General features: G+C 63.5%; 28 protein-coding genes (1 of these 28 cut by a window edge). 13 read left to right on the top strand and 15 right to left on the bottom strand.

Annotated features, from left to right (window positions below; translation table 11 throughout):
- Positions 1-655, bottom strand: the 5' portion of a protein-coding gene (locus tag E5222_RS01375) for a LysR family transcriptional regulator (protein ID WP_246021499.1). 296 nt of this gene lie to the left of the window's left edge; only the first 655 of its 951 coding nucleotides appear in the window; it begins with the start codon at positions 653-655; its stop codon lies beyond the left edge, outside the window.
- A 77-nt stretch (positions 656-732) separates the two neighbouring features.
- Here E5222_RS01375 and E5222_RS01370 point away from each other — a divergent pair, with 77 nt between their 5' ends.
- Together E5222_RS01370 and E5222_RS01365 are read left to right on the top strand one after the other, a co-directional pair.
- Positions 733-1,482 carry an SDR family NAD(P)-dependent oxidoreductase gene (locus E5222_RS01370; RefSeq protein ID WP_136691803.1) on the top strand — a complete coding sequence of 250 codons (750 nt, stop codon included), beginning with the start codon at positions 733-735 and terminating at the stop codon, positions 1,480-1,482.
- 94 nt (positions 1,483-1,576) lie between these two features.
- Positions 1,577-1,999, top strand: coding sequence for an organic hydroperoxide resistance protein (locus E5222_RS01365; protein ID WP_136691801.1), 423 nt, complete (start codon positions 1,577-1,579; stop codon positions 1,997-1,999).
- Between the two features lie 66 nt (positions 2,000-2,065).
- Here the strand turns inward: E5222_RS01365 and E5222_RS01360 are convergent, their stop codons facing one another.
- The gene (locus E5222_RS01360; RefSeq protein WP_136691799.1) at positions 2,066-3,085 is read right to left on the bottom strand and encodes an NAD-dependent epimerase/dehydratase family protein; all 1,020 of its coding nucleotides are present in this window, start codon (positions 3,083-3,085) and stop codon (positions 2,066-2,068) included.
- 91 nt (positions 3,086-3,176) lie between these two features.
- Here E5222_RS01360 and E5222_RS01355 point away from each other — a divergent pair, with 91 nt between their 5' ends.
- The gene (locus tag E5222_RS01355; protein WP_211196071.1) at positions 3,177-3,578 is read left to right on the top strand and encodes a winged helix-turn-helix transcriptional regulator; all 402 of its coding nucleotides are present in this window, start codon (positions 3,177-3,179) and stop codon (positions 3,576-3,578) included.
- A gap of 30 nt (positions 3,579-3,608) precedes the next feature.
- Here E5222_RS01355 and E5222_RS01350 read toward each other — a convergent pair whose 3' ends face one another.
- Positions 3,609-4,229 carry an NADPH-dependent F420 reductase gene (locus E5222_RS01350; RefSeq protein ID WP_136691798.1) on the bottom strand — a complete coding sequence of 207 codons (621 nt, stop codon included), beginning with the start codon at positions 4,227-4,229 and terminating at the stop codon, positions 3,609-3,611.
- Between the two features lie 307 nt (positions 4,230-4,536).
- Between E5222_RS01350 and E5222_RS01345 the strand changes: the two genes are divergently transcribed.
- The 3 genes from E5222_RS01345 to E5222_RS01335 all read left to right on the top strand — a co-directional run bounded on the left by E5222_RS01345 (position 4,537) and on the right by E5222_RS01335 (position 6,623).
- A complete protein-coding gene (locus tag E5222_RS01345) occupies positions 4,537-4,974 on the top strand; it encodes a DoxX family protein (protein WP_425456237.1) in 438 nt (145 codons plus the stop codon).
- A 62-nt stretch (positions 4,975-5,036) separates the two neighbouring features.
- Complete coding sequence (locus E5222_RS01340) at positions 5,037-5,618, top strand: nitroreductase family protein (protein WP_136691794.1); 582 nt, start codon at positions 5,037-5,039, stop codon at positions 5,616-5,618.
- Positions 5,619-5,696: 78 nt separating this feature from the next.
- Positions 5,697-6,623 (top strand): LysR family transcriptional regulator, encoded by a 927-nt coding sequence (locus tag E5222_RS01335; protein ID WP_136691792.1) that lies wholly within the window; start codon positions 5,697-5,699, stop codon positions 6,621-6,623.
- 78 nt (positions 6,624-6,701) lie between these two features.
- Here the strand turns inward: E5222_RS01335 and E5222_RS01330 are convergent, their stop codons facing one another.
- The 10 genes from E5222_RS01330 to E5222_RS01285 form a co-directional block, all read right to left on the bottom strand.
- Positions 6,702-7,283 (bottom strand): outer membrane protein, encoded by a 582-nt coding sequence (locus tag E5222_RS01330; RefSeq protein WP_136691790.1) that lies wholly within the window; start codon positions 7,281-7,283, stop codon positions 6,702-6,704.
- 41 nt (positions 7,284-7,324) lie between these two features.
- On the bottom strand, positions 7,325-8,023 hold the full coding sequence (locus E5222_RS01325) for a pirin family protein (RefSeq protein WP_136691789.1): 699 nt from the start codon (positions 8,021-8,023) through the stop codon (positions 7,325-7,327).
- A 497-nt stretch (positions 8,024-8,520) separates the two neighbouring features.
- Positions 8,521-8,991 carry a hypothetical protein gene (locus tag E5222_RS01320; protein ID WP_136691787.1) on the bottom strand — a complete coding sequence of 157 codons (471 nt, stop codon included), beginning with the start codon at positions 8,989-8,991 and terminating at the stop codon, positions 8,521-8,523.
- 87 nt (positions 8,992-9,078) lie between these two features.
- Positions 9,079-10,560 carry a hypothetical protein gene (locus tag E5222_RS01315; protein ID WP_169053445.1) on the bottom strand — a complete coding sequence of 494 codons (1,482 nt, stop codon included), beginning with the start codon at positions 10,558-10,560 and terminating at the stop codon, positions 9,079-9,081.
- Between the two features lie 565 nt (positions 10,561-11,125).
- Entirely contained in the window at positions 11,126-36,643 is a 25,518-nt protein-coding gene (locus E5222_RS16790; protein WP_136691783.1) for a tandem-95 repeat protein, read from the bottom strand.
- A gap of 12 nt (positions 36,644-36,655) precedes the next feature.
- Complete coding sequence (locus E5222_RS01305; RefSeq protein WP_136691781.1) at positions 36,656-37,435, bottom strand: hypothetical protein; 780 nt, start codon at positions 37,433-37,435, stop codon at positions 36,656-36,658.
- Positions 37,436-37,439: 4 nt separating this feature from the next.
- Positions 37,440-38,096 (bottom strand): toxin-activating lysine-acyltransferase, encoded by a 657-nt coding sequence (locus tag E5222_RS01300; RefSeq protein ID WP_136691779.1) that lies wholly within the window; start codon positions 38,094-38,096, stop codon positions 37,440-37,442.
- A 187-nt stretch (positions 38,097-38,283) separates the two neighbouring features.
- Complete coding sequence (locus E5222_RS01295; protein ID WP_136691777.1) at positions 38,284-39,783, bottom strand: HlyD family type I secretion periplasmic adaptor subunit; 1,500 nt, start codon at positions 39,781-39,783, stop codon at positions 38,284-38,286.
- Positions 39,780-41,978 (bottom strand): type I secretion system permease/ATPase, encoded by a 2,199-nt coding sequence (locus E5222_RS01290; protein ID WP_136691775.1) that lies wholly within the window; start codon positions 41,976-41,978, stop codon positions 39,780-39,782. Before E5222_RS01290 ends, E5222_RS01295 begins: the two co-directional genes overlap by 4 nt.
- 149 nt (positions 41,979-42,127) lie before the next feature.
- Entirely contained in the window at positions 42,128-44,110 is a 1,983-nt protein-coding gene (locus E5222_RS01285; RefSeq protein WP_136691773.1) for a hypothetical protein, read from the bottom strand.
- Between the two features lie 181 nt (positions 44,111-44,291).
- Here E5222_RS01285 and E5222_RS01280 point away from each other — a divergent pair, with 181 nt between their 5' ends.
- Both E5222_RS01280 and E5222_RS01275 read left to right on the top strand, forming a co-directional pair.
- Positions 44,292-45,131 (top strand): class I SAM-dependent methyltransferase, encoded by an 840-nt coding sequence (locus tag E5222_RS01280; RefSeq protein ID WP_136691771.1) that lies wholly within the window; start codon positions 44,292-44,294, stop codon positions 45,129-45,131.
- A 63-nt stretch (positions 45,132-45,194) separates the two neighbouring features.
- Complete coding sequence (locus E5222_RS01275; protein WP_136691769.1) at positions 45,195-47,015, top strand: ATP-binding protein; 1,821 nt, start codon at positions 45,195-45,197, stop codon at positions 47,013-47,015.
- An 8-nt stretch (positions 47,016-47,023) separates the two neighbouring features.
- On the opposite strand, the gene E5222_RS01270 is transcribed toward E5222_RS01275, so the two are convergent.
- Positions 47,024-50,578: a hydantoinase B/oxoprolinase family protein gene (locus tag E5222_RS01270; RefSeq protein WP_136691767.1), complete on the bottom strand. Its 3,555-nt coding sequence runs from the start codon at positions 50,576-50,578 to the stop codon at positions 47,024-47,026.
- Between the two features lie 169 nt (positions 50,579-50,747).
- On the opposite strand from E5222_RS01270, the gene E5222_RS01265 reads away from it, so the two are divergent.
- Both E5222_RS01265 and E5222_RS01260 read left to right on the top strand, forming a co-directional pair.
- A complete protein-coding gene (locus E5222_RS01265; RefSeq protein ID WP_136691765.1) occupies positions 50,748-51,218 on the top strand; it encodes a (2Fe-2S)-binding protein in 471 nt (156 codons plus the stop codon).
- Positions 51,211-53,433 carry a xanthine dehydrogenase family protein molybdopterin-binding subunit gene (locus tag E5222_RS01260; protein ID WP_246021498.1) on the top strand — a complete coding sequence of 741 codons (2,223 nt, stop codon included), beginning with the start codon at positions 51,211-51,213 and terminating at the stop codon, positions 53,431-53,433. The genes E5222_RS01265 and E5222_RS01260 overlap by 8 nt, the downstream gene beginning before the upstream one ends.
- Positions 53,434-53,565: 132 nt before the next feature.
- Here E5222_RS01260 and E5222_RS01255 read toward each other — a convergent pair whose 3' ends face one another.
- Positions 53,566-55,278, bottom strand: a complete 1,713-nt coding sequence (locus E5222_RS01255) for a CHASE domain-containing protein (RefSeq protein WP_246021497.1) — start codon at positions 55,276-55,278, stop codon at positions 53,566-53,568.
- A 100-nt stretch (positions 55,279-55,378) separates the two neighbouring features.
- On the opposite strand from E5222_RS01255, the gene E5222_RS01250 reads away from it, so the two are divergent.
- The 3 genes from E5222_RS01250 (at position 55,379) to E5222_RS01240 (ending at position 57,597) form a co-directional block, all read left to right on the top strand.
- Positions 55,379-55,651 (top strand): NepR family anti-sigma factor, encoded by a 273-nt coding sequence (locus E5222_RS01250; protein WP_136691762.1) that lies wholly within the window; start codon positions 55,379-55,381, stop codon positions 55,649-55,651.
- Positions 55,648-56,280, top strand: a complete 633-nt coding sequence (locus E5222_RS01245; RefSeq protein WP_136691760.1) for a sigma-70 family RNA polymerase sigma factor — start codon at positions 55,648-55,650, stop codon at positions 56,278-56,280. The genes E5222_RS01250 and E5222_RS01245 overlap by 4 nt, the downstream gene beginning before the upstream one ends.
- A 147-nt stretch (positions 56,281-56,427) precedes the next feature.
- Positions 56,428-57,597 carry an AI-2E family transporter gene (locus E5222_RS01240; RefSeq protein WP_136691758.1) on the top strand — a complete coding sequence of 390 codons (1,170 nt, stop codon included), beginning with the start codon at positions 56,428-56,430 and terminating at the stop codon, positions 57,595-57,597.
- Positions 57,598-57,671: the final 74 nt, after the last annotated feature.

Genomic DNA, 57,671 nt, shown 5'->3' with positions numbered 1-57,671 from the left:
TGCGGGTTTCCAGCGCCCACTCGATCTCCATGTCAGCGTCGCTGGTCGCGAGTGTTGGCAGGCGGGCGAGATCAGAGACCTCCTGCAAGCGATGGGCCAGCGCGGGGGCCGCGACGAGGATTCTGGTCGAACTGCCGAGACTTCGCATGGTCAATTCGGCATCACTGGTCAGCGCCGTCCTGACGCGCAAGGCGAGGTCGATCCGTTCCCCGATCAGGTCCACCGGCCGGTCGGTTGCGAGTAGTTGCAGCTGCACCTTGGGATATTTCCGCAGGAAACCGTGAACAAGGTCCGATACCACCTCGATCATCCCTGTAGGACAACTGAAGCGCATGCGGCCATGCGGTTCCGATTGGGCCTGTGCCACAAGCGCTTCTGCCTGTTCGGCTTCCAGTTGAATCGCGCGGCAACGTTCATAGAAAGCCTGGCCGACATCGGTCACCCGAAAGCGCCGGCTCGAACGTTCGATCAGCCGCAGTCCCAGCCGCTCCTCCAACCGGGCGATACGGCGACTGAGCTTGGACTTGGGCTCGCGCAGTGCACGCCCGGCAGCCGCGAAACCGCCATGGCGCACAACCTCGGCGAAATAGGCAAAGTCGTTTAGGTCGCTCTTCATCGTTCTTATTTTGGAACGATAGAGGCCATTTTTGGCCACTACAAGGATTAGCGTTGCAAGTTCATCTCCTTTGTCCACGGCGAGGCAGTCTCGACCGAGAGCAAAGGAGAATTCACATGAGCAAGTTCGACAACAAGGTCGTGGTCATCACCGGCGGAACCAGCGGCATCGGCCTGGGCACGGCAAAGGCTTTCGCCTCGAAGGGGGCGGCAGTCTACATCACTGGTCGGCGCCAGGAGGCGCTCGACGCCGCGGTGCGGGCCATCGGCGGCAACGTCACCGGCGTGCGCGGCGACATGTCCAGCCTGGCCGATCTCGACCGGCTGTATGACATCGTCCAGCAGAGCCATGCGCAGATCGATGTGCTGTTCGTCAATGCCGGCGGCGGCGAACTCGCCCCGCTTGGCGCGATTACCGAAGAGCATTACCAGTCCACTTTCGACACCAATGTGAAGGGCGTGCTCTTCACTGTGCAGAAGGCCCTGCCGGTGCTGCGCGATGGCGCATCCATCATCCTCACCTCGTCCACCACCGGTACGGCGGGCACGGCGAATTTCAGTGTCTATTCGGCCAGCAAGGCGGCGGTGCGCAATTTCGCGCGCAGCTGGATCCTCGACCTCAAGGATCGTGGCATCCGTGTGAATGTAGTCAGCCCCGGCCTCACCGAAACCGCGGGTCTCAACGATCTGTTCGGCGGCGGCGAGCAGGCCGAAGGCGTCAAGGACTTCATGATCGGCACCATCCCGTCGGGCCGGATCGGGCGGCCGGAAGATATCGCCAACGCCGTGCTTTTCCTCGCTTCCGAGGACTCGAGCTTCGTCAACGGTATCGAGCTGTTCGTCGATGGCGGCATGAACCAGATTTGAGAGCACGCGGAGCGGGGCGGAAAGACCGACTAACCGGTCGTTGCGCCCCGCCTCCCACCACGTCGCCAACACCCTTTCCAGAAAGGATCAGCCCATGACCAAGATCGCCTATTCCACCACTGCCACCGCTACCGGCGGGCGCGATGGCCGCGCCCGGACCACCGATGGCTCCTTCGAAGTCGCCCTCGCCACACCGAAAGAGCTCGGCGGCACTGGCATGGGTAACAACCCCGAGCAGCTGTTCGCATCGGGCTATGCTGCATGTTTCCTGGGCGCGATGAAATATGTCGCGGCGCAGGGAAGCCACGCCAAGGTGCCTGCCGACGCATCCGTCACCGCCACGGTCGGCATCGGTCCGCGCGCAGACAAGGGCTTCGGCTTGACGGTAACGCTGGAAATCAGCCTGCCCGGCCTGTCGGAGGCCGAATCCGAAGCGCTGATTGCGGAGGCGGATACGATCTGCCCCTATTCGCATGCCGTGCGCGGCAATATCGAAGTTCAGCTCAAGACAGCGTAAAGCCAGGCAGGCTGGCCACAAGGGCGGGACCGCCGGGAGGTGGTCCCGCCCTTGGTTGACTTCAGCTCAGACGCACCCGAGTTCGATCAGGCTCCTGGCCGTATCCGCCATGGTCTGAGCAACTGGCCGGGTTTGCCAGCCGAGGAGATGACGGGCCTTGTCGCTGCTGGCGAGGCGTATCCGGCCCAGTTGCGGGACGAGCTCGCGCAATTGCGGGCTCATGAGCGCACCGAGCCGCACCAGCCAGTCCGGCAACTGCCGTGTCGGCACCTTGTGGGCATCCGGGCCGAGCTCGTCGCGCAGAATCCGGGCCACTTCGAATAGTGAAAGCTGCGGCTCGGCCACCGCCATGAACCGCTCTCCGGCTGCAGACGGCGCGGTCAACGCTTTGGATTGCAGTTTCACCAGGTCACGTACATCGACAATTCCGAAGTTTAGCCGAGGCACGCCGGGCATCCCCTGGAGCAGCCGCTGGACAAGCACGATCGAGCTGGAAAGCCGTGCTCCCAGAACCGGGCCGAAGATGCCGACCGGATTGACGACGGTCAGCTCCAGACCACCGCCTTGATTCGCGATGAAATCCCAAGCTGCCCGCTCTGCGACTATCTTCGACCTGACATAGGGCTGCACATCCCGGCCATCGGGATCGCTCCAATCGGCTTCGGTGAAGGCGCGTCCGTTTTCCGGGTGACCATAGCCGATAGCGGCGAAGGAGGAGGTGAGGACGACCCGCTTCACTCCCGCATCGCGTGCGGCACGCAGGACACGCAATGTTCCATCGCGGGCAGTGCCGATCAGGCGATCCTCGTCAGCGACAGCGCCGGATGGAAAGGGTGAGGCAATGTGCATTGCATAGTCGCACCCTTTCAGTGCTTGCGGCCAGCCATCGTCATACGCCAAATCCGCTTCTGCAAATTCCAGCCTTCCGACGTCATCCACCCCGGCCACGCGAACCATGTCTCGCAGCTCGTCCGCCTGGCTCGCATTGCGCAGGGTCGCGCGAACGCGATTCCCGTCCGAGAGAAGTCGGACAATCTGATGACCGCCCACGAAGCCGGTGCCCCCGGTAACCAGTACATTTGCCATTGTCGGCCTTCTTCAGAAGTTATCTCTTGTTGGGCCTGCACTTCGGTTACTAGGTTCGATTCATCAACCAGGATGGATTTTATTACCTAGTATGGAAAATCAGACCAACGGCACACAGAGCGGTCTCGCGGACAGTTGCGAGGAATGCTCAGAGCCTGAGACAGTCGATGTCATGCGCTTCCAGCGCGCCATTCGCGCGATCACCGGGAAGTGGAAAATCGAGATCATGTGCAGCCTGATCATGGGGCCGTTGCGCTTCGGCCAACTGCGCCGCGCGCTGCCCGGTATCACCCAACACATGCTGACCGAGCAACTGCGCGCGCTTGCTGCGGACGGCATTGTCATCCGCATCCAATTTCCGGAAATCCCGCCGCGCGTGGAATATGAGCTGACCCGCGCCGGCAAGGATCTCATCCCGCTGTTCGCGATGATACGCGACTGGGCACTGCGCTACGAAGCCGAACTCGGCTTCGCGCAGGATGGGGAAGGATAGCTCTGTGTCAGATGCCGCATGGCGGCTTCGCTAATCTTCCTGCGTCGAGCCGTTCGCGCTGAACAGTTCGAGCCCGCTGAACGGCCCGCCCAGCTGCATCATCCGGCCCCCTGATGCGAGCGAACCAATCGCGATCGGGCGCAGGTGCATATCGTCGACCAGTTGCGCGACCGTGCCGACAGCCTCCGCATCGTCTCCGGCCAGGAACAGGACGCGGCGCAAACCATCGGCTGGGAGCGGCGCGAACATATGCTCGATGGGGAGCGTGTTGAACGCTTTCACGACGCGCGCCGTGGGCGCCAGACGCGCCACAATCTCGCTTCCGGAATCTTCTCCCAGATCGTCGATCTCGAAATCCGGAGCGTAGCTCACGAAGATATTCGTGGCGTCGACGAGGATCCGGCCATTCCATGCAATGTCAGCCGAAAGGAGGTCGGCAACTTTCGTCCATGGCACGGCCATAATGACGACGGGTTTGTCCAGCGCTTCGACAAGGGTTCCAGCCGTTACGCATTGTCCGAGCTCGGCAACCAGATCGCGCAAGCTCTCAGGGCCGCGACTGTTGGCGATAGTTGCGTCGTGTCCCGCTTCAGAAAGGCGGCTGGCCAGGGTCTGGCCGACCGTAGCTGCTCCGAGAATTCCGATTTGCATGATCCATTCTCCCGGGAAGTGTTGGCCTGTCGGCCATCGCCGTGGACGATGGTGATTGTATCACGGGTCGCGCGCCCGGACGACGCTTTCAGGCACATCCCGCCGCTTGTTTTGCGAACAATCCTCCGGCCTGTCGCGAGATCACGCCCAATTCGCCTTCGCCACCTCGAGGATCAGGTTTTCAAGAAAACCGAACAAATCGACGCAGATTATCTGGATATCTCCGAAGCAAAAAGGAGGCTTGAACTGTCCCTATCCCGGGACACCCCAGTCTCGCGGTCAAGTTTCAAGGAGATTGACCATGAATATCGACAATATTGCGGATCGGGCCGTCCCTGCCGGATCCCTTCAAGCTGTATCCCAACCCGTTGCATCCTGGCTCCAGCTGACCGGTCGTGCCGGTCTGGCAGCCATCTTCATCTTGAGCGGCCTGTCCAAGATCGCCGCGCCAGAAGCCACAATCGGCTACATCGCCTCGGTCGGCCTGCCCCTTCCCGAACTGGCGCTCGTCGGCGCGATTGTCGTCGAGGTGATCGGCGGCCTTGCCCTGGTTCTGGGCTACCGCACCAAGGCCGTGGCCGGTGTGCTCGCGCTGTTCTCTCTGGCAACTGCCATCGCCTTCCATGCCGATCTCGCTGACCAGAACCAGTTCATCCACTTCTTCAAGAATGTCGCCATGGCTGGCGGCCTTGCCCAAGTGGTCGCTGCTGGCGCTGGTCGCCTTTCGCTCGATTCCCGCCGTTGAACTGAGATGCACGCGCCTTCTCGCATGGCGCGTGCACTCCTACCCCATGAAGGATACAAACCATGACCGAACGCCAAACCGACACCCAGATCGACCCGCTCTTCCTCGATCGCTGGTCTCCGCGGGCTTTTGACCAATCCGACATTACCGAAAGTGATCTCAGGACCATTCTCGATGCCGCGCGCTGGGCACCCTCCGCCTTCAATTACCAGCCCTGGCGGCTGCTATATGCGAAACGCGGCGATGCCCATTGGGATCTCTTCCTCGCGCTGCTGATCCCCTTCAACCAGAGCTGGGCGAGGGATGCCTCGGCCCTGCTTTTCATCACCTCGGATTCGGTTTCGATCGGGCCGAACGGGCCCACGCCGTCCTACAGCCACAGCTTCGACGCCGGTGCCGCCTGGGCGCAATTGGCCTTGCAAGCCATCAGATCCGGCTATCACGCCCATGCGATGACCGGCGTGGACTTCGACCGGGCGCGAGCCGAACTGGCGATCCCGGAGAGCTTCCGCATCGAAGCGGCCGTGGCGATCGGCAAGCGCGCCGATGTTTCCGTTCTGCCCGAAGGGTTGCAGGACAAGGAGGTCAAGAGCGACCGCAAGCCACTCGACACAATTGCCTTTGCAGGAGGCTTCCCCGCCTGATTGCTTTCCCCCATTCCCCCGGTGCCTGGTTGAAGCTAGCTTCAGCCGGGCATTTTCTTGACTGCTGGAGGCTCTGACATGGCGCAACCGGGCACGCCCACTTTCGATCAGCTGCGCATCTTCATGGCGGTGGTGGAAGCCGGCAGCTTCGCCGGCGCCGGCCGCAAGCTGAACCGTGCCGTGTCCGTGATTTCCTATGGCATAGAGAACCTCGAAGCCCAGCTCGGCCTCAAGCTATTCATCCGCGAGGGGACCAAGAAGCCGGTCTTGACGGAGGCCGGCCACGCGATCCTGGCCGAAGCGCAACGGGTGGGCAACGCGGTCGACGGCCTGCGGGCGCGGACCAAGGGCCTGCTTGACGGCCTCGAGGCGGAAGTCACGCTGGTGGTTGACGTGTTCCTTCCATCGGAACGGCTGGCCAATGTGCTGAATGCCTTCGCCAAGGAGTTCCCCACAGTATCGCTGCGCCTGCATGTCGAAACACTGGGCGCGGTCGCCGCGCTGGTGCTGGATGGGCGCGCCGGGCTGGGCGTGGCAGGGCAGGTGGCCGCACAATTCGAAGGGCTGGAGCGGCATGCCGCAGGGTCGGTGGCGCTGGTCCCGGTGGCCGCGCCCGGCCATCCGCTGGCGCAATTGGCGAAGCCCATGCCGGGTGCCGCGCGCGAGCATATCCAGCTCGTCCTCGCCGACCGCTCGACGCTCACCGCCGGGCGGGACTTTGCCGTGGCCTCTCCACGCAACTGGAGGCTCGCCGACCTCGGGGCGAAGCATCACCTGCTCAAGGCCGGCCTCGGCTGGGGCAATATGCCGCTGCCTATGGTGGAGGCCGATCTGGAACAAGGCTGCCTGGTAAGACTCGACCTGCCAGACGCACAAGGAGGGAACTTCCGCTTCTCGACCATACACCGCGCAGACAGCCCGCCCGGTCCGGCGGCGTCATGGCTCAAGCAGCGGTTTATCGAGCTGGGCGAGGCGGACGGGCAAGGCGGCCTGCCCGACGTTTGATCCCCGACGTTCGAACCCATGCAAAGCGGGGCGGACCATCGCTGGCCTGCCCCGCATGCGTGAACCGCTGCTGCGCCGTCAGAAGCGGTAGGAAACGCCCGCCAGCACCTGATGACGCTCGAGATCGTCCTCGTCGAAATCATACTGGTGATAGCGGTATTCCAGCCGGGCCGAGACGTTGTTGATCAGCTTGTGCTCGACACCGCCGCCGACGAACCAGCCGTCGAGATTCTCCGTTTCGTAGCCGGTCGCTGAGACATCGCTCAGGCGAACACGGCTGTTGGAATAGCCGCCGCGGACATAGGCCAGCGTGCTGTCGCCCACGACATAACCGGCACGGGTGGAGATATCGAAGGCATAGCGCTGGTCGACAGCGACCAGGTTGTTGGCCCCGGAGATCCGGTCATCCACGCCAATCTGGAAACCGCCTTCGACGCCCAGCACGACATTGTCGGCAACTGCATGGTCGTACCCCGCATAGATGCCGCCGACAAAAGAGTCGCGTTCCTGGGTGGAGGTCGCCGCGCCGTCGGGAAGCGGCGCGCGGTCATTGTTCCAGCCGATCTGGACGCCAGCATAGGGGCCTTCGAAGCTCTGCGCCAAAGAGGTTGCGGGAAGCAGTGCCGTGGCGGCAAGCGCAAGGAGGGAGAGGGACTTCATCGTATATTCCTTTCTGGGGGTATTCGGTGTGATTGGAGTGGTCAGCCGACGTCGACAAGCACCAGCTCGCTGTCTTCGAGGGCGGTGATGGTGATGGTGTCCAACTCGGCGATGGCGAGGCCGTCGCGAGCCCCGACTTCGATGCCGCCCACAGTCACGCGACCGGTGGCGGGCACCAGATAGGCCTTGCGGTCCACACCGACGGGATAGGTCAGCGTTTCGCCGGCCTTGGCAGTGGCACCCAGCACGCGGGCCTTCGCCCGGATCGGCAGGACATCGTCATTCGCGTCCATTCCGGAAGCGAGCACGGCGAAGTGCCCACTGCGATCGGCCTTGGGAAAAGGCCGCGCCCCCCAGACGGGCTCGCCGCCTTGCTCGTCGGGCAGGATCCATATCTGGAAAATCTGGGTGACCTCGTCCTCCAGATTGTATTCCGAGTGGCGGATGCCGGTCCCGGCGCTCATCACCTGGACGTCACCGGCCGCGGTCCGGCCTTCATTGCCCAGGCTGTCACGATGCGTGATGGCTCCTTTGCGGACATAGGTGATAATTTCCATGTCCCGATGGGGATGCGGCGGAAAGCCGGTGCCGGGCGCGATAATGTCATCGTTCCAAACGCGCAGCTGGCCCCAGTGCATCCTTTGCGGATCGTGATAACCAGCAAAGGAAAAGTGGTGATGGGCGTCCAGCCAACCATGGTCAGCATGGCCGAGATCGGAAAATTTGCGCAGTTCAATCATGGTCTTCTCCTTCAGCAAGAGAACTGATGGAGAGGATGTAGGCGCGTCGATTTATTCGCAGGACTGGGATAATCTAGATCATTTTTTTCGGCTTTTCCGAAAACAGCCATGGTATTTTTATCTGCAGGGGAAGGAATCGCGCTAAACTGACATCCTCGAAGCGGCATAGCGGCGGCAACTGGTTCGCATTGTGAGGGGAGTACTTCGCAACCAAACTGAATGGGGAGTACTCAGTCAGCTTCGGCATCAATTTGGGTTGCCAACCGAACGGCAGCTATTCGAGGTTCGACTGCAATAGCGGACCGTCGGAAGACGGCCGATAACCCGCCATTCTCCTGGCCCTAATGGAGGGATCAGGGCCTCGATAGAAAAATTTCCCAATGATTTGAGTGCCCATCTTTGTCGTCTATGGGGCACCACCCACCCTCCGAATCGCCAGTGCTCTGATAGATCCGGCACTGACAGGTCGAGCAATGCGCCCTGTCAGCGAAATTCTGTCAGCGGGACAGCGGTTGGGGAGCCGCGGGCGTTGCCGGGGTGACGTTGATCGCAACGCCATAGAGCCGCCACCGGCCATTCAGCGGCTCGTAGAGCAGATCGAAATTAACCTGCTGGGGGGCGGAAGGGAAATAACCTGCCAGTCGCAGCATGCCGTTGGGCTCGATCATCGGCGGCAGCGCGAGTTGCGGCTCGAGCACCGCGATCGCGGACAGGTCCAGGTTCTGGCTGCGCAGGTTGGCGAAGACATCGGCAAGCCGCGCAGTCGTGTTGGCGCCCTGGAAGCCGGGCGCCCCAAGCTCGCGCAGCACGGTATAATTGCCGGTCTTGTTCGCCTGGTCGACTGCCAGCAGGCTTGAGCGAACAAGGATCAGAACCCCGTTCCAGTCGATCTGCGCAGGCCTGCTGCCCGGTTCGGCGGCTTCGGGCGCGGCGTCCTGCGCATGCGCCACCGGTGCGGGCATAGCCACCAGACCGGCAGCAAGTGCCATTGCCCCTAGCGAAAAGGCGGAGTGCTTTCCGCCGTCCCGAAACCGCAAAACCATATCCTCCCAGACTTACCAGGCGAGAGTGACGCCGGCCCTGCCGCCGACACCGCCGCGCTCGCCAACACCGAGGCCGCCTTGCGCGTAGACATTGTTGCCCAGCCTGCCAACGCCGGAAAGCGAGAAGGCATGTTCGCCGCGATACGTGCCCCAGCCGCCGGAAACAGCAAACGACGCGCCCTGCGGAAGGATGGCGCCGCCCATTGCCATGGCGAGGGCGCTGCCTTCGTAACCGCGCCGAATGTCATCGCGCAGTTCTGCCACACCCGATTCCAGGATGCCGACGCGCCCGTCGATCGCGGTGACCTGGTTGCTCAGCCCGTTGACGGTCGTCCCGAGTGTGGCGACTTCGGTGGTCAAGCCACTGACATTCGTTTCCAGCGTGCCGACCCGCCCATCGACGGAAGCCACCTGCGTAGTCAGGCCACCAACATCGGTTTCCAGAGTGTCGACCCGTCCATCAAGCGATGCCACGTCACTGGTCAGGCCGCTAACGTCCGGAATATCGAGAACGGTCGTAGCGAGGTTGCCGGAGGCATCCGCAGTAACGACCTGCACCGGCCCGCTCTGAGCCGCGAGGCTGGCCGCGGAATTGATCCCCGCGAACGTGTAGGTATTGCCGGCATTACCGATGGCGACCTGCTGGTCTTGGGTCGTGGTGACGCCGTTGCCGATCGCCACGGCACCGACATGCGCCACATTGTTCCCGCTGCCCAGCGATACGGCATCAGCCCCCGTAACGGTCGAGCTGTTGCCGACCGCGATGGCGTTCACCGCGTTCACCGTGTTGCTGTTACCGACGATCGCCGAACCGGAAGCGTTCGCAGCCGAGGCAACGGTATTGTTCGAACCCAGAAGGTTGATGTTGTCACCATTCCCGGCCGTCGCTGGCACATTCACATTGTTGTTGTTGCCGGTCACGAAAGTGCCGTTGCCATTGACGACGTTGGGATCGCCGAACGCAAAGCTGCCGTTACCCGCCACGGTATTGCCGGTACCGAAAGCCCCGGAATTCGTGCCGTTCACGGTGTTTCCTGTGCCAAAGGCGGATGAGTTGGCACCGGTCACTGTGCTGTTGGAACCAACGACAGTGCTGTTCGCGCTGTTGTTGTTGACGACGGTGCTGCCACCGATGGCGACGCTCAGGTTGGAGAGCGCACGGGCAGGAGTCGCGCCCGTCCCGTCACCGCCGCCAATGGCGACGCTGTAGGCCCCGAAGGACTGGACGAAAGTGGCGGTATTTGGATTTGAGCCAGCGCCGATCGCCGTGCTGTAGATCCCCGCAGGACCGCCAAAAGCGTTCGCATTTGCGCCGATGGACGTCACACCGGCGGCTGGCGTACCTGCCCCGGCAAAGCTACCCATGGTTGTCGTATTCTCGCCGAGAGCGAAGGCTCCGAAACCGAATGCACTCGCGCCGCCCGATGTCCCGGTGGGCGCCCCGTTGGCTGTCGAGAAGGTCCCGCATACCACGTCGTGTTGGTTCGTAGCCACCGAGTTGCCGCTCCCATGCGGAGCGCCGCCGGTTGCGCTGACCCCGCACACTGCCTGCGCGGCAGCCTCGCTGGATGAAAGCGATGCGACCAGTGCTACGCCTGACACCAAGCCAAGCGCGATGATTTTTTTGTCCATTGTCAGCTTGCCCCCAAGTAAAACTACGTAGGGTCCATATTGCCCTGCGTCCGAAAATCAAGCTTGGGCAGAAGCCTGGCGGGCTATCAGGCAAAGAGCCTTTCAGCAGGTGAAGTCGCCAAGACCCATTCGAACAGCTCAGGCATGCCTGGATGGACCAGATGCAAGCCGGTCAACTCTGAAGGATGGAAACGTTATTTAAATATTTGAAATAACGTGAACATATTCGGCCGTTTCAGGACAATGGGACACTGACTCAAGTGCCCCAAGCTGTACCATCGAAACGGGAATTTGCCATGCACCTTTGCCTGCGCAGCCATCTGCCCGGTATTGGCTTGGATCGCTTCACCTGCAGCTCGCTGAAAAGATCGCAACGAGCAGGGATTGGAGGCGCAGCGCAAGGTGATCTCGCGCTGCGCTCAGCTTCCTACATGAACCAGTCGGAATAGATCGGTTCGCGACGCTCCAGATTGTCGGCCTGATCGAAGCCTGACCCACCGAAGGCTGCCATCGACTGGCGGATCATCGCCACCCTGTGGCTATCAATCTGTGCCTGGCGGACTGCCAGACCCGCTGCCGGCCTGGCCTGCAACGGCAGGTCTGCCGTCGAACGCGGCATTGCAGCTGCACCGTCCTGCAGGCTGGCGAGGCTGACACGCTCGGTCTCCGGCAAGTCCTGCCCCCGGCGCGTCGATCCCGTCGTGTCATAGGCATCGAATAGCGCCGCGATCTGGTCGGGACCGCCCTGCCGGATCCGGTCGAACAACGCGCCGAGGCCCGGCACGCCGCCATCGCTTTCTCCGCGATAGGCGAGCGCGAGATCCGCAGCGGTCGAACTCGTGCCATCGTCGCGCAGGAAGCTGGTGGTCGCGAGCACGCCATTGCCGCCGAAGAACCCGCGACCGTCCGTTCCCTCGATTGCATCGAGGCGGATAGCCGCAATCCCCACGTCGCCAAGCGTGAGCAGCTCCCCTGCATCGGTGATACCGTCGCCATTGCTATCCCGCCACACGCGCAGCTCGCCAAAGCGTGCATCATACACGTCAACCAGGCCGTCCTCATTGCTGTCGAGCCATGCCAGGCCCTGCAGCCCGCCCCTTGCGAGCGGGCTCTCCGCCGCCAGCGAGAGTTCGGATGCCCCGGTGATCAGCCCGTCATTGTTGCGGTCGATCACCAGGAAGCCGTCATCAGCGCCCAGCCAGCTGCTGTCTTCCAGCGTACCGTTTCCGTCGAAGTCGAAGCCCGCATCGGAGCGGCGGCGCCTGACCATCTCCAGGCCATCGCCGTCGAGGTCGAGCGCGACAGTCGCGAACAGGCCAAGGGTGTAGCGCCAGCGGGAGATCACGGAATGCGCACCAAGATCCTGCGTGCCCCGCCAGCCGCGCCCGAAGCCGAGCTGCGTGGCGGTGATGCCGGGCAGGTTGGTCGCGGCCGAGTAATAGGTCAGCGCGGCATCGGCAAAGTCCCGCTGCTCGCCATTCGCCATGGTGAAGCTGCCAGTGTTGATCACCGCGATTTCGCCCGGCAGGGCCGCCCCGTCGACCGGCGTTCCGGCAAGGTCGATCGAGGCAATACCGGCCTCTGCCAGGCTGAGGGTTTCGCCCGCATCGACCGCGCCATCGCCATCCACATCGCGCCAGACGCCGAATTCGGCAAAACGCGCGTCTGAAGCATCGAGCACGCCGTCGCCATTGCTGTCGAAAGCGGCCAGGCCGGCGAGGTCGGAGGCAGCGCCCACCACGTCGTCGATGAAGCTGATTTCCTCAACGCCCGACATCGTGCCGTTTCCGTCACGGTCGAGATAGAGGAAGGCGTCGCCCGCGCCGATCCAGCTGGTGTCGTCCGCCAGCCCGTCGCCATCCAGATCGAAGCGCGCCTCGCTATCGGCGGAGCTCACCGTCTCTATACCGTCGCCATCGAGGTCGAGAATGATCGGCGAGGCGATGTTGAGCGTCTCGCCATCCTTGAAGGCCAGCTGTTCGATCGAGGAAAGCTGATCGGTGCCATCATCGCCATGGGCAATCGCGCCAAGGTCACGGACCTGCAGGCCGAGCGTGCCGCCCTGCGTGACCAGCGCATAGCTGTCACGATAGCCCAGCATGCGGAGCGTATCCATGCCGCTGCCGCCATAGATCAGGTCGTTGCCATGGCCACCGATGAACACGTCATCCCCGGCAAGGCCCACCAGCACGTCGTCACCTGATCCGCCGGCGAGCCAGTCGGCCATGCTGCCGCCCGTCAGTTCATCGTCGCCCACGCCGCCGAAGATGCGGTTGACCTGCTGGTCCGCACCCGTGAGGACATCCGCAGCCTGTGTGCCATAGGTCCAGGCAAGTCCGGTCGCGGCAGCGCCGAACGCGGCCAGAGCCACATCGAACTGGCGCGCATCGGCATCGGTGAAGGTGAAGCTGCCATTGGTGAACTGAAGGCTGGCGGCGCCCGTGTAACTGGCGCCGAAGCCGAAGCTTGCCTGAGCGCCCGGTGCAACCTCCTCATTGGAGATCGCAGCCTCGAACAGGATGTCGCCCGTCGCCAGCGTGGTGGCGGTCGCGCCCCAGACGCTGGTCAGCGTGAACACAACGCCATCGGGAACGTCGAGCACCATCTGCCAATCGTCGATCAGCGTGTCGCTGCTGTTGCTGAAAGAGACGTCCTGCGTGAGCCCGCCGCCCCAATCCTGCGTCGGCTGGACTGTCAGCAGGGTATCTCCCGCATCGGCGAGGTTCAGCGCCGGATCGCGATCGAAGATCACGAAGGCGAAGTCGCCCTCGGTATAGGGAGCGCCGTCGACCTGGATGGTGATCTGGAAGGTCTCGCCCTCGTCCAGTTCGGGCTGATAGCTTTGCCCGTCGGTGGAGAATATCGCCCCGTTTTCATCGATAGTGAAGCTCGCCGGGCCGGGGAACCCGCTGACCCAGCCGCCCACGATGGTGCCGGGGCCGGTATAGGTCGAGACGATGTCCCAGGCCTTCAGCTCGCCCTCGGCAATCGCTTCGGGCTGCACCGTATACTGGAAGGTGACGTTGTAGCCGCCGCCCCAGCTGGGATCATACCAGCTGTTGAGGCTCAGGAAACTGAAGCCCGCCGATTCCCCGCCGTCTTCGACGGTGATGGCAAAGTCGTCGGACACCGAGAGCGTGCCATCGCTAGCGGTCACGCGGATATCGAGCTGCTCGTTCTGGTTCGGCGCAAGGCCGGTGAAGGTCTGCGTGGCGGCATCGAAGATGAGCCAGTTGGGCAGGGCCGATCCGTCAGCCAGCGTCGCCGAATAGGTGAGCGCATCGCCATCCACATCGGCAAAGCTGCCCGCGGGAAGGGCGATCTGGATGTTCTCGCTCGCCTGGAACACCTGGTCGGCCAGCGGCTGCAGCACCGCCGGAGCATCGTTCACAGGGTCGATAGTCAGCAGGAACTGGTCGTTGACCACCAGCCCCTCGCCATCGGTCGCTGCCAGGCGGATTTCGAGCACGCCGTTGAAATCCTGCGGCGGAGTGCCGGTGAAGGCATTGCCATCGAAGGCGACCCAGTCCGGAAGATCGCTGCCATCGGCAAGCGTGGCGATGATCGCCAGCGCATCGCCATCGACATCGGTGAAGGTGGGCGCGTTGATGGCAAAGCTGAACGCGGTGTCCTCGTCCGCATGCACATCGGCATTGGCATCGACCAGCACCGGCGCATCGTTCACCGGATCGATGGTGAGCGTGAACACGTCGCTGGCCGAAAGCGCACCGTCGCTGGCAGCAACGCGGATCTCCAGCGTCCCGTTGAAGTCCTGCGGTGGCACGCCGGAGATCTGGTTGTCGACAAGCGACAGCCAGTCGGGCAGCGGATCGCCATTGGCCAGGGTAGCGGAAATGGTCAGCGCATCGCCATCGACATCGGTGAAGAGACCGGCCGGCAGGGTGATCGATACCGGCTGGTCCTCCACGCCGGCAACGTCATCAAGCGGTGCCGTCAGCACCGGCGCGTCATTGACCGGCAGGATCGTCAGCGTGACCGCGTCACTGGCCGACAATTCGCCATCGCTGGCGGTCACGGTGATGTCGAGGACGCCATTATAGTTGGCCGGCGGAGTGCCCGAGATCACGCCATCGGCGAGCTGCAGCCAATCGGGCAGGGGATCGCCATTTGCCAGCGTTGCGCTGATGGTCAGCGTGTCGCCATCCAGATCGACGAAGCGTTCGACCGGCAGCATGATCGAGACGGACTGGTCTTCCATGCCGAGATAGTCGCCCAGCGGTCCGGTAAGCTCCGGCGCATCGTTGACCGGGTCGATGGTCAGCAGGAAAGTGTCGCTGACGGACAGCTCGCCATCGCTGGCGGTGACGGTGATTTCCAGCGAACCATTGAAGTCCTGCGGCGGCGTGCCGGTGAAGGCGTTGCCGTCGAACGAGAGCCAATCGGGCAGCGCATCGCCACCCGCCAGAGTGGCGGTCAGCAACAGCCCATCGCCGTCGACATCGGCGAAGGCATCGATCGGAAGCGCGATGCTGAAGGCCGCATCCTCGGGCGAGGAAGCGTCGTCCAGCGCATGCGCCAGTACGGGTGCATCGTTGACCGGGTCGATCGTCAACACGAAGTTGTCGCTGACCGACAGCGCGCCATCGCTGGCGGTGACGGTGATTTCCAGCGCGCCGTTGAAGTCCTGCGGCGGGGTGCCGGTGAAGCTCGTGCCATCGAAGCCCAGCCAATCGGGCAGCGGATCGCCGCCCGCCAGCGTGGCGGTCAGCGTCAGCGCATCGCCGTCCACGTCAGCAAAAGCATCCGCAGGCAGGTCGAAGGCGAAAGCCGTGTCTTCGATAGCCGTGGCATCGGCAAGACCAGCCAGCACCACAGGCGCATCATTCACCGGATCGACGGTGAGGACGAAGCTGTCCGACACCGGGAATTCGCCATCGCTGGCAGTGACGAGGATCGTCACGCTGCCAATGAAGTCCTGCGGCGGCGTGCCCGAGAAGGTGGCGCCGTCAAAGGCAATCCAGCCGGGCAGCGGCGAGCCATCGAAGAGCGTGGCGCTCAGCAACAGGGCATCGCCATCGACATCGGCGAAGCTGCCTGCCGGGAGCGCCAGCGAGAAGGCGGCATCTTCCGCAATCGCTCGGTCGGCCAGCGCCTGCGCAAGGACCGGCGCATCGTTCACCGGGTCCACGGTGAAGGTAAAGGACTGGGTGGCCGAAAGCGCACCGTCCCTGGCAGTGACCTCGATTTGCAGCGCGCCGTTGAAGTCGGCGGGCGGAGTGCCGGTGAAGGCGTTGCCGTCGAAGCTCATCCAGTCGGGCAGTGGGTCGCCGCCAGCCAGCGTGGCCGACAGCGTCAGCGCATCACCATCGACATCGCTGAACGCCGCGGGGTCGATCGCAAAGCTGAAGGCGCCGTCCTCATCGGAACTGACATCGGCAATCGCATCGCCTGTCACCGGCGCATCGTTGACCGGCAGGATATCGATCGCCAGCGAGGAACTGGCGGTCCCGCCATTGCCGTCGCTGACGGTCAGGCCGACCGATGCCGCGCCGGTGCGATCTGCATCGGGCACGAAGCGCAGGAAATCGCCTTCGATCGTCGCGGTACCGCCGACAACTGCGGCGATCGACAGGGTCAGCGGATCGCCGTCCACGTCGACATCGTTGGCAAGCAGGTCCGCCACCGCGACCAGCAGCACCTGGTCCTCGTCCACGGCGACCGGGCCGTCATCATTGGCAATCGGTGCATCGTTGATCGAGGCGACGAAGACGCTGATCGTGGTGGTCGACTGCGCGCCATTCGTATCGGCGACCGTATATTCGAAGGTCACCAGCCCGTGCGTATCGGCAGGCGGCGTGAGGACCACCGTGCCATTCGCCTCGAGAACGGCAGTCGCGCCTTCGGTGATGGCGGAAACGCCGACGATCTCGATCGCATCGCCATCCGGATCGACGTCATTGCCCAGCAGCGCCGAGGGGGCGAGATGCAGGGCAACGTCCTCGTCGGTCGCCAGCACATCGCTGCGCACACGCGGCGCATCGTTCACCGGGGCCACGGTGATCATGACATGGCCGGTGGTCGGACCGGCATCGTCGTCGGTCACCGTATAGTCGAAGCCAGCTGTGCCGTGGAAATCGGCATCCGGGGTGAAGGTCACCACGCCGTCTTCGAGTGTGACCGTACCGTGCAAAGCATTGCCCACGGCTGAGACGCGGATCGGGCTGCCATCGGCGTCGGTATCGTTCGCCAGCAGTTCCGCGGCATCGATCGCCAGCGGCGTATCCTCATCGGTGACGAAGGCATCGTCGCCCGCTTCCGGCTTGTCCGGCAGGTCGGTAATCTCGACCGTGACCGTGGCCCAGTCTTCGGAGACAAGCCCCTTCTCGTCCCGCGCCCGATAACGGACGGTAATCGGGCCATTGTAATTGGCCGGAGGCGTCAGCAGCAGGTTGATCCCGTCGCGCACGATCGTGCCGATATCGGTCTCGAACTCGGCGAACTCGAGCAAATCGCCTTCCTGGTCGCTGTCATTGGCGAAGAGATCGGCGGCGCGCAGGACCAGCACGCTGTCCTCGTCACCCACGAAGGGCCCTTCGTCGTCTACCACGACCGGCGCGTCGTTTTGCGGCGCGATATCGAGCGTGACAGTGGCCTGGCGCTCGAACTCGCCGTCGCTGATCCAGTAGTAGAAGGAGGCGGGACCGTTGTAGTTCTCGGCCGGAGTGAAGACGATATTGCCATCGCCATCGAAAGCGACCGAGCCATGCTCGGGGAAATCGTCGAGCCGGGAAACTACCAGCGTATCGCCATCGGGATCGGTGTCGTTCGCGAGCAACTCAGCCTGCGTGATGATGAGCGGCGTGTCTTCCAGCGCGTCGAAGCTGTCATTGCGCGCGGTCGGCGGATCGTTGGGCGGCAGGACGTTGACCGCGACCGTGCCGCTGCCGGTGAGGCCGGTGCCATCCTCGATGATAGAATAGGTGAAGCTGGCGGGGCCGACATAGCCGTCCGCCGGCGTGAAGCGGATGACCTGGCGGCCTTCGACGACTTCCAGCACCGCCGTGCCATTGCTGGCAGTGCCCAGGCTGTCGAAGGAGAAGGCATCGCCTTCGGGGTCGGCATCATTGGCCAGCAGCGTGGCGACATCGATCACGATATCGCTGCCGCTGCGCACGCTGGCACTGTCATTGCCGGCGCGCGGCGCATCGTTGAGCGGGCGGATTTCCAGCGTGACATGCGCCCAGGCAAAGCCGCCATTGCCGTCGCTCACCTGGTAGGAGAAGCCCGCCGTGCCGCTGTAATCGGCCTCGGGCCGGAAAGTGACATAGCCTGCCGCTTCGGACGATGCCGTTCCGTGATCGTCGGCACTGGTCGAATAGCCGACAATGCTCAGGCCGTCGCCGTCGATATCGCCATCATTCTCGAGCAGCCAGCCACTCGGAATATTGAACAGCTCATCCTCGTTGAGGATGAAGGTGCCGTCATCCAGCGCGAAGGGATCGTCGTTCACCGGGCGGATATTGACCTCGACCCGGCCGGTGGAGACACGGCCGTTGCCGTCGGTGACCTTGTAGGAGAAATAGGCGTCGCCGTTGAAACCCTGCGCGCCGGTGAAGGTAATCGTGCCATCACCGTTCAGCACGGCATGGCCGCCGGAAATGTCGCTCACCTGGATCACACTCAGCGTCGCATCCGGATCGCCACCGTCATTGATGGTGAGGAGGGCTGTGTCGAAGGTGAAAGGTTCGTCCTCGTCCGCCCAGCGCACGATGTCGTCTTCCGCCTGGAAGCGCGTCGCCGCAGCGGTCGCGTCGATGGTCGCGCGGTCCCACATAGTGCCGTCATCGAAGACGATGCTCTCGATACCTGCGCCACCGCCGGAGAAGTGGTCGACGATGCGGACCAGGTCGATCCCGAAGCCGTCGCCCTGCTCCAGCTCGACCATCAGGTCGTCACCATCGTAATAAAGGCTGACCGCATCGGTCGTGTAGCCATCGACGATCCGCAGCACGTCGACATCGGTGTCGAGCGCGGCTTCGCGGATCACGTCCTGGCCGGTGCGGTTGCCGAGGATATAGGTATCGCTGCCGCCACCGCCGGTGAGGTCGTCATTGCCGCGATTGCCGTCGAGCAGATTGTCGCCTGCATCGCCTTCGATCACGTCGCCATAGAGCGATCCGCGCACGTCCTCGATATTGGCGTAGCTGTCGCCATTCGCCTCACCGCGCGAACCGCTGCCGGTAGCAAGGCTCATCGTAACGCCGCTGTCGGCATCGGAGAAGTCGAGCAGGTCGCGTCCACCACGCCCGTCGATCACGTCGGCGCCATTGCCGCCGGCGATCACGTTATCGCCATCGTCGCCCAGCAAGGTGTCGGCCGCTGCCGAGCCGATCAGGTTCTCGATGCCCGAGAGCACATCGCCCTCGGCATCGCCGCCGCTGGCCGTGCCCGCCGCGAGGTCGATGGATATACCTTCGGCGCTGATCGAATAATCGGCAGTGTCGATACCTTCGCCGCCATCGATCACGTCCGAGCCGCGACCGCCGACGAGATGGTCATTGCCCGCCCCGCCCAGCAGCACGTCGTCCGAACGGCCGCCGTCGAGGAAGTTGTCGGCATCGTTGCCCGTCAGGCTGTCCGCATGGAGCGTGCCGATGACATTCTCGATGCTCGTCAGCGTATCGCCCTCGGCCTCGCCGCCGCTGCCCGTGCCATCGACCAGCGAGACGGTCACGCCTTCGGCGGAATCGCTGTAATTGGCGGTGTCCACGCCTTCGCCGCCATCGATCGCATCGGCGCCCAGGCCGCCATCGATGAAGTCGTCGCCTTCACCGCCCAGCAGCTGGTCGTCACCATCGCGGCCGTAGATCAGGTCGTCGCCGCCGCGCCCGTCGAGCATGTTGGTCTCGAGCGAACCATAGAGCTGGTCGCCGCGCTCGCTGCCGATCAGGCCTTCGATGCTCTCGAGCTCGTCGCCCTCGGCATATCCGCCCTGGCCGATGCGCGCGAGGATATCCATGCGCAGGCCGACATTGGAATCGCTGAAATCGGCGATATCGAAGCCTTCGCCGCCATCGAGCAGGTCCGCCCCGTCACCGCCGCGCAGGATATCGTCGCCTTCGCGGCCATAGAGGTCGTCCTCGCCGTCCAGGCCGACAATCGTCTCCGCCTGTGCCGAGCCGATCAGCAGGTCGCGCACCGCCGTGCCGGTGATGACAAGGTCGCGTTCGGCACGAATGGTCGAGCTGACATGGCCGATATCGAACAGCCCGGTCTGGTCGTCGATCGCATAGTCGAACTCGATCGGCCCGGAATGGGAAGTGTCGAATTCGATGACGATGAACTCGCCGTCATAGATCGACCAGCTGCCGGTGCTCAGGTTGAGCAAATCGTCCAGAACAACGCCGGACTCGCCATATTTGTGAACCCATCCGGCATTCGCGGAGAAGATCGACTTGTCGATGTCGTAATCATTGGCAAGCAGCTCGCTAATCCGCAGGACGAGCGGGCGCTGGGCGCCACTGTCGAAGCCTTCGTCGTCCAGCGCGGTCGGAGCATCAGGCGTATTCTCGAAGTTTACATCGATCCGGCTGGTGGAGGTAAACTCGCCATCGGTGATCTCATAGTAGAGTACGCTACTGCCCGGGACATTGTCCTTGGGCACCAGCACCAGGTCGCCATCTTCATTCCAGTACCAGTCCTTCAGCCGGTAGGCCGACGGGCCGAGGCTGTAGACGCCCGGAAGGACGGTCAGCGTGTCGCCATTGGGATCGAAATCGTTGGCGAGCAGCTCCTCCTTGGTGATGATCAGCGGCGTGTCTTCGGTACCGGTGAAATCGTCCCATCCGGCCGTCGGCCCGACATTGCCGGTGGGGCGGAAATAGAGGCTGACCGTGCCGTCGCTCACCGCATTGTGCGGATCGCTGATGACATAGCTGAAGGTGGCGGTGCCCCAGTGCCCTTCGTCGGGCGTGTAGGTGATGAAGCCGTCATCGCCCAGCACCACCGTGCCATGGCTGGCGTTGGTCACGGTATTGAGGATGATCGAGCTGTCCGGATCGTCGATATCGAAGTCGTTGCCAAGCAGGATCGAGGCGTCGAAGCGCAGGGCCTGGTCCTGCACGCCGAACAGCGCGGCAATGCCGTTCTTGCCCGTGGCGCTGTCATGCCTTGCCGTGGGGGCATCGTTCACCGGGTTGACGACAACGTCCACGCGCTGCGTGGTGATGCCGCCCTGCCCGTCATCCAGCGTATAGCGGAAGGCGGCAGTGCCGTTGAAATCGGCGCCGGGATCGTAAAGGATGGTGTTGTTCTCGAACAGCTCCACCGATCCGCCGCCGGAGATGATCGATACGGAGACGATGTTGAGCGGATCGCCGTCCACGTCATAGTCGTTGGCGGTCAGCACATCGCCGCTGAAGAACAGCAAGGTATCTTCATCCGTCTCCAGCGTATCGAGCGCCGCCACCGGCGCATCGTTCACCGGGTGCACGATGATCGGCACCGTCGCGGTGGCGAAACCGCCCGCGCCGTCGCTCACCTGATAGGTGATGCTCGTTGTGCCGAAGAAATCGCCGATCGGAGTGATGACAAGGCTGCCGTCATCCTGCATCTGGACGGAGATGTCGGCATTGCCCGTGACAGCCGAGATGGAGAGTATGTCGCCATCGATGTCTGTGTCATTCGCCAGCACAGTGGCCAGCGTTGCCGCACTGACGAGGAGCGGCGCGCCTTCATCCGTTTCAAGGCCGAGATTGTCGTTGCGCGCTACCGGTGCGTCATTGACCGGCAGCACATCGATTTCGACCCGTGCCTCGTCGCTACCACCCTCGGGCGTATTCGCGAGATAGGTGAAATAGGCCTTGCCGTTGAAATCGGCGTCGGGCGTGAAAGTGATGTCGCCATTGCTGGACAGGGCCGCCTGGCCGCCGACAACGTCATATATCTGGGCGATCGTCATGCGATCGCCATCGGTGTCGTTTGCCAGCAGGGTGCGCGAACGGATGACGAGCGTCTCGTCTTCATTGACCGTCAGGCCGGCATCGTCATTTGCCTCTGCCACCGGGCGCACGCGGAGCGCGAGCGCGGTATCGACGAAGCCCTGGCGGCCGTCGGACACGGTATATTCGATGCGCGCGACGCCGGTGAAATCGGCATCGGCGGTGAAGCTGATAGAGCCGTCCGGGTTGAGCACGGCGCTGCCGCCGACCACCTCGCCCAGTGCATGGATCGACAACGGATCGCCATCGGCATCGAAATCATTGCCGAGGATCGACGCTGCCGCGATTTGCAGCGTGGTGCCCTGGACAAGGTCGCGGAACCCGTCAGGATTGGCGACAGGGATATGGTTGCCAAGGATCGCATCAACCTCAGCGCGATCCCATACCGTGCCATCCGCGAATTCGATCTCCTCGATCGCATCCTCGCCATCGGCCAGCATGTTCACCAGCGTCAGGCTGTCTCCATCATGGCCGACAAAGGTGAGTACTACCCCGTCGGAGCCGAAATAGAGCCGCGTGAGGCGCGCATCGTCGGCATCGTACCCTTCGATGACCAGCCGATCGAAACCACCGCCATTGTCTTCGATCAGGTCATGCCCGTCGCCCGCGCGGAAAGTGTAGACGTCGTCGCCGGCAAGACCGTGCAGCTCGTCATCACCCTGCCCGCCGGCAAGCTGGTCGTTGCCGGAAAAACCCCAGATACGGGCATCGCCAGGCGCATCGAGCGCGGAGAGCAGCTGCGGACGCAGCGCGTCGGGCGACCAGGTCTCGCCATCGGCGAATTCGACGATGTCGACGCCCGTATCACCTTCCAGCAGGGCATCGGCCAGCACCACGCGGTCACCATTGGCGAACTCGATAACGAGGTCGTGCCCGGCAGGCGGGCTGCGGAAGAGCTGGGTGACGTCCGCCGCCAGATAGTTGGTGAACAGCAGCCTGTCCGCCGCACCGCCGGTATCGACAATGCGGTCCACGCCATCACCCGCAGCGAAGACATAGGTATCATCGCCGCCGAGACCGGCGAGGTTGTCATTGCCCTTGCCGCCCTGCAGCAATTCGCCCTCTTCGGTGCCGACGATGTAATTGTTGCCGGCATTGGCAAGGTCGGCGATCGCGCGGCCGACAAGTTCGGCATGATCCAGCGTCTCGCCGCTATCGGCGAACACCAGCGAAGCGATCGAGCTTGTGGGAAGGAGGCCGCCCAGCAGCAGCACGGAATTCCCGTTGCCGAAATCGAGCAGCAGGTCATCATTGCCTGCCTCGAAGCGGCGTACTGTGAGATCGGCGGAGGCCAGCCCCTCGACCACCAGCGTGTTGCTGCCGGCGGTGTCGCGCAGGACGTCGCGCCCGTCACCTGCGGAGAAGTAGTAGGTGTCATCGCCGCCGGAGAGGTCGAACAGGATGTCGTTCCCGGTCCCGCCGCGAATGTTGTCATTGCCGCTGCCGCCAGTCAGGCGATCATCGCCCGCCTGACCGCCGATCGACACACCGCCGGGGCCGCCGGTGATGCGGTCATCGGCAGCGGTGCCGCCATAGGCAAGGTCGCGCAGCTGCTGCGCGGTCCAGATCGTGCCATCCGCGAATTCGAGGAAGTCCACCCCGCTGTCGACCTGATGCAAGCCGTTCCTGACGGTGATCCGGTCATTGCCGCCAAGGATGGCGATGCGGTAGTCGGCGTCATGGGCCGTGACCTGCAGGTCGGCCGGAGTGATCCCGGCACCCAGCAGGATGCGATCGGCGCCACCGGCGCCACCATCGATAATGGTATCCCCGCCACTGCCGCGCTTGAAGAAATAGGTGTCGTCGCCACCCTCGCCGGACAACGTGTCCGCCCCTCTGCCGCCATCGATGAAGTCGTTGCCGGTACCGGCATTGACCGTGTCGATCCCGCCCAGTGCCAGGATGTGGTCATCGCCTGACGTGCCGGTGATCGTGTCGTCACCCTCGGTTCCGGCCGGTCGCTGCTGCGCAATATAGGCGGCATCCCAGACCGTTCCGTCCTCGAAACGGATTTCGGCCAGCGTGTAGCTGGAATACCTGAAGGCGTTGGGGATGGTGATCCGCTGGTTGCCGCCGTCGAGCTGCAATTCCAGCTCGTTGCCGTCGAAGATCATGCGGACCTCTTCCGGCGTAATACCCGCGCCGAAAGTGATCACGTCGCTGCCGTCACTCGAGCTGACCAGGATCGTGTCCTGTCCGTCGCCACGTTCGAAATGATAGGTGTCGTTGCCGCGCCCGCCGTCGAGGCGGTCATTGCCCGTACCACCGATCAGGAGGTCGTCGCCGTCGCCGCCGTCGAGGAAGTCATTGCCCGAACCGCCGGAAATCTGGTCGTCGCCATCACCGGCATAAAGGTCGTCGTCCCCGGCCCCGCCATCGATCACGTCGTCATAGTTCGTGGCGGTTAGCTCGTCGTCGCCGCCAAGCATGTCGATAACCCACGGCATGCTGGTCCAGTAGAGATTGAGGTCGTCGGCGCCTTCGGTGGGAACGAAAAGCTGTACGACGAGCGCCGCGCTTGAGGCGACCGACCCGTCAGAGAAATGGAAATCGAAACGATCCAGCCCGGCGTAAGTGAGCCCGTCAATCGTCAATCGGTCTTCGGCGCCATGAATACGAATGATCAGGTCACTGGAAACGAAGCTGACCTCGAGATCGTCGATCGTAAGACCGGCGCCCATTTCGATGATATCAGGGCCAACCTGCTCGGAGTCACGCTCATAGATGGTGTCCTGGCCGCTGCCGATGCCGAACAGGTAAGTGTCGTTGCCTCCCTCGCCCCGCAAGTAATCGTTGCCGCTGCCGCCATCGAGGATATCGGCATCCGGAGTGCCGTGCAGGCTGTCATTGCCGCCAAAGCCCTCGATCAGGCTGCCGTCGGTCGTGCCGAAGACATCGTCGTCGCCATCGCCCCAGCCGAGCCGCGCGATAACATCGTCCGCGGTAAGTATCGTGCCATCGGCAAATTCGATGGTTTCGATCCGCTCCTCGTAACTGGCGTACGAGAGGAGGTTGATGACCCCGCCGCTGAGCAGGTTGGTGATCTGGATATGGAAGCTACCGAGGCTGGAAAAGCTGATATCGGCCGATGTGATCCCTTCGGCGAACAGGATCCGATCGGTACCGCCATCATCGCCAATGTCGATCTCGCCGCTCGAATTGCGGATGAAATAGGTGTCGTCACCCAAGCCGCCATAGACATCGTCATTGCCGAAGCCGGGATCGAGAATGTCGTTCCCGTCATAGCCCCATATCTGATCGCTGCCGGCGCCGCCAAAGATCCAGTCATCCAGATTACTGCCGTCGAGATAGTCTTCATACGGACTGCCAAGGATCTGGAACCCGCTCGGGCCGGTGCCACCGGGGGTCGAGATCGGGTCGAGGTAGGATTGGTAGATGTCGATGGGAAGCGCGGAGAGGTCGATGTCTTCCGGTGCAACTCCCTCCAGGCGAAGGAACGGGATGAACTCGGGGGAGATGCCCAAGATCTCTCCGTCGTCGAGGACGTGCAACTTCACATAGGAGATCAGTGTGTCATCGCCATCGGGATTGAGGGACAGGGCAAAACTGACGTCCGGATAGAAGTCCATGTGGGATGGATCTTCGACGAGGGCGTTGGAATCGATGTAGAAGACCAGGCTATCTTCGCCCGGCGTGAAATCGGTGATCACGTCGATTTCGTGCAGGCCGCCGAAATAGATCAGCGGATATGCCGACACATCGATCTCGAAGGTATCGGCACCGGCGCCGCCGGTCATATAATCAACCTTGAGATCGGTGTAGTTGACGATGGTGTCGTTGCCACCGCCGGCATCGACCACATCAGCGCCTTCCCCGGCAATCAGGAAGTTGGCACCGTCATCGCCGATCAAGGTATCGTCACCGCCCGCAGCCCACACGTCGCCTTCGCCCGACACGAAGATGACACTGCTGTAACTGCTTGGGTAGTAATCGGTTTCCCCGTCAACAGTGATGATATCGGGGCCACTCTGGCCAACACCGTCGGGATGGAAACCCTGCCAGAACTGCGTGAAGTCCAGCGCGGCAGGATCGACGCCCTGCAAGGTTGCAACGGGCGTCGCATCCGATCCGTCGCCGACAAGGCTGACCATCAGTACCGCATCGCCGCCCTGTTCCACCCATGATAGATGGCCGGTGACAAAGGGATCGTCCCCGAATTCGAAACCAGCGAACTCGGCGAAGGCCCTATCGTCAATCCAGACGTGGTTTCCGCCGGCACCAGCGATGAAATTGGTGTAGGTCCGGTTCGGACGTTCGAGGTCGATCTCGATCGTATCACCGGCCAAGACGTCGATCACCTCCGGCGGGAAGGTCTCTCCGCCGTCACCGCCGCCGGTTGAACTGATATAGGGTTCGCCGGCAAAGGGATCGTCCGGCAGCGCGCCGAACAGCTCGGAATCCCCCACTTCCGAAGAGACGGTCAAATCGAACAGATCATCCGACGTCCACACCGTGTCGTCGGCGAAGTGGAATTCCTGGATACCGTAAGCGGAGCCTGAGTTCTGGTCGAGGATGGTCAGCGAGTCATTCGTGCCGCGGATGTGCAATTGCACATCGTCCTCGCCGCGATCGACGACCATGATGTCGTCGGGCGTGATCCCCTCGCCGAAATAGACGCGATTGAGATCGGCGCTGTATCCCTCATAGATCGTGTCATGTCCGTCGCCGAGGTTGAAGCGATAGATGTCGGCGCCGCCTCCCAGGGCAAGCCGATCGGTGCCGGCGCCGCCGGTTGCATCATTCTCGAGATAGCTGCCGAATACTTCGTCATCACCAGCAGTGTGCTGCGAGATGATCGCATCGATATCGGCAAGGGTGAGCACCGCGCCACCGTCGAACTCGAAAGTCTCGATGGCATAGGAGGGCGAATACAGGCCCGATGATATCTCGATCCGGTCTTCTGTCCCGGCAATGCGGAATTCCAGCGTGCTGCCAGAAGAGATGAATTGCAGATCCTCGGGCGCAATACCCGCGCCGAAGACGATGCGGTCCGTTCCGCCATTGTCGTAAATGCGGTCCTGACCATCGCCGAGGTTGAAATGATAGGTGTCGTTGCCGCCCGATCCCTTGAGGTAGTCGTCGCCGGGGCCGCCGGTGATCACATTGGCGCCGCTGGTTCCGTCGACTTCGTCATTGCCGCCCAGCGCATCGATGTCCGGCTCGGAACTGGAGAGATTGACGTCGTCGTCGCCTTCCGTTGCCCGCTCCGTCACCACCGGCGGGCGCAGCGTCATCTCCTCCAGCATGGCCTGCGTCCACACGGTGCCATCCGCGAACTCGATGAAGTCGACTCGCCAGCTGGTACTCGAATAGTGGTTCTTGAGAGTCAGGCGCTGGTCGTCCGCCAAGCGGATGACGATGTCGTTGCTGACCCGCTCGACATAGGCATCGTCGGGCGAAATGCCTTCGCCGAAGCGCACCGTGTCGGTGCCTCCGGATTCGTAGATCAGGTCCTGCCCGTCACCCTTTTCGATCAGGTAGAGATCGTTGCCGGAGCGGTCGTACATGGCGTCATCGCCCTTGCCACCGACATAGGTGTCGGCACCGCCCCAGCCATCAAGCCGGTCATTGCCATCGCCGCCATAGAGGGTCTCACCCGGATCGCCGCCTTCCAGCCAGTCGTCACCCGCTCCGCCATCAAGCGAGCCGCCGAAATTACGCGGAACGAACATATGATCGTCGCCATCGGTGCCGATGCGCGCCCGCTCGGCCATGTCGGCCTGCGTCCAGACGGTACCGTCCTCGAAGACGAATTGCTCGATCCGGTAACTGCCGTTGAACAGCTCGTCGATGAACAGCCGGTCGCCGTCCGCCCCGACATAGAGCAGGGCGTCATTGGTATTGAGCATGGTGATACGGACATCGCCGGGCGCGATGCCCGCACCGAAGCGGATGGTATCGGTCCCGCCAGTATCGCGAATGCTGTCGTATTCATCGCCGAGATTGAAGATATAGGTGTCGTTGCCACCAGCGCCGTTCAGCGTATCGTTGCCGGGACCGCCGGTGATCACATCCGCGCCGCTGGTGCCGTTGATGGTGTCGTCACCATCGGTGAAGGCGAGAAAACCCTCCGTGTCGGTCTGCAGGCTGTCAGCTATCTCCGAACGGGCAATGATCGAGCCATCCCCGAAGCGGATTTCCTCGATCCCCGCCGAACCGGCGAGGGCCTGGCCGCGGAGAATAATCCGGTCCTCGCTGCCGGCAAATTCGACAAGCACATCGCCGCTGCCGTCGTAGAGATAGGAGAATGAAAGGTCCGAGGCCTGATAGCCCTCGATTTGCAGCACGTCGGTTCCGCTGCCGCTGTCAATGATGACGTCGGCCCCATCGAACCGGCGGAAGACGTAGGTGTCCCCACCCGACTGGCCGACGATGATATCGTCACCGCGCCCGCCGGCGAAGGTCGCCGGCGGTGCGCCGGCATCGGGGAAGCCCTGGATCAGGTCGTTTCCGGCTGTCGCCGCCGCTTCGATGATCCGCGCACGGATGTCTTCGGACGAGAGCACGTCGCCGCCCGAGAATTCATATTCCTCGATCCGCGAGGCACCAGAAATCGCGCCACGGATGATCGTTTCACCTGGAAGACCGGCAAAGGAAATGGCGATGTCGCCGCTTTGCGGGTCGAGCCTGCGCACCTGCAGCCGGTCGATCGAACCGGCTTCGAAGCGCACGCGATCCGTTGTCCCGCCGGTGTCGGAGATGATGTCCAGCCCCGGGTTCGCGCCGATCACGTAGAGATCGTCGCCCGTCAGGCCCTTCAGTTCGTCATTGCCGGCGCCGCCCTCGATCAAATCGTCGCGCCCGGCGAAACCGACGACGATATCGTCATTGTCGGTCACCTGCCCGGAAATCAGCGCATTGCGCACGTCCTCATAGGAATAGGTGAAGCCATCGGTGAGCACGATGCTTTCGATCTTGCTTGCATCGAGCAGGCCATCGCGCACCAGCAGGCTGTCGCCGGTCGAAGGAACGCGGATGACCAGGTCGTCGCCATGCGCCTCGAATGCGAGCATGTCGGGACTGATGCGCTCGCCCATCTCGATGCGGTCGATGCCGCCGGTGTCCTCGATCGCGTCCTGGCCGAAGCCGACATCGAAACGATAGGTGTCGTTGCCCGTATAGCCGCGCAGATCGTCGGAACCGTAACCGCCGGACAGCACGTCATCCCGGCCTTCGAAGCCGTGGATCAGGTCGTCGCCATCGGTGCTGCGCAGCAGCGCCTCGAAAATCTCGGTCTCGCCCCAGATGGTGCCGTCTGCGAAATCGRAGACCTCGATCTTCCGTCCGCCGAGCCCGTCGACAATCCGCAGCTGTTCGAGCGAATCCGTCAGCGTTATGATGATGTCGGTGCCTTCGCGGCGCAGGATCACGTCGTCGGGGCTGACCAGTTCGCCGAACACCACGCGGTCCACGGCCCCGGCAACCGATTCCGAATCGAGCTTCTCGGTGATCGTGTCGAAATCGTAATTGGTGCCGAACAGGTAGGTATCGGAGTGGAAGCCGCCGAAAAGCTGGTCGTCGCCTTCGCGGCCGTCGAGGATGTTCTCGCGATCCTCGAAGCCGTTGAGCACGTTGTTGCCGCGCGTACCGCCCGAAATCTGCAACCGCTCCTCGACATCGGCGATGGTCATCACCGAGCCGTCGAAGAATTCGAAAATCTCGACACCCTTGAGCACCGATTGCCACTGGCCGAGAATCCGCAGCGTGTCGGTATAGCCGACGAAGCTGATCAGCAGGTCGTCGCCTTCCTTGGAGAAGCGGACATCGTCATATTTGACATCGGCACCGAAGCGCACGCGATCGTCGGCACGCCACTGGCCGCTATCGATCCGGTCGTCGATGATGTCGTTTCCGTAACCGATATCGAACAGGTAGGTGTCGCCGTCGGACGAGCCGCGCATGATGTCGTTACCGCCGCGTCCATCGATGATTTCGGCATAATGGGTGCCGATCAGGATGTCGTCTCCATCGGTACCCACAAGGTCGATGTCGTCAGCGCCAAGGTCGGTCCAGTCGACCTCCAGGCCGTTGAAGACCAGTTGCTCGATCACCTTGTCGCCCAGGCGATCGTACTGGCCCAGCAGCGTTACGCTTTCGCCGGTCTCGCGAATGATGAAGGTCAGGTCCGCGCCGTCACGAGCGAAATCGATGCCGAACAGGTCGGTATCGGTGATGTCGAGCACGTCGAAACCGGCGGGAAGCAGCAGGTGCCGGCCTGCGCCGGTATCGAGGATACGGTCGTGTCCATATCCTTTTGAGAAGATGTAGCGGTCGCTGAACAGTCCGCCCTTGAGCAGGTCGTTGCCCGCCCCGCCATCCAGCGTGTCGTTCCAGTCGAAGCCGATGATCGTATCGTCGCCATCGGTCCGCTCCAGCGCCAGCAACTCGCGCCCCAGCCGGTCCTGGTCCCAAACCGTGCCATCGCCGAACTCGATGAAGTCGACATTGTCCTCCCAGACGATCCAGAAGGCATAGGTGACGTGGAACTCGTTCTTGAGCGTGATGACTTCGCCGGTGTCCTTGACGCGCAGCTGGACGGTCGCCGAGCCGGGCTCGCGCAGCAGCTCGATATCGTCGGCATTGATGCCCTTGAGGATGAGGCGGTTGTCGGTTTCGAATACGCCGATGCCGACTTCGAAAGAACGGTCCTGGATGACGTCATTGCCGTAGCCGCGCTCGAAGATATAGGTGTCGGCCCCGTCGCCGCCGGCCAGCAGGTCGTCGCCTGCGCCGCCGTCCAGCGTTTCGGATTCGGAGAAGCCGAAGATCGCATCCTCGCCATCGGTGCGCGCTTCTTCCAGCACACGCTTGCGCATCTGCTGCTCGTCGAGGAAGCTGCCATCAGCGAATACCAGCCGCTCGATGCGGTTGGGGCGCAGGGTGGTGATGAAGGCGTTCTGCTGGAAGAACTGGCCCTGGATGGTCAGCGTGTCGCCGGTATCATTGCCGTCCTCGTCCAGCAGGGCGATGACCAGGTCGTTGGAATCGCCTTCGCGCCGCAGCGAGATCGAATCTGCGGTAATGCCCTCACCGAAGGAGACGAGATCGATTCCCTCGCGGAAGGGATTGTTTTCCGCGTCGATGATCGTGTCCTGGCCGTAGCCAAGCTTGAAGATGTAGAGGTCGCCATCGCCGCCGCCGCGCAGGATGTCGTTGCCAGCGCCGCCATCCAGGACGTCGATCGAATTGGTGCCGAAGACAACGTCGTTGGTGTCAAGCGGGTGGCTGGCCGCATAGGCCATGTCGATGAAGTCCCACACCGTGCCATCGGCAAAGACGATCTCGACGATTTCGGTATTGTCGGAGAAGTCGCCGCCCCAGATGCCGGGCCAGCGCCCCTCGAACTGGTCACGGATGGTGACCGTGTGCCCGGTGGAGATTTCCTGGATCACCAGGTCCTCGCCATCCTTGTAGAGGTAAACGTCCTCGGGCGTCAGATGGGCGAAGCGCAGGTAGTCCGAAGCGCGCGGCTGCAATATGCCCTCGACATCCTGGATCGTCACGTCGACGAAATCGCGACCGATGACATAAGTATCGCTGCCCAGCCCGCCCCGGGCCATGGTCGCCCCGGCGGCGACATAGATCAGGTCGTCCCCGCGCGTGCCGTCGAATTCCGGATTGCCCGCATCGACGATGCCGACGCGTTCCTCGTTAACGGAGAGAGCTTCCGCCACCTGCATGAAGCTGGCGTCGACCGGGGCGTTCTCGAACGCCGCCACGATCATGTGGAACAGGAATTCCTGGCTCTTGGGTCCCTTTCCGTGCCGCTTGAAGTCCGGATAGACCGTGTTCAGCACCCGGTCCCATTCGCGCAAGTAATCGACCGTCTCGCTCGCCCCGGCGGGTGCGGCTTCGAGCACATGGGTGAAGAGCGGGATCAGCTCGCGGCCGGAAGTCGCCTGGAAGGTATCGGTGGCGGGATCGTAGTCGACGCCCTCAAAGAAGCTTGCCAGCCCGCCTTGCGATGCGATGCGCACCGCCATGGCACGGCCGACCGAGAGGAAGGAATCCACCAGCGTTCCGGCGAATTCGATATTCTCCGAGATGCTGTAGTCATAGGCGAGCGAATTGTCGGGCGCGCTCTGCGCGATGAACAGCTCGGGGCGGAATTCGAAACCGGCTGAGGCGAAGGCGAACTCGATCTCTTCCAGCGCCATGACTTCGACACGCACCGCGCTGTCGTCGCTGTTGTTTGCATCGGGCAGGTTGTCGAGATCGAGCGCATAGCCACGCAGGCCGAACTGGCCGGGGCCATAGGCCGCCTGATTGTCGAGCGCGCGCTGGAGGTTGCTGGCCCAGACTGCGAACAGACCGTTTTCGTCGCGGATCCACACCGAATAATCGGTGACGATGCCGTCGCGAATATAGAAGGCCGCCTTGTCGTATTCCTGTTCGATCGCTGCGGGGGCGAAGGCTTCGACGCGCCATTCCTGACCGGCACCCGCCGCCTGTGCACGGATATCGTCGAGGCTGGCACGGTCGATGGACGCACCTGTGGCGTCGAGCACCGAATTGCCGCTCGCCAGCTCCCAATATTCACCCTCGGCATCCTCGCGCCGGATCGCATAGTCGAGCACCACGGCAACGCCATCGACCAGCTCGACCAGATAGGCGGTCTCCTCGCGCGCCTCTGGCTCGAAACCGCGGCCCGCGGGGGTCCAGCCCTGCATCAGCTGCCATGTGCCGCCACCTGCATCGGCCTGCGCCAGCACCTGTTCCAGTGTCGGCCTCTCGATCGTGGCGGACGCGCCGTCGAGCACGGGATTGCCGCTGGCGAGCTGCCAGTAGCCTCCGCTCGCATCCTCGACATAGACCGCGTGGTCCACCAGCTCGCCTGCGGCATCCACCAGCACGGCGGAGAGTTCACGGGAGGCGGGATTGGTCCGCGCCCAGGCACCCAGCACCTCGCGCGCCTGGTCGCGCAGCAGGTCTAGATCGCCGGTGGTCATCTGTGCGGCGGTGGTCGCCAGCAGATCCGCCAGCGCGGCGTCGTTGCTCGCCGCCACCGCAAGGTCGGTCAGCACGCCGTAGCCCTTGGCCCCCAGCGCCTCGCCGGAAGCGCCCTTGGGAGCGAAGTCGGCGAGGCCCTTGTCGCCAAGATAGCGTGTTTCGCTACGGTCGGTCTGGAATACCAGTTCGGCCATCGCACCGGTCGAACCGTCAGAGCGGGCGTAGAAACCCTCCGCCCGGATCGTCGCCCCGCTGGCGACCTGGATATCCACTTCGGTCGGGCGGACGGAGAAGGCGGTGATGTCGAAAGCGGCGAGGTCGTGCAGCTCGCCCGCATCGGTGATGCCGTTCTCATTCGCATCGCGCCAGATCTGGAGGTCGGCGAAGTTCACATCGGACGCATCGACGATCCCGTCGCCATTGCTGTCCCATTCCTCCAGCTCGGTATAACCCGACAGGCCCGGTCCGCCGAACAGCTCCGTCGCATCGATCGTGCCCGAACCATCGGCATCGTGGACGAGGAACCCGTCCTCGCCCGATATCCAGCCCGACTTCTCGCCGAACAGGTCGCCGTCATTATCCCAATAGACCGCGCCGAGCCCGGTGGAGACGATACCGTCACCATTGAGGTCGAGCACGAGGGGGTCGTCGGAGGGGAGCCACAGCAGGTTCTTGGCGAAACGACCCACCGCACTGGCAAATTCGCCAACATATTTGAACAACGCGAAGAGCAGGCTCATCTCGTCGTCGCCGCCGAAGATGAAGAACTCCATGCCGAGGTCGCCCTCGTCCCAGTCCTGCACCACCATCGTGTGCGAGAGCAGCTCTTCCTCGGTTTCCTGCGCGGAAAGCTTGGGACCGAAGGAGACCAGCAGCTGGCCGGTCTCCGTTTGGCCATAGGTAACCCAGGGCAGCAGCCAGTCGCGCGCAGTGCCTTTTTCCAGCGAAGCGCCAAGCCAGCCGTTGTTCGTGCCGCCGGTCAGTGGCGCTCCATACAGCTGCAGGCGGTCGTTCTGGCCGGCATCCATGATGAAGCTGCCAGCCGACCACCAGAAGGTGTCGTCATTGGTGTTCCCGGTGTAGGAGACGCCCTTCCCGTCGAGCCCATCACCCCAAAGCTGGCCTTTATAGGAGGAGTTGTAGAGGAAATCGCGCCCCTCTCCGCCAACCACGATCGCACCCTCGCCCCCGCGCACCAACAGGCGGTCGTCATCCTCCCCACCATCGATAGTAAGCCGCAGTTCTTCGCCAGCCTTCAAGGCATAGGGGTCAGGCTCGGGACCAGTATACTCTTCACCCGCAGCCAGCGCCGCAGCCTTGGCATCCGCCAGTTCCTGCTGCGCGGGATCGAAATACTCATCCTTGGCATAGTGCTTCGCGCCAACATACAGCACCACGTCCTCGCCCGCGCCGGCGGTGATCGTTCCGTAGCCGGAGTGGATACCATAGTCCTCGGCTGTAAAGGCGAAGTTGTCGTCCTTGTCTGTCAGGATCACATTTTCGAGACCCCTGGTCTTAACGACGTCGTCGCCTGTCAGGATGTCCTCTAAGAAAAAACTCGCGCCGCTGAGGTTGAGCAGCAGAGTCGGAATCGCCGACAGGAAGCCGAGCGCCGAATACTCTGAAAACGAAAGATTGCCCATCGCAGCCTGGCTTGCGCCATTGCGCCAGAAGACCCCGTTGTTGCCGGAATCTCCACGAGCGGCAAATTCGACAGTATCAAGATGAGCGGACGTAACCACGCCTTGCTCCGGCGCCCCCATGTCCACGGTAAACGTGGAGCCGAACAAATCGACGTAACCCGTAACGTAATCATTGGTCGTCGCACCATCGAGCTTCAGATGGTCGGCATATTCGGTGAGGACGAGCTTTTCTACGTCCTGCATCCGGTTGACATTGGTCTGTCCGGTTAGCGCGCTCTTCAGCGTGAACTCGATATCGGTCTTGCGATCGTTATCCGGCGACGCAACCGCTGCAAGCGTGACCTCATAGCCGCCGAGCGCATTATCGGCGCCAAGATCGACCGTGTCTTCACCCTCGCCACCCTGGAAGAAGTTGCGGCCGTGGATATCGGCGAGAATATCGTCTCCATCGCCGCCGAACAGCATGTCGTCGCCAAGTCCACCGATCAGCGTGTCGTTGCCGCCCGAACCGATCAGGAAGTCATTGTCGTCGGTTCCGGTAACCTTGTCGTCGCCATCGCCGAGAACGAATACGGCGATCTCGTCATCCGAGAGGTTGCCTGAGCCGCCCGGGGCATGCCCGTCGAAAGCCTCGTCCTTGGTCTGCAAGGAAAGACGCCCGACGATCGTGGCCGGGTTTTCTACATCATAGAGCCATTTTGCACCGGCACGTACGGGAGAAGCCCATTCGACCCCATCAGCCTGCCCGGGCACAGGCCCGTAATAACGAAGGGGAAATTGGGTGTCTCCGGTTGCGTTTCGCACCAGCGTGGAAATCCCGACGATTTCCATGTCCTGGTGTTCCTTCCCAGCATCCCAAGTGGCTTCGGAAAGGTCTATCGAAACAGCGGTGAGATCGGCGTTCGTATCAAGTACGCCGGCAGTAAATTGTTGGTCTTCAACATCGGCAAAAGCTAATCGACCTGCATATTGCGTAATGATACGGGCGAGATCGCCGGCGAGGTTGCGGAAACTCTCGGAGATGCCGTCCGCCTCCATGACGCGACCAAGCACATTGGCGTCTTCGTACCATGCTTGAATTGCAGTATCGCCGAAGGGCCGCTCACCTTCTGTGATTGCAGAATAGGCGATGGCTGCCCTCAGCTGGTCGGTCGGAGCATACTCACCCTGACCGCCGCTTTCCACAGAACCCGAAGAACGCCCGAGCGCCTCGCCAATGTCGTCGTCAAAAAGCGCCTCGATCAGCTCCGGAGCGACACCCTGCCAATCAGTGGCGACAGGTATCACCTCGGCATATTTCAGGATAACGAGCAAAGCCTGGCTATGGCGCTTGACCAGATCTGTAGATTCAGGAAGAGCACCATGGAGGCTCAACTCTTCCGAGGGCACCGTCCCTTCGGTCAAGTTGGCCGAAATGGCCTGGCCAAAGGCGTCGGCTGCAACGCCGGCAAGCGTTGCGCTTCTCGTGAAAAAGGCCGCAACCGTCGCAATCAGTCCAATGAGAAACTGCGCACTGCCGTTTCTCACATAGTGCAGCATTTCCTCTTCGACTGAGATGGCATTGAAATTGTCGGTCGTGGGCTTGCGGAAGCCCAGCTGTTCGAAATCCTCATCTGTAAATGTAGACAAGCCCTCAAGCTTGCCCAGAAGCCCTCTTATCTGCGTAATCTCCTCGGGCGTCCCGATTTCGGCCAGAGCGTCCTCGAAATCCGTGCTTTCATGCGCGACGAGCAGCGCATACATCATGCTTGTCGCATAGGTATATGCGCCCTGCGCGAAGGGCATGTGATCGTAACCATAACCCTCAACACCAGACAATGAGGCCACGAGGCCTGCCAGCCCCCCGCCGAGCGAATGGCCCACAACCACGACATCCCCGGGGACGTCGTCGGACATGATTTCGGTTACTTCCCGGTCGGTAACGGCGCTGTAAAACTCGATTGCCAGTTGGCTTTGGCTTTGTGCAGGACCGACACCCAGGGAGCCGAACAGGTCACCAAGCACCCCACCGACCGCATCGCCGAAGATGTGTTCCCACAGCTTGTCATTGAGAGACTGCGTAATGATGAGATCGGGGTCGCCGGCGCCGAGACCGTAACCCGTATTGGCATCCTCGAACGGGTTGTCCGTCCCGCGATAGGAGATGATCGTTTCACCTTCCCACTCGTAGGCGACGGCGTAGAATTCGGATTGGCGCGCAGCAGAATCCTCCGATGTGCCGGACTGCTCGACAATCTGCGCGGTTCCAAGATATTCACCTAGGTCGTCATTGGGTTCGTCAGGACCATTGTCCCCAACCTTAAGCCTACGACCGTATCCCCGGTTGTACGAATCCATCGCAAGAATTGCGAGGAAGAGATCTCTATTCATGCGCGGCGCCCCTCACTGATATGGACTCAAGCCATTGCCTGCACTGAAGGATCCAGCTCCAAGCCGCGCCGAAATCCCGCTCTCTTGTTGATCCCTCAACGATTCTGTCGTGCTTCCGCTCAATTGGCGATCATAGTATCTGGGCAACCACGCCAATAGCTCCTCGATCCCCGTCGTCACGCCCTCATCGGTGATCTCGATGGTAATGCGCTCGACGCCCAAGCTGTCGGGAGACACCTCGCGCACGGTGCGCGGGTCGGCGGGATCGGAGAAGGTCACGAACATGGGCCAGGCCGGGAAGTCGGGGTCGCCCGAGCCGCTGTGGCGACGCAATTCATCCACCGGGACGCGGCGGCGCAATTCCTGCGGCCCTTCGATCGCTACCATCGCCTGATGATCGCGAGCGCGCAGGTCGAGATCGCCCGACTGGTTCCCGCCCGTCCAGTTGTCTGTGGACGCTCTCTGTGCCTTCGTTACCAGCGGCATCAGTGCAAGTTCGGCGGCAAAGGCACCGTATTGCGGACTGCCCGGCTTGCTCAGCAGCGCATAATAGGTACGCCCGTTGGGATGATCGATGATCACCGCCTCACCGCGCATGGACGTCTTGACGGTTCGTCCGGTCGAATCGACAACGCTGGACACCTCCTCCTGCTCCACTGCCCGGACCGAGGAGAAGGCTTGCCCGCCAACATAGACGGTCATCTTGTAATGATAGTCCGGGAACGCATCGTCACCGCATGATGCCAGCGAGAGCGCCATCAGTGCCGCCGCGACGAACCGCTTGAAGGCCATCCCCCTACTCCCCCTTCGCCCGCATCTTCTCCAGCACTTGCGGATCGACGCTGCGGGCGACGATCGGGTGGATGGATACCGGTTTGTCTCCGGCAATCTGCTTGAAGTTGGCGAGCACAGCGGTGGCGAGCTGGCGGTTGGGGGCGATGAGGTCGAGCAGCCAGATGTTCTCGCCGCTCGTCCAGTCGTCGGCCGACAGGCGGGTGGGGAAGACGCCGCCCTTGATCTGGTCGCGGATCTTTGCCGCAACCTCGTCCGAAACGCTGGCCCAGATGGCGATGCCGGCGGTCGCCTCCTGCCCGGCGGGAGCGGCATCCCCGGCCTCTCCCTCGCCCGCTTCGCCAGACGGCGAGCGCGCATGGGCGACGGCGAGGCGGTCGCGCAGCAAGGGCTCGATCACCAGGTGCTGCAGGTCGCCCAGTGTCTGGCTGCGATAGCGCGGCAAATTGCCCATCGCGAGCACCGCCTGCCCTACGCTCAGCTGCACCCGCTCTCTCAGCGCGGCGAGCTTGGCCTTCATCTCTGGCGTGATTTGTGGCTTCTCGGAAGAAGCCTTGGCCGCGGGAGTTGCAGCCTCCGCGCCTTCCTGTTCCTTGTCCGTCGATTTGGCCTGCGAAAGCCCTGCGTCGGCACCATCAGCGCCATTACCCTTGCGACCCATAAATTGCCCCTCAAATCCATACGAATCCCAACGGAAATATTCGCCAAACAGCAGAGGCAGTCAATCCAGTAAATGCTCAAATATCGCAGGAAATTTCCCTCAACGCTGCAATAATTCCGCAGCATTAACTATGCCGTAGAGCTAAAAGACTTGCGTCGCGCCGCACACAGACGGCTTTTTGCACAATCTACCTCTCCCGCCCTGCCTCATCGAGCGCTTGGCTGATCGGGCTGAGCAAATATTGGATGATCCGTCGCTGTCCGGTCTTGATTTCCGCCTGCACTGCCATGCCCGGCTGCACGCGGTCGCACAGGCTGGTGCGGGCGGGATCGTCGGGGCCGCAGGCGAGCGCGATGCTGGTGGCGTAGACGAGGCCGGGCTGCACGGGGCGGCCGTTCTCGTCGCGCTGCGATCCGGCGGGCTGCTGGCTCTGATCGATGGCGTCGCGGCTGATCGTGCGGACGGTGCCTTCCAGCATGCCGAAATCGGTGAAGTTGAACGCTTCCAGCTTCACCGCCACGCGCTGCCCTTCGGCGACGAAGCCGATATCCTTGTTCTGGACGAAGGCGTCGACAGTGATGCCGGCATTGCAGCTGGCGGGCGTTTCCGCACCCTCGGCACTGCAGGGGACGATCACCATGAGCACCTGAGCGGGCTGGACCACACCGCCCACGGTAGTGACGCTCAGCTGCTGCACCACGCCGTCCACGGGGCTGCGCAGTTCCTGGTACTGCCGCCGCCGCTCGGCCTTGCGCACTTCCTCGCCCGCCATGCTCGCCTGCTCGTTCGCATCCGCAAGCTCGGTCACCGCGTTGCGGCCGAAGCCTGCGCGCAAGGAAGCGATCTCCGCGTCGAGCGTACCGATCGCCGCCCCGGCGCGCGCGGCATTGGCACGCTGGATCTCGATATTGCGCAAATGTTCGGCGCGCAGCTGTTCGTATTCGAGCAGGCGCAGGCGCGAATAGAAGCCGCGTTCGGCCAGTTCCTCGCGCGCGGAATATTGCTCTTCTATATAGGGGAGCGCTTCTTCCAGCTTGGCGATCTCGGCCTCGGCGCCCTGCAGTTCGGCAGCCTTCTCCGCACGTTGCTGCCTCAGGCTGGCGCGTTGCGCTTCGTATTCGGCGATCGCCGCGCGGATCAGCGCCCGTTCGGTGGCGACGGTGTCTGGCGAGGCTTCGGGCGGCGCGACGTAGCGTGCGGGCCTGCCCTCCAGATAAGCCAGCAAGGCATCGTTGCGCGCGCGCAGGACGCGGGCGCTCATCAAGCTCTGTTCGCTCTGCGCCTCGTCAGCGCTGGCAAGCGTGGGATCGAGTTCGATCAGCAATTCGCCTGCGCGCACGAACTGGCCGTTGGTGACATGGATCGCGCGCACCGCGCCGATGTCGATCGGCTGCACGGTCTTCACATTGCCGCCAGGAACCACCCGGCCCGAGGCGACTGCCACCACGTCGATCTTGCCCAGCACGGCCCAGATGAGGGCCAGCACCAGCAGGCCGCAGGTGAGCCAGAGCAGCAAGCGCATGCCGGGGCTGGGCGGCTTTTCCATGATCTCCAGCGCGGCGGGGAGGAATTCATGCTCCTCGCGCGGACGAAAGGCCTCGTCCGCCTCGTCCTGCGCGCGCCAGCTTTCGCGCAGCACCGAAAGGTGCCGCGCCAGCGTGGGGAAGCGATCAGCGAGCACGCTCATACGCTTGCCCCTTCTCCGATATTGGCCATCCCGGTCTGCTTGGCATGCAGCTGGGCATAGCGCCCGCCTGCGCGCAGCAGCTCCTCATGCGTGCCGCTTTCGGTAATCTCGCCTGCCTCCACAGTAATGATGCGGTCGCAAGGGCGCACGGCGGAGAGGCGGTGGGCGATGATCAGCACCGTCCGTCCCTGGGCGATGCGGGCGAGGTTGTTCTGGATGATCTCCTCGCTTTCGGCATCGAGCGCGCTGGTCGCCTCGTCGAGGATGAGGATGCGCGGATCGGTCATCAGCGCGCGGGCAATGGCAAGGCGCTGGCGCTGCCCACCGGAGAGATTGGCGCCGCGCTCCTCGATCACAGTGTCATAGCCATGCGGCAGGGTGAGCACGAAGTCGTGCGCGCCAGCCAGCTCGGCAGCGGCGATCACCTGCTCCATCGGCGCGGTGGGATTGGCGAGCGCGATATTCTCGCGCACCGTGCGGTTGAACAGGATATTCTCCTGCAGCACCACGCCCACCTGCCGCCGCAGCCAGGCCGGGTCGACCAGGGCGAGATCGGTGCCGTCGACCAGCACGCGGCCCTGCTCGGGGACGTAGAGGCGCTGGACCAGCTTGGTGAGCGTCGACTTGCCCGAACCGGAGGGGCCGACAATGCCGAGCATCTCGCCCGCGCCCACTTCGAGCGAGACACCGCGCAGGGCCTCTGGCGCATCGGGGCGGTAGCGGAAGCGGACCTTGTCGAATTCCACCTTGCCCGCGATCGGCGGCAGGCTGGCACGGTTCGGGTTGTGCTCGGGCTCTGCCGGTGCGTTGAGGATGTCGCCCAGCCGGTCCACCGAGATGCGCACTTGCTGGAAGTCCTGCCACAATTGCGACAGGCGCAAGATCGGCTGGGCCACGCGCCCCGCCAGCATGTTGAAGGCGACCAAGCTACCCACCGACAGCTCGCCCGCAATCACCGCCTTCGCGCCGACGAACAGGATCGCCACCGTGGTCAGCTTGGAAACGAGCTGGATCAAATGGCTGCCCCAGGTGGAGAGCACGGTCACGTCCCAGCCGGTCTTGATATAGCCGGCGAACTGCTTCTCCCACCGGTCGCGCATGCGCGGTTCGACCGCCATCGATTTGAGCGTGCCGATGCCGGTCACCGTCTCGACCAGGAAAGCCTGGTTCTCCGCCCCGCGCTTGAACTTCTCGTCCAGCCGGGCGCGTAGCGGCGGGGTGATAAGGACCGAGATCAGCACGTAGACCGGGATCGTCAGCGCCACGATCAGCGTCAGGATCGGCGAATAAAGATACATGACGATGAAGAAGACGATGGTGAAGAACAGGTCGATCACCACGGTCACCGCATTGCTGGTGAGGAAGTTGCGGATGCTTTCCAGCTCGCGCACGCGGGCCACGCTGTCGCCCACGCGCCGCGCCTCGAAATAAGAGAGCGGCAGGGCGACGAGATGGCGGAAGAGCGCGGCGGAAAGCTCCGCATCGACGCGGTTGGTCGTATGCGCGAAGAGCCAGTTCCTGAGGCCCGAGAGCACCGTCTCGAACACCAGCACGGTGGCAAGGCCGATCGCCAGCACTTCCAGCGTCGTCATCGACTGGTGGACCAGCACCTTGTCGATCACCAGCTGGAAGAAGATCGGCGACGCGAGGCCGAGCAGTTGGAGGAAGAAGCTGCCCAGCAGAACGTCGCGCAAGGGCTTGCGGTACTTGACCAGCGCCGGGATGAACCAGCTGATATCGAAGGCACGCTTCTGCCCGGCGATATGCTCGCGGCTGGTCATCAGCAGCAGGTCCGCCTTGCCGCCTTCGACTGCGAAGCCGGCCTCCACCTGCTCTTCCGACCAGATTTCCGGCCGTTCGGATCCGGGGGCCAGCACCATGAAGCGCGCGCCGGTATCGGTGTTGTCGTCGATCTTCAGCAGCACGGCCGTCCCGCCATCCGCCAGCCGCACCAGCGCGGGCAGAGGCAGCTTGGGCAGGTCGGCGAGCGGGGCGCGCTTGCGCCGGGCGATCAGCCCCAGCTTCTTGGCGATGCGGGTGAGATCGTCGAAATCGTAGGGATCGTCCCCTCGCCCGCGATCGTGATGGATCTGCGCCGGATCGGCAGGTACGCCAAGGAACTGGGCCAGCAGCACAAAGCTCGCCAGCGCCGCGTCGACGACTGCGGTTGGTCCGTTATTGTCCGAATTATCCATTGAATACCGTTCGACCCCCGGCAGTCCCTTAGCAAGGCAAATGAGTAGCGGGAAGTTACTTCACTTTGCGCCGGTGAAGTTCCGAACTTTCCGCATAGGATTGAGGCTCCGCTTTACCAAGAGACCGCGGCCCTCTGCAGTTCCTTATCCTACCTGCCGCCCGTCGGAATGATCTCGACGGGAGAAAGAGCAGGCCCGGGGATCGACCGCTCGGTGGTAATCTCCGGAACACCAGCTTCCTCCTCAGAGACCGGCATGAATTGCTGCCCCTGCGGGGTATCGACGGCCCGCAACGGCCGGCCGTCTTCCGGGAAGCATCCGGCCTTCTCTGTGCGAGAGCGAAACAGGCAGGATTGCCCGCTTTCATCGTAGCGGACCTGCACCGCGTCTGCGCGCAGGCTCTGGAAGCAATGCTCGCCTTCGAGCACGGTCTCGCCATCTGCGGCAAAGAGACACCCTGTGCCGAACTCTCCGTCGGGACGACGAATACCTTCGCCCAGCACGAAGTCCACACTGCGGAGCGTTTCGAACGCTTCCGGAAAGCGGCTCATTTGATGGAGAAGCCGGTATTCGCCATGATTGTCGGTCGGCTCGATCATCTCTTGCGCCGCCATCTGCGCAAGGCCGAACTCACCCGGCAGCCACTCATATTCCACCAAGGCGGTCTGCGTGACCAGTGACGCCAACTCCGGATCGCCGACCCCGCGAGGATGGGCGGCGATCGCCTCCCACCAGATATCCGGATCGAAGCCGTCCGGCGCAGGCACGGGACGATGCAGCTGCTCCACCACCATTGCCGGGAAGGTCACCGTGCCAGCCGCACCCGGCACCGGCCTGACCCTGGCGGAAATGCCCGTGACGGCACCGACATGGTTGGCCAGCCGGTCTTCGCTCCTGGAGCCGGTCGAGGCCATCCTGCCGGCCGGGAAGCAACCCGGCTCGCCAAAGGTCACCTTGCTTTGGGGAAGTCCCAGGGCACCCGCGAGGGCATGCCCGGCATCGTCATGCTCATCGGCGAAAAGAACGACGCGCTCGAGGCGTTCGGTTGCACCCGAGAAGTCCCAGATTACGGGATCGTCTGCTGCCAAAAGGAGGAATAGCGGCTCATCGCCGCTATCGATGGCCACCTTGATGATGCTCGTTGTGCGATCCTGGGCACCCAACGCTACCGGGGATACCAGCTCGCCGCGACCGGCAATGAATGCGAGGGCGCGCGTGCCATTGCGCGGTCCGGGTACCGTGCATAGAGGCGCTTCGGCAATGTCTCGCGCCATTGCCAGCCGTTCCTGCGCGCCATCGAACTCGGCGGCCGAGATCAGCTGGTTGCCATCCGTATCGATTGCGGCAAACTGGCGGCGAAAGGCCTCGCTGAATTCCGCCTCCGAAAGGATGCCGTCACCATTCGCATCGATGGCGAACAGCCGCTCGAAGGCTCTTGCCTTGCGTTCCTGCCGGCGAGCATCGAGCATGGGCGGCCCTTCCAGGCCGGCGACTTCCTCAATCGTGAGTGAACCATTTCCGTCGGCGTCGAGGCGCTCGAAGGCAAAATCTGGCGGGTCCCTGCGGGAATTGCGCGCGGCAAGGGCGGCGTGCAATTCCTCCTTGCTGAGATAGGCGTCGCCATCGGTGTCGATCGCGGCGAATTGCTCGGCCTGCGCCCCTCCGCGCGGCGCCACTTCGGCAAGCGCCAGCCTGCCGTCGCCGTCGGCATCCCGCCTTTCGAATTCCCGGTCTACATCGGCGCGGCCGCTCTGTTCGTATTCGATTGCCGCAAGCATTTCGGCCTTGGTCACGCCGCCATCGCCATCCGTATCGTACCGCATGAATTCCTGCTCGACCCGCGCCAGCGTTTGCGCGTGTTGTTCCCGCACCCTAGCCAGCATCCGCTCCTCGAGCCTCGCGACATCGTCGCGGTCGAGCCCGTTCCCGTCACTATCGACCTCGCGGAATGACTCGAGCAGCGTGTTCAAATGCGCTTCCTGCGAAGAACTGCGCCGCACATTCGCCACCAGCAATGCAGCGGGATCGTAGGCGTATGTATTATCCTCGCCATCCTGCGCAGAGAGCGGACCGCAGGCGACCGGCAATATTGTGGCAGAATACAGCAAGAACCGGTGGCCACGACGCGTCATCTATACCTCTCCAGAAGAACCCTCCGGCAAGCTACATCGTTACAGGTTGCAATATTGTTTGCGCCTTGCAGGAGCGATTGCATCCTGCCGCGCGCAGCTGCGCCGCAAGTAACCCACGGCCTTTTCGTCCCGACCCTTGGCATGCGCTCTCGATGCTGTATGGCGAGCGTGAGGGAAGACAATGAACGACAGTACATGGGGGACGGAGGGCAGCTTGTGGCTGTCGATACCCCAGCCATTTGTTCCATCGCCAGAGGATCTCGCTCTGCTACGGCAGGCTTGTGCCGCGCAATTGCGCGATGGGGGAGCGCCGTTGCGCGTCCTGATGCTGGGCGTGACCCCGGGGCTGACCGCGATCGACTGGCCGGATGGCAGCACGCTCGATGCCGTCGATTTCGATCCGGTGATGATCGAAACGCTCTGGCGGGACAGGGAAGGCGCGTCCTGCCACTGCGCACCATGGCAGGACATGCCGTTCCCGGATGATCACTTCGATGTGGTCATCGGCGATTGCAGCTTCAACGCACTGCCCGCGATCGCCGACTACGACGGCGTGCTGAACGAGGTGCTGCGGATACTGCGCCCTTCCGGCACGCTGGCCGTCCGCTTCTTCATGCAACCCGCGCCGCGCCTGACGCTCGCCGCACTGATGCATGATGCGGCAGAGAAATATGCGGGCTTCCGCGATGCTGCGATGCGATTGATGATTCCGATGGCATCTTCCGATCCGGACGGCACATCCCATTCGCGCGCCATTCCCGGCAAGGTTGCAGAGCAATGTGGTGATTTGGACTCCTTCCTCGCTGCCTTGGGTCAGGAAGGCGAGGCCAAGGAGCGTGCGCTCAAGACATTCGGTTTCGACCAACGCCTCAATTATCCCACCCGCGAACAGGTCCGTACAATATTCGGGCGCTTCTTTGCCGAGGTAGACATTGTCTTCCCCGATTACGATTGCGGCTTCCTGTGCCCCATGGTCAGTGCCAGGGGTGTCGCCGACGGCCAGGCATCGACCTCCGCTTAGCCATCCCCGAGGCCCGGCCTGTCGAACTTGCATTATCCATCGGACGAAAGTTGAATCGGTCCCATGTCCCTGCGCAGATCCCCGACCACCTGGTCCCTTTTCGGCGGCACGCGATCGGTGCAGTCGCAGCTGATCGACTTCACCTTGCCGGAGCTGGCGCCAGCCCGAATTGAACAGCTGGCCGGTCAATTGGCGGAGCTCGGCTGCCTGCCCGAAGGATTTGCCGAAGTCAGCGCGGAGACGCCCGCTCTGCGCCTCGTGAAGCTCGCCTGCGCCGTGCATCAGGCCTTGCTTGCCGAGGCTCACCTCTTCATGCCCGAAGAAACCGAGGTTCTTCCCGACGAAGGTGCCAGTACCGCAATACGCGTCGCTGTGCCGCGCATTCCCATGCTGGGTAATATGGCGTCTACAAGCCTGCGGCACATCGTCGGCTGCTGCCTCCAATCGGTGAACGGAAAAAAGCCGGCCACGCAATGGGTCGCGGAAACGCGCAAGCAACTTGCGGATGGCGAGCGGACCATGGCCAACAACCACCATTTCGCCCGGGCAGCGCGCGAATTGGGCATGCCTTTCCTCGAATGGCAGGGCCAGGCTTTCCAGATCGGGTTCGGCAAGGCGGCCGTGGCCATGCGCGGCGCGATGACGCAGGATACGGCGGCTATCGGCGTACACATTGCCCGGCAGAAACAGGCGTGCAACGGCGTACTGGCACAGGCAGGTTTTCCGATCGCGATGGGCGGACTTGTCAGCAATCTCACCCATGCGAGAGGGCAGGCGGAAAGGCTTGGATTTCCTGTCGTGGTGAAGCCGGCCGATCTCGATGGCGGCGTGGCCGTTTCCAGCGATATCCGCACCATGGAAGAGCTGGAAAGGGGCTTCAAGTCGGCTCGCGCCAAGAGCCCCAATGTCATCGTCGAGAAGCATGTCGACGGTCTCGATTACCGCCTGCTCATCTTCGGCGAGCAGCTGCTGGTAGCCCTCGAGCGCTCGCCCGGAGGAATCACGGGCGACGGCAAGCGGGGCGTGCGCGCACTGCTGGACGAGTTCAATGCCGACCCGCGCCGCACCAAGGACCAGAATACGCTTTTATATCCGATAGACCTCGACGATGAAGCGATGGTCATGCTGGAACGGCAGGGCCTGACGCTGGAGAGCGTGCCCGAAGAAGGCCAGTTCGTTGCCCTGCGGCGTGCGGCCAATTTCGCGCTGGGCGGCAGCGTGCGACGTGTCGACGATATCGTTCATCCCGACAATCTCGAGCTGGCGCGCCGCGCATTGCGCACCTTGCGGCTCGACCTCGCCGGTGTGGACATGATCCTGCCCGATATCACCAGGCCGTGGCATGAAACCGGCGGTGCCATTTGCGAGATCAATGCCCAGCCCTTCGTCGGCGAACCGGTCACCGAGGACCACTATCGCTTGATCCTGTCCCGGCTGATCGAGGGTGAGGGGCGCGTCCCCATCGTACTGGTCGTGGGGGACCTGGACCAGCCCGCACGCGGCAAGATCGCCGCCGAAGTGCCCGACCTTGCCATTGTCGATTCCAGCTGCGCGCGGTTGAACGGTCAGCCGATCAGCGTGCCGGGATCGGCCTGGCCGCTTTCGTGCCAGGCTCCGCTTTTCAACACCGGGGTCGGTGCGATGCTCTGTATCCTCGATGATGTGACGCATGCCGGAGCCGGCTCGCCGGTCGATCGCTTCTCTTCCGCTTTCATATTGTCCGACGACGAAGTGCCGCCCGCCGTGCAAGCGCTGCTGAAGCGGGCTGGATCGGTAGCGCTGGCGGCCGGGGTGAAGGACGAAGAGCTGGAGAAGGCCGGGATTTCCACCCGCCGGATCACGGGCAAGAGCATCGCCGACGAATTGCTGAAGGCCTTGAAGTAGGCGCTGACCTAGGCCTTGCCGTATCCGCCGCCGCCGGGCGTGCGCAATTCGAACACATCGCCTTCTTCCAATTTTACCGATGCCGTGGCGGGCAGGTCTTCCTCGCTCCCCTCGCAGCGGATGACGCGGTTTGCACCGCAAGCGCCATCGCTTCCTCCCGCGAGGCCGAAGGGAGCGACTTTCCGGCGCCCCGAAAGGATATTGGCGTGCATTGGGGCGAGGAAGCGCAGGCGGCGAAGGGTGCCGTCACCGCCCTTCCACTCGCCTGCCCCACCCGATCCGCGACGGATGGCGAATTCCTCAAGCAGCACGGGGAAGCGCATTTCGAGAATTTCGGGATCGGTCAGGCGCGAGTTCGTCATATGCGTCTGCACCGCGTCCGCGCCGGCAAAGCCCGGACCCGCGCCCGCGCCGCCGGCGACCGTCTCGTAATATTGGTGTGTGGCATCGCCGAAGGTGAAATTGTTCATCGTGCCCTGGCTGGCGGCCATGGCGCCCATCGCCCCCATCAGCGCATCGGTGACCATCTGGCTGGTCTCGACATTGCCCGCCACCACCGCTGCCGGATATTCGGGCGCAAGCATGGAGCCTGCCGGAATGCGGATCGTCACCGGGCGCAGGAAGCCGTCGTTCAATGGCACGGGCAGGCTTGTCAGGCAGCGGATGCAATAGAGCACGGCGGCGCGCACGACGCTTGAAGGTGCGTTGAAATTGCTCGGCCGCTGGTCGCTGGTCCCTGCGAAGTCGAGAACCGCTTTGCCCTTTACGCGATCGACTTGGAGCGAGACGGCGATGCGCGCGCCATCGTCGAAGTGGACCGTATGGCTGCCGTCAGCCAGCCCTTGAAGCACCTTGCGCGCCGCGCCCTCCGCATAGTCGAGCAGATGGCGCATATAGGCGGCGACAACCTCCTCCCCATAGGTCTCTGATAGCTCCAGCAGCCGCGTCGCCCCGCGCTGGCAGGCGGCGACCTGCGCGGCGAGATCGGCAAGATTCTGTTCGATATTGCGCGCCGGGTACGGGCCAGAGGACAGGATCGCGCGCATGTCATCGGCGAGGAAGCGCCCCTCGCGCACCAGCGGGACGGCATCGAGCACGACGCCCTCCTCCTCAATGCTCGTGCTGGCAGACGGCATGGAGCCCGGCGCAATCCCGCCGACATCGGCATGATGGCCGCGCGCGGCGGTGTAGAAGGCAGGCGTGTCGCGCCCCTCGACGAAAACGGGCCGGACCACAGTAATGTCGGGCAAATGCGTGCCGCCCTGATAGGGCGCGTTGAGCGCATAGGCATCGCCTTCGCGCATCGCACCGCCATGGCGCGCCACCACAGCGCGCACGCTGTCGCCCATGCTGCCAAGGTGCACCGGCATATGCGGCGCGTTGGCGATGAGATTGCCCTCAGCATCGAAGATCGCACAAGAGAAATCGAGCCGCTCGCGAATATTCACCGAGCGGGCCGTGTGCTGGAGCGCCGCGCCCATCTCCTCGGCAATCGCCATGAACAAGCCGCCGAATATCTCCAGCCGGACCGGGTCGGCGGCGGTCGAGACTTCTTCCACCGCCTGCGCCTGGGCGCGGGTGAGGACCAGCATGTCGTCGGTTTGCGCGGAGACCTGCCAGCCGGGCTCGACGACCAGCGTCGCCACCGGATCGACCACCAGCGCGGGGCCGTGCAGGATCTCGCCGGGGGCCAGCGCGGCGCGGGGCAGGACGGGGCGTTCGCGGCCCCCGCTCGCCACATGGCCTTGCCCGGCATCGGCATAACGCAGCGAACCGCCATGCTGGGTGGACGCAACCGCATCGATGCGCAGAGCCTCAACCACCAGCGGTGCGTCGATGTCATAGCCAAAGCGCTGGCGATGCGCCTCGGCAAAGGCTGCGAGCATGTCCTCCGCCTCGCCCATGGGAACGGGCAGCGTCGCCTCGCCGCCCTCGGGCCGGACCTGCGCGGTGGCGTGCGTTGCGATGGAACCGGCGTCCACGCCTTGCTCCGCCAGCGCTCGCACCGCCTCGGCGCACAGCCGATCACGCATCGCCTCGATCGCATCCATCTGCGCGGCGGCAAGCGGCAATTGCACTGTCGCCTCGCGCGTCTCCGAACGGTCGGCAAGGCCCATGCCATAGGCAGACAGGACACCCGAGAGCGGATGCACCAGCACCGTCCCGATCCCCAGCGCATCGGCGACAAGGCAGGCATGCTGCCCGCCCGCCCCGCCGAAGCAATTGAGCGCGAAGCGGGCCATGTCATGCCCCTTGGCGGTGGAAACCGCACGGATCGCATTGGCCATATTGGTAACCGCGATGGCAATGAAGCCTTCGGCCGCCGCCTCCGCGCTCATCCGCTCGCCGGTTCCCGCCTCGACCGCATCGAGCACCTCCGACATGCGCGCCAGCGAGGCTTCGCGGTCGAGCGGCTGGTCGCCATCGGGACCAAACACTGCCGGGAAATGATCGGGCTGGAGCTTGCGGAGGATCAGGTTGCAATCGGTGACCGTCAGCGGACCGCCCTGACGATAGCAGGCCGGCCCCGGCTGCGCGCCCGCACTCTCGGGTCCGACCAGGAAGCGCGCGCCGTCGAAGGAGCACACCGAGCCGCCGCCCGCCGCGACCGTATGAATCCGCATCATTGGGGATCGCACACGCACCCCCGCCACCCGGTTGTCGCTGTCACGCTCATAGCTGCCCGCGAACAGCGAGACGTCGGTCGAGGTCCCGCCCATGTCGAAGCCGATCGCCCGTTCGAACCCGGCGCGCTTCGCGGTCTCCGCCATGCCGACGATGCCGCCTGCAGGCCCGGACAGGATCGCATCCTTGCCGCGCAAATGCTCCGCCGCGACCAGCCCGCCGCTCGATTGCATGAAGAGTGGTTCGTGGCCTTCGCCTAGCGCCGCCATCAGCTGCGCGACATAGCGGGCGAGCACGGGCGAGAGATAGGCGTCGACCGCAGTCGTATCCGCCCGCCCGATCAACCTCGCGAGCGGGCTGACGCGGTGGCTGACGGCGATCTCGGTGAAGCCGATATCGCGCGCGATATCGGCCAGCTCCGCCTCATGCGAAGTGTATTTCCACCCATGCATCAGCACGATGGCGACCGCGCGCAGCCCTTTATCGAACGCCGCCTGCATGCCGGCGCGCGCCGCTTCGCGATCGAGTGGGCGCTCCATCGTGGCATCCGCACGCACCCGCTCGTCCACTTCCAGCACCTCGGCGGGAAGCGGCTCGGGCTTCTCGATCTTCCTCGCGAAAATATCCGGCCGTTCCTGCGTGCCGATGGCCAGCGCATCGCCGAAGCCGCACGTGATGGCGAGCAGCACCGGCTCCCCCTTGCGCTCCAGCAGCGCATTGGTGGCGACAGTCGTGCCGATGCGAATATCGGCTTCGGGCAGCGGCCCTTCGGCGATGCCCGTCAGCTGGCGGATCGCGGCGACAGCGGCATCGTCATAATGCGCGGGATTTTCGGAGAGCAGCTTGGCGGTTTCCACCTGCCCGTCGGGCCGAACGGCCACAACGTCGGTAAAGGTACCGCCGCGATCGATCCAGAAATGCCATTTGCCTGCCGTCATCACGGCGCGAGCCTATGCCGCAAGTGGCCCCGCGCGACAAATCGTTACAGGACACCGCCCTAGGGCCACTTGGCAGCCACCCTGTCAAAGGGTAGACTTTGCCAATCTACGGATCACCTGCGCCCAACCCTCACGGGCGCTACCGAAAATTTAAAGCGGGGAGACGCACATGGCCGTTCGGGTCACCATCAATGGCGAAGCACGCGATATCGACGCGCCGGAGGACATGCCCCTTCTGTGGGCCCTCAGGCAGGAACTGGGCATGACCGGCACGAAGTTCGGCTGCGGCATCGGCATGTGCGGTGCCTGCACCGTGCATGTGGACGGGCAGGCGACGCGCAGTTGCTCGCTGCCCATCGGCTCCATCGGTGACCGCGAAGTCTCCACGATCGAGGCGCTGGGCGAAACGCCCGTGGGCCAGGCGCTGCAGCAGGCATGGCTGGACGAGGACGTGATGCAGTGCGGCTATTGCCAGGCGGGCCAGCTGATGAACGCCACTGCGCTGCTCAACAGCAATCCCAACCCGACCGAAGAGGAAATCGAGAACGCGATGCAGGGCAATATCTGCCGCTGCGCCTGCTACAAGCGGATCCACTCCGCCATTGCGGAAGTCGCGAAGGAGGGCACGGCCAATGTCTGACGCAGCGACCATGAACCGCGGCCCGGTACTGGGCCGCCGCGCTTTCCTGAAGGCTTCTGCCGCTGCCGGCGGCGGGCTTGCCCTTGCCGTGACTGTGCCGATGGGCGCTTCGGCCATGGCCAGTGGCGGCCCGGCGGAGCTCAACGCCTTCATCACCATCAACCCGGACAACACGATCACCATCATCGGCAAGAACCCGGAGATCGGACAGGGCATCAAGACCATGCTGCCCATGCTGATCGCCGAGGAACTGGACGCCGATTGGGACCAGGTTTCCATCCAGCAGGGCGATACCGACGCCGCCAAATACGGCCCGCAGCTGGCCGGCGGCAGCTTCGCCACGCCGATGAACTGGTTCCCCATGCGCCAAACGGGTGCGGCGGGGCGGCAGATGCTGCTCGCCGCCGCGGCTTTGCGCTGGGGCGTGGACACCTCCGAACTGACGACCGAGCCTTCCGTCGTGGTCCATGCCGCATCGGGCCGCCGCGCCACTTATGGCGAGTTGGCCGGTGAAGCGGCGACCGTTCCGGTCCCCGAACTCGCCGGTGTCCCGCTGAAGGATGCCGCCGATTTCCGCATCATCGGCACGCCCATCGGCGGGATCGACAGCCCCAAGATCGTGCGCGGTGAGCCGATCTTCGGCGTCGATACGCAGCTGCCGGGGATGGTCTATGCCGCCTATGAGCGTGCGCCTGTTTTCGGTTCCAAGCTCATCTCCGCCGATACGGAGGCCGCCAAGGCCGAACCCGGCGTGATCGATGCCTTCACCGTCGCGGGCAATGGCAATCCGACCGAACTCGTTGATGGCGTGGCCGTGATCGCCAGCAATTGGTGGCTCGCCAACAAGGCGCGCGCCAAGCTCAACGTCCAGTGGGACAATGGCGACTGGACCAACCACAACAGCGCCAAATACGACGCCGACGCGCGCGAGCTGATGGCCAATGCCACCGCGGCAGAGGTCTTCAACGAGAAGGGCGATGTCGATGCTGCCTTCGCCAATGCGGCGCAGGTGGTCGACGCGGAATATCACTATCCCTTCCTCGCCCACGTGCCGATGGAGCCGATGAACTGCACCGCGCTGATGCATGAGGACGGGACCATGGAAATGTGGGCCCCCTCGCAGACGCCGCAGGGCGGCCAGGGCGCGGTGGCCGGATACCTGGGCCTGACCCCGGACAAGGTGAAGGTGCACATCACCCGCATGGGCGGCGGTTTCGGCCGGCGCCTCAACAACGATTACATGGTGCAGGTCGCGGCTATCGCCAAGCAGATGCCCGGCACGCCGGTGCAGCTTATCTGGAGCCGCGAGGACGATGTCCGCACCGACTTCTACCGCCCCTCCGGCTGGCACCGCCTGCGTGCGGCGCTGGATGAGAACGGCAAGCTGGCCGGGATCCAGGACCACTTCGTGACCTGGGACATTGGCGGCGGCGCGTTCAACCCGGCGGTGATGCCGGCGAACGAGTTCCCCGCACCCTATCTCGACCATGTCCGCTATGGCATGACCAAGATGCCCACCGCCGTGCCGATGGGCGCGCTCAGGGCTCCGACCTCCAACGCCATCGCCTTTACCTTCCAGAGCTTCCTCGACGAAGTGGCGCATGCCGCGGGCAAGGACCTGCCCACGCTGATGCTGGAAATCGTCGAGGGTGCTGAGGCAGAGCCGGACACGATGGGCTTCACCGGCCCTACTCCCGGCTTCAACCCGCAGCGCCTGCGCAATGTCACCAACAAGGTGATGGAAATGTCGGGCTGGGGCCAGCCGGTCGCTGAAGGCCATGCGCTGGGCTATGGCTATTACTTCAGCCACCAGGGTTATTTCGCCGAGGTGGTCGAGGTCAGCCTCAACGAACGCAAGCAGATCCAGGTGCATAATGTCTGGGCGGCGGGCGATGTCGGTAGCCACATCATCAACCCCTATGGCGCACTGAACCAGGTCGAAGGCTCGATCATCGACGGTCTGGGCCAGGCGATGCAGCTGGCGGTGGAGATCGAAGGCGGCGCTGTGAAGCAGTCCAACTTCCACAATTACCGCCTGCCGCGCATGCCGATGACGCCGCAGATCCATGTCGAATGGGTGAAGAGCGACTACTCGCCGACCGGCCTTGGCGAACCCGCCCTGCCCCCGGTGATCCCGGCGCTGACCAATGCGCTGTTCGCGCTGACCGGCACCCGCATCCGCGACCTGCCGATCGATACGTCGAAGTTCGCGTAAGCTCGAAGTTCGGCGCCCCAACGAAAGCTGGGGTCTCGGACCGGAAGGCGATGCCAGCGTAGGCTGGCATGACGAAAGGGCCGGGTCAGTCCAGCGTGACGATCCGGCCCGCCAGCCGCTCCACTTGCGGCTTCAGCCCTTCAGATCGGCAGTACGCAACCGCTTCTTCGCCGCCGCCTCGCTGGCGCGGATGGCGAATTCGGTCGGCTCGCGCACCGGGATCAGCAGGACACAGCGCACCCCATCGGGATTGAACTCCAGCTGCACCGGGTTGCGCAACTCATGCGCCACGATCCGCTCGATCAAGTCGGTGCCGAACCCGCGCCCGCGCTGTGCAGGAACGGCGGGGCCGCCGCTCTCCTGCCACTCGACGCGCACCAGTGCGTCTCCTTCGAGCTGCCAATTCACACTAACCTTGCCGCCCGGCTGGCTGAGCGCACCGTATTTCGCTGCATTGGTGGCAAGCTCGTGCATCGCAAGGCCCAGCGACAGGGCATCGTTGGGCGCCAGTTCCACCTCTGGTCCCGATAGCTCCACCGCATGTTCCGCATCCTGCGTGTAAGGCAGCAGTTCCGCGCGCACCACGGCCTCCACCGGCGTGGTCCCCCAGTCCGAATTGGTGAGCAGGTCATGCGTGGCCGAGAGCGCGCGGATGCGCCCGTCCAGCCCGTCGGCAAACGCACCCACATCCTCTGCCCTGCGCCGTGTCAGGGCGATGATCGACAGCACATTGGCGAGCGTGTTCTTGACCCGGTGATTGAGCTCGCGCGTCAGCGAATTGCGGATCGATGCCTGCTCCTCGAACCAGACGAGCGAGGCCTCGTCCTCCAGCGCCTGCTGCGTCAGCATGCGCACCACCAGCATCAGCAGGCTGGCGACCAGCAGGCCGAAGATCAGCGTCGCCATGGACAGGCCCGAAAGCACGCCCGTATCGGCGCGGCTGACTTCAAGGACAAAGGGAGAATTGGCGATCGTCACCAGTTCGTGCGAACGCTGGTCCAGCGGAACCTCTTCCGTGGTCGTGGTGGCAAGGACGTTATCCGGCGCAGCCGCCGCGTGGTAGAGCGTGACGCCGTAGCTGCCGGCATCTTCCAGCTCCAGCGCGCTGGACAGGAAGTCCTGCGCGTTGAACGGGCTGTAGATATAACCACGCAGCCGCCTGCCGCCCGGCGCGCCTTCAAAGACCGGCATATAGATCAGGAAACCCGGCTGTTCCGCACCGCCTTCCTGCTGCAGCACCACCTTGCCGCTGGCGGTGGGACGCGCGGTGCGCTCCGCCTCCATCATTGCTGTGCGGCGCACGGGCTCCGAAAACATGTCATAGCCCAATGCACGGCGATTGCGCTGCGTGTCGGGCTGCAGAAAGGTGACCGGCACGGCATAGGGCTGCTCTCCGGTGAAGGCGGGATAGAATTGTGCCGGCACGGGGGCGCCATCGTCCAGCAACTGGTCGAAAGCATCGAATTCGCCAGGCCGCACCACCATGGCCCAGCCGATTCCTTCCGCCCCGCGATAATCGGCATCGAGGCGCAATTCGGACACGAAGCGGCGGAAGGTATCGGGCGCAATGTCGTCCAGCGTCGCGAGCAGGGCGGCGCCGGCCCGCAAATAGGCGCTGCTGGCATTGGAACGCCGCTCCAGTGCGGAGGCGATGGCGGTTGTGCGGCTGGCCAGCTGGGCGTTGGAACGCTGCGCCTCGCTGCGTTCGATCGCGAAGATCGCCAGCACCGTGATCGCTGCGACAAGCAGGAAAATGCCCACTGGAAGCGCGCGCGGATAGCGCACGAGCCATCGCTTCGTCCTGCTGCGCCTTGTCGCCCGCTCGCTCAAATCCAACTCCAGCACGGGGCCCTGCCTGCCCAATGCAAGCGCTCCCGTCACCAACGGGGAACCGGATGCGCCGCATTTCGTTCCACAAAGCACAATCAAAGCGGCAATTGCATCCATGCGCGATGCGATGTTGCAACACAGGGCCGGTGGTGCGATCCCTGCTGGCAGGATGAAGGACGAGTTCTCAAAAACAATGAACGAGCAAAAGAAGAGTATTGGGAGCGCAACCGGCGAACCCGCAGATGCTGAGAAACCGGCGAAGGCCGACTCCGCCAAGCCCGACTGGGCGGACGGGCTCAAGCAGTTCTATGATTCGGTTGTCGACGAACCCCTGCCCGACGAATTGAGCAAGCTCCTGGCGCAGCTCGATGATGGCGACGACGCATGAGTTCAAACAACAAGAAGCGAGAGCTGCCCGAACGCACGGCAGAGGACAAGCGCGCCTTCAAACAGGAGCTGACCGAGGTCGTGCCGCATTTGCGCGCCTTTGCCCGCGGCCTTTGCGGACGCCCGGACATGGCGGACGACCTGGTGCAGGAAACCATGCTCAAGGCCTGGGCCGCACAGGACCGGTTCCAGCCCGGCACCTCCATGCGCGCCTGGACCTTCGTGATCCTGCGCAATGCCTATCTCACCGATATGCGGCGCAACCGCTTTCGCGGCGAATATGACGAAGGCGTGGCCGAGCGCATCCTGACCGCACCTGCCGGGCAGGAGGAACCCATCCACCTGTCCGACCTCCATCGCGCATTGCTCACCCTGCCGCCCGAACGGCGCGAGGCGCTGTTGCTGGTGGGCGCCGGCGGCTTTTCCTATGACGAGGCGGCGGAGATCTGCGGTTGCGCCGTGGGCACGATCAAGAGCCGTGTGGGCCGCGCCCGCGCCACGCTGGCGAGCATGATCGAGGATGGCGACATTCCCGATCGCTCGACCGCCGATCCTTCCGCCCATCGCGCGATCCTGGAGGAGCTGGACGAGGTGGCGGCCGGCAATGGCCAGGCCGAACCCACGCGCTGACGACCAGCCGTTGCGGCCTCTCGCCATTCCTGCCACGGGCTTGGAGCGTGATCACTTGATCGCGGCCGTGACGCAGGTCATGCAGGGAGGTTGCCGCGTCGGGCTATCCCTACCGGACATGCTTGGGAATAATGGGACTTTGCGGCCATGAACGGTCCGGACACCACGACTGAAGACAAGGGCGAGGCCCCACGCAATCCGGCGCGGCGGCAGGCAATGACATTTGCCGCGCAGGAATTGCGGCTGATCTCCGCCGTGGTCGTACTGATGGCGCTGGGCCTGTTCCTGGCGCTGCCCTTCGTGCTGTCGATCGGCGCGGTGGTGTTCCTGCCGCTGGTCACCGCGATCATCCTCACCATCCTGCTCTCCCCGCTGGCCGACAAGCTGGCGAGCTGGGGGCTGCCCAATTTCCTCGCCTCGCTGCTGGCGATCGTGGCATTCCTCGGCATCGTCGCGCTCGCGCTCACGGCGGTGCTCCGGCCGGCGGTCTCGCTCTATGACGAGGTGCCGGCGATGATCGCCCGCGTGGGCGAGCATTTCAGCCAGCTCAAGGGCAGCTTCAACTGGGTCACGCGCCTGAACGAGCAGATCGCCCAGATCGTCGGCAGCGAAGGCGGGCGCGAAGTGGTCCTGGCCACCCCGTCCTTCCTGGAAGAGCTGGCCTTCGCCACCCCGACCGTGCTGCTGGAAATGCTGCTGACGATCATGCTGGCCTTCTTCATGATCGAGGCGCGCGTCCGCCTAAGGCACCGCTTGCTGCTGCAGCGCGCGGCTGTCGATTCCAGCCTGAAGGCGGCGCGGGTGATGCGCGAGGTGCAGGATCGCGTCGCCGCCTATATCCTCACCGTCGGCGTGATAAATCTGGGCGTCGGCGTGGTGGTGGCGCTGGGCGCGTGGATGCTGGGGATGGACGCGCCGCTAATGTGGGGCGGGCTTGCCGCATTGCTCAATTTCCTGCCCTATATCGGCCCGCTGCTGATGACGGCACTTGTCGCCCTGTTCGGGCTGGGCACTGCGGAATCGCCTCTGCTGGGGCTGATACCCGCCGCCGCCTATCTGGGATTGCACACGGTGGAGGCCAATGTGATCACCCCTGCCGTGCTGGGCGCGCGTTTCACCATGAACCCGGTGCTGATCCTCCTCGCCCTGTCCTATTTCAGCTGGATCTGGGGTGTGACCGGCGCGCTGCTGTCCGTGCCGATCCTGCTGGCGCTGACCGCGCTGGTCGATCACCTGGGCAGGCCCAACTTGATCGGCTTCATGTTCGGCGAACCCCTCTTCGCCACCAACGTGCTGGAACTGGCGGAAGAGGACTGAGCCAGCCTCCCGCCCCGCACCCATTTGCGTTTTTTCCCTGTTGCGATACCTTCCACATATCCCCGCGCCAGACG

The organism is Alteraurantiacibacter aquimixticola, assembly GCF_004965515.1.
Lineage (GTDB): Bacteria > Pseudomonadota > Alphaproteobacteria > Sphingomonadales > Sphingomonadaceae > Alteraurantiacibacter > Alteraurantiacibacter aquimixticola.
This window is presented reverse-complemented; position numbering and strand designations above follow the sequence as displayed.

Bases quoted from the DNA above. Each gene is read 5' to 3' on its own strand.
- E5222_RS01370 (WP_136691803.1), top strand. From the start codon at position 733: ATGAGCAAGTTCGACAACAAGGTCGTGGTCATCACCGGCGGAACCAGC.
- E5222_RS01365 (WP_136691801.1), top strand. From the start codon at position 1,577: ATGACCAAGATCGCCTATTCCACCACTGCCACCGCTACCGGCGGGCGC.
- E5222_RS01360 (WP_136691799.1), bottom strand. From the start codon at position 3,085: ATGGCAAATGTACTGGTTACCGGGGGCACCGGCTTCGTGGGCGGTCAT.
- E5222_RS01355 (WP_211196071.1), top strand. From the start codon at position 3,177: ATGGAAAATCAGACCAACGGCACACAGAGCGGTCTCGCGGACAGTTGC.
- E5222_RS01350 (WP_136691798.1), bottom strand. From the start codon at position 4,229: ATGCAAATCGGAATTCTCGGAGCAGCTACGGTCGGCCAGACCCTGGCC.
- E5222_RS01340 (WP_136691794.1), top strand. From the start codon at position 5,037: ATGACCGAACGCCAAACCGACACCCAGATCGACCCGCTCTTCCTCGAT.
- E5222_RS01335 (WP_136691792.1), top strand. From the start codon at position 5,697: ATGGCGCAACCGGGCACGCCCACTTTCGATCAGCTGCGCATCTTCATG.
- E5222_RS01330 (WP_136691790.1), bottom strand. From the start codon at position 7,283: ATGAAGTCCCTCTCCCTCCTTGCGCTTGCCGCCACGGCACTGCTTCCC.
- E5222_RS01325 (WP_136691789.1), bottom strand. From the start codon at position 8,023: ATGATTGAACTGCGCAAATTTTCCGATCTCGGCCATGCTGACCATGGT.
- E5222_RS01305 (WP_136691781.1), bottom strand. From the start codon at position 37,435: ATGGCCTTCAAGCGGTTCGTCGCGGCGGCACTGATGGCGCTCTCGCTG.
- E5222_RS01300 (WP_136691779.1), bottom strand. From the start codon at position 38,096: ATGGGTCGCAAGGGTAATGGCGCTGATGGTGCCGACGCAGGGCTTTCG.
- E5222_RS01295 (WP_136691777.1), bottom strand. From the start codon at position 39,783: ATGAGCGTGCTCGCTGATCGCTTCCCCACGCTGGCGCGGCACCTTTCG.
- E5222_RS01290 (WP_136691775.1), bottom strand. From the start codon at position 41,978: ATGGATAATTCGGACAATAACGGACCAACCGCAGTCGTCGACGCGGCG.
- E5222_RS01285 (WP_136691773.1), bottom strand. From the start codon at position 44,110: ATGACGCGTCGTGGCCACCGGTTCTTGCTGTATTCTGCCACAATATTG.
- E5222_RS01280 (WP_136691771.1), top strand. From the start codon at position 44,292: ATGAACGACAGTACATGGGGGACGGAGGGCAGCTTGTGGCTGTCGATA.
- E5222_RS01275 (WP_136691769.1), top strand. From the start codon at position 45,195: ATGTCCCTGCGCAGATCCCCGACCACCTGGTCCCTTTTCGGCGGCACG.
- E5222_RS01270 (WP_136691767.1), bottom strand. From the start codon at position 50,578: ATGACGGCAGGCAAATGGCATTTCTGGATCGATCGCGGCGGTACCTTT.
- E5222_RS01265 (WP_136691765.1), top strand. From the start codon at position 50,748: ATGGCCGTTCGGGTCACCATCAATGGCGAAGCACGCGATATCGACGCG.
- E5222_RS01260 (WP_246021498.1), top strand. From the start codon at position 51,211: ATGTCTGACGCAGCGACCATGAACCGCGGCCCGGTACTGGGCCGCCGC.
- E5222_RS01250 (WP_136691762.1), top strand. From the start codon at position 55,379: ATGCGCGATGCGATGTTGCAACACAGGGCCGGTGGTGCGATCCCTGCT.
- E5222_RS01245 (WP_136691760.1), top strand. From the start codon at position 55,648: ATGAGTTCAAACAACAAGAAGCGAGAGCTGCCCGAACGCACGGCAGAG.
- E5222_RS01240 (WP_136691758.1), top strand. From the start codon at position 56,428: ATGAACGGTCCGGACACCACGACTGAAGACAAGGGCGAGGCCCCACGC.